Origin of the sequence: Mycobacterium sp. 360MFTsu5.1, assembly GCF_000383495.1 — a bacterium.
In the GTDB taxonomy this organism is placed as follows: Bacteria; Actinomycetota; Actinomycetes; order Mycobacteriales; family Mycobacteriaceae; genus Mycobacterium; species Mycobacterium mucogenicum_B.
In genome coordinates, this window is the sequence record NZ_KB911467.1 from 338,608 (window position 1) to 395,982 (window position 57,375).

General features: G+C 68.3%; 55 protein-coding genes (2 of these 55 cut by a window edge). 11 read left to right on the plus strand and 44 right to left on the minus strand.

Annotation, left to right across the window (positions count from 1 at the left end):
* The 9 genes from H289_RS0116595 to pptH all read right to left on the minus strand — a co-directional run.
* Positions 1–1,181, minus strand: the 5' portion of a protein-coding gene (locus H289_RS0116595) for an acyl-CoA dehydrogenase family protein (RefSeq protein ID WP_020101932.1). 88 nt of this gene lie to the left of the window's left edge; the window shows 1,181 of its 1,269 coding nt (coding positions 1–1,181); it begins with the start codon at positions 1,179–1,181; the stop codon falls past the left edge of the window.
* Positions 1,178–2,044 (minus strand): SDR family oxidoreductase, encoded by an 867-nt coding sequence (locus H289_RS0116600; RefSeq protein WP_020101933.1) that lies wholly within the window; start codon positions 2,042–2,044, stop codon positions 1,178–1,180. Before H289_RS0116600 ends, H289_RS0116595 begins: the two co-directional genes overlap by 4 nt.
* A gap of 23 nt (positions 2,045–2,067) precedes the next feature.
* A complete protein-coding gene (locus tag H289_RS0116605; protein ID WP_020101934.1) occupies positions 2,068–2,943 on the minus strand; it encodes a MaoC/PaaZ C-terminal domain-containing protein in 876 nt (291 codons plus the stop codon).
* A gap of 1 nt (position 2,944) precedes the next feature.
* Entirely contained in the window at positions 2,945–3,385 is a 441-nt protein-coding gene (locus tag H289_RS0116610; protein WP_020101935.1) for a type II toxin-antitoxin system Rv0910 family toxin, read from the minus strand.
* 53 nt (positions 3,386–3,438) lie between these two features.
* Positions 3,439–4,644 (minus strand): lipid-transfer protein, encoded by a 1,206-nt coding sequence (locus H289_RS0116615; protein ID WP_020101936.1) that lies wholly within the window; start codon positions 4,642–4,644, stop codon positions 3,439–3,441.
* Positions 4,645–4,768: 124 nt separating this feature from the next.
* Positions 4,769–5,428: a TetR/AcrR family transcriptional regulator gene (locus H289_RS0116620; protein WP_502685706.1), complete on the minus strand. Its 660-nt coding sequence runs from the start codon at positions 5,426–5,428 to the stop codon at positions 4,769–4,771.
* Positions 5,429–5,508: 80 nt separating this feature from the next.
* Positions 5,509–6,411 (minus strand): tRNA pseudouridine(55) synthase TruB, encoded by a 903-nt coding sequence (gene truB, locus H289_RS0116625; RefSeq protein WP_029105339.1) that lies wholly within the window; start codon positions 6,409–6,411, stop codon positions 5,509–5,511.
* Complete coding sequence (gene pptT / locus H289_RS0116630) at positions 6,408–7,067, minus strand: 4'-phosphopantetheinyl transferase PptT (RefSeq protein WP_020101939.1); 660 nt, start codon at positions 7,065–7,067, stop codon at positions 6,408–6,410. The genes truB and pptT overlap by 4 nt, the downstream gene beginning before the upstream one ends.
* On the minus strand, positions 7,064–8,005 hold the full coding sequence (pptH, locus tag H289_RS0116635) for an ACP phosphodiesterase PptH (protein ID WP_020101940.1): 942 nt from the start codon (positions 8,003–8,005) through the stop codon (positions 7,064–7,066). The genes pptT and pptH overlap by 4 nt, the downstream gene beginning before the upstream one ends.
* A 162-nt stretch (positions 8,006–8,167) precedes the next feature.
* On the opposite strand from pptH, the gene H289_RS0116640 reads away from it, so the two are divergent.
* On the plus strand, positions 8,168–8,743 hold the full coding sequence (locus H289_RS0116640) for a DUF3558 domain-containing protein (RefSeq protein ID WP_029105340.1): 576 nt from the start codon (positions 8,168–8,170) through the stop codon (positions 8,741–8,743).
* Positions 8,744–8,774: 31 nt separating this feature from the next.
* On the opposite strand, the gene H289_RS0116645 is transcribed toward H289_RS0116640, so the two are convergent.
* Genes H289_RS0116645 through H289_RS33695 form a run of 3 tightly spaced genes read right to left on the minus strand, consistent with a single transcriptional unit; the run spans position 8,775 to position 10,370 of the window.
* Positions 8,775–9,176 carry a type II toxin-antitoxin system VapC family toxin gene (locus tag H289_RS0116645; RefSeq protein WP_020101942.1) on the minus strand — a complete coding sequence of 134 codons (402 nt, stop codon included), beginning with the start codon at positions 9,174–9,176 and terminating at the stop codon, positions 8,775–8,777.
* Positions 9,173–9,415 (minus strand): type II toxin-antitoxin system VapB family antitoxin, encoded by a 243-nt coding sequence (locus H289_RS0116650; RefSeq protein WP_020101943.1) that lies wholly within the window; start codon positions 9,413–9,415, stop codon positions 9,173–9,175. The genes H289_RS0116645 and H289_RS0116650 overlap by 4 nt, the downstream gene beginning before the upstream one ends.
* A gap of 49 nt (positions 9,416–9,464) precedes the next feature.
* On the minus strand, positions 9,465–10,370 hold the full coding sequence (locus H289_RS33695) for a hypothetical protein (RefSeq protein WP_081633437.1): 906 nt from the start codon (positions 10,368–10,370) through the stop codon (positions 9,465–9,467).
* A 29-nt stretch (positions 10,371–10,399) separates the two neighbouring features.
* On the opposite strand from H289_RS33695, the gene H289_RS0116660 reads away from it, so the two are divergent.
* The gene (locus tag H289_RS0116660; protein ID WP_020101945.1) at positions 10,400–12,160 is read left to right on the plus strand and encodes a CocE/NonD family hydrolase; all 1,761 of its coding nucleotides are present in this window, start codon (positions 10,400–10,402) and stop codon (positions 12,158–12,160) included.
* On the opposite strand, the gene H289_RS0116665 is transcribed toward H289_RS0116660, so the two are convergent.
* Both H289_RS0116665 and H289_RS0116670 read right to left on the minus strand, forming a co-directional pair.
* Positions 12,149–12,697, minus strand: a complete 549-nt coding sequence (locus H289_RS0116665; RefSeq protein WP_020101946.1) for a DUF1802 family protein — start codon at positions 12,695–12,697, stop codon at positions 12,149–12,151. The two genes, H289_RS0116660 and H289_RS0116665, sit on opposite strands and share 12 nt — an antisense overlap.
* Complete coding sequence (locus H289_RS0116670) at positions 12,694–12,960, minus strand: DUF2277 domain-containing protein (protein ID WP_029105342.1); 267 nt, start codon at positions 12,958–12,960, stop codon at positions 12,694–12,696. Before H289_RS0116670 ends, H289_RS0116665 begins: the two co-directional genes overlap by 4 nt.
* A 71-nt stretch (positions 12,961–13,031) precedes the next feature.
* On the opposite strand from H289_RS0116670, the gene H289_RS0116675 reads away from it, so the two are divergent.
* Entirely contained in the window at positions 13,032–13,781 is a 750-nt protein-coding gene (locus H289_RS0116675) for an enoyl-CoA hydratase (protein WP_020101948.1), read from the plus strand.
* A gap of 55 nt (positions 13,782–13,836) precedes the next feature.
* Here H289_RS0116675 and H289_RS0116680 read toward each other — a convergent pair whose 3' ends face one another.
* The 7 genes from H289_RS0116680 to rimP form a co-directional block, all read right to left on the minus strand.
* A complete protein-coding gene (locus H289_RS0116680) occupies positions 13,837–15,135 on the minus strand; it encodes an MATE family efflux transporter (RefSeq protein ID WP_029105343.1) in 1,299 nt (432 codons plus the stop codon).
* Between the two features lie 111 nt (positions 15,136–15,246).
* Positions 15,247–16,254 (minus strand): DHH family phosphoesterase, encoded by a 1,008-nt coding sequence (locus tag H289_RS0116685; protein WP_020101950.1) that lies wholly within the window; start codon positions 16,252–16,254, stop codon positions 15,247–15,249.
* Entirely contained in the window at positions 16,223–16,699 is a 477-nt protein-coding gene (rbfA, locus tag H289_RS0116690) for a 30S ribosome-binding factor RbfA (RefSeq protein WP_020101951.1), read from the minus strand. Before rbfA ends, H289_RS0116685 begins: the two co-directional genes overlap by 32 nt.
* Complete coding sequence (gene infB, locus H289_RS32480) at positions 16,700–19,561, minus strand: translation initiation factor IF-2 (protein ID WP_081633438.1); 2,862 nt, start codon at positions 19,559–19,561, stop codon at positions 16,700–16,702. It lies immediately after the preceding gene.
* 133 nt (positions 19,562–19,694) lie between these two features.
* The gene (locus tag H289_RS32485) at positions 19,695–20,090 is read right to left on the minus strand and encodes a YlxR family protein (protein ID WP_081633451.1); all 396 of its coding nucleotides are present in this window, start codon (positions 20,088–20,090) and stop codon (positions 19,695–19,697) included.
* Positions 20,068–21,111 carry a transcription termination factor NusA gene (gene nusA, locus H289_RS0116700; protein WP_020101953.1) on the minus strand — a complete coding sequence of 348 codons (1,044 nt, stop codon included), beginning with the start codon at positions 21,109–21,111 and terminating at the stop codon, positions 20,068–20,070. The genes H289_RS32485 and nusA overlap by 23 nt, the downstream gene beginning before the upstream one ends.
* On the minus strand, positions 21,108–21,662 hold the full coding sequence (gene rimP, locus H289_RS0116705; RefSeq protein WP_051128509.1) for a ribosome maturation factor RimP: 555 nt from the start codon (positions 21,660–21,662) through the stop codon (positions 21,108–21,110). The genes nusA and rimP overlap by 4 nt, the downstream gene beginning before the upstream one ends.
* A 168-nt stretch (positions 21,663–21,830) precedes the next feature.
* On the opposite strand from rimP, the gene H289_RS0116710 reads away from it, so the two are divergent.
* Entirely contained in the window at positions 21,831–22,361 is a 531-nt protein-coding gene (locus tag H289_RS0116710; RefSeq protein ID WP_020101955.1) for a hypothetical protein, read from the plus strand.
* Positions 22,358–22,831, plus strand: a complete 474-nt coding sequence (locus tag H289_RS0116715) for a ferritin-like domain-containing protein (RefSeq protein WP_020101956.1) — start codon at positions 22,358–22,360, stop codon at positions 22,829–22,831. Before H289_RS0116710 ends, H289_RS0116715 begins: the two co-directional genes overlap by 4 nt.
* Before the next feature lie 57 nt (positions 22,832–22,888).
* On the opposite strand, the gene H289_RS0116720 is transcribed toward H289_RS0116715, so the two are convergent.
* The 11 genes from H289_RS0116720 to mqo all read right to left on the minus strand — a co-directional run bounded on the left by H289_RS0116720 (position 22,889) and on the right by mqo (position 36,084).
* Positions 22,889–24,634 (minus strand): proline--tRNA ligase, encoded by a 1,746-nt coding sequence (locus tag H289_RS0116720; protein WP_020101957.1) that lies wholly within the window; start codon positions 24,632–24,634, stop codon positions 22,889–22,891.
* Positions 24,635–24,645: 11 nt separating this feature from the next.
* Complete coding sequence (locus tag H289_RS0116725) at positions 24,646–25,305, minus strand: 4a-hydroxytetrahydrobiopterin dehydratase family protein (protein WP_020101958.1); 660 nt, start codon at positions 25,303–25,305, stop codon at positions 24,646–24,648.
* Positions 25,306–25,381: 76 nt separating this feature from the next.
* Positions 25,382–25,768 carry a hypothetical protein gene (locus H289_RS31900; RefSeq protein ID WP_155944154.1) on the minus strand — a complete coding sequence of 129 codons (387 nt, stop codon included), beginning with the start codon at positions 25,766–25,768 and terminating at the stop codon, positions 25,382–25,384.
* Between the two features lie 91 nt (positions 25,769–25,859).
* Positions 25,860–27,284, minus strand: a complete 1,425-nt coding sequence (locus H289_RS0116735; protein WP_020101960.1) for an alpha/beta hydrolase — start codon at positions 27,282–27,284, stop codon at positions 25,860–25,862.
* A gap of 33 nt (positions 27,285–27,317) precedes the next feature.
* The gene (locus tag H289_RS0116740) at positions 27,318–28,853 is read right to left on the minus strand and encodes an MFS transporter (protein ID WP_051128518.1); all 1,536 of its coding nucleotides are present in this window, start codon (positions 28,851–28,853) and stop codon (positions 27,318–27,320) included.
* Between the two features lie 55 nt (positions 28,854–28,908).
* The gene (gene cobA / locus H289_RS0116745) at positions 28,909–30,138 is read right to left on the minus strand and encodes a uroporphyrinogen-III C-methyltransferase (protein ID WP_020101962.1); all 1,230 of its coding nucleotides are present in this window, start codon (positions 30,136–30,138) and stop codon (positions 28,909–28,911) included.
* A 22-nt stretch (positions 30,139–30,160) separates the two neighbouring features.
* Entirely contained in the window at positions 30,161–31,543 is a 1,383-nt protein-coding gene (locus H289_RS0116750) for a cobyrinic acid a,c-diamide synthase CobB (protein WP_020101963.1), read from the minus strand.
* Positions 31,544–31,622: 79 nt separating this feature from the next.
* Positions 31,623–32,237, minus strand: a complete 615-nt coding sequence (gene cobO, locus H289_RS0116755; protein WP_020101964.1) for a cob(I)yrinic acid a,c-diamide adenosyltransferase — start codon at positions 32,235–32,237, stop codon at positions 31,623–31,625.
* A 21-nt stretch (positions 32,238–32,258) separates the two neighbouring features.
* The gene (locus H289_RS0116760) at positions 32,259–34,106 is read right to left on the minus strand and encodes a magnesium chelatase subunit D family protein (RefSeq protein ID WP_020101965.1); all 1,848 of its coding nucleotides are present in this window, start codon (positions 34,104–34,106) and stop codon (positions 32,259–32,261) included.
* On the minus strand, positions 34,106–34,573 hold the full coding sequence (locus H289_RS0116765; protein WP_020101966.1) for a GNAT family N-acetyltransferase: 468 nt from the start codon (positions 34,571–34,573) through the stop codon (positions 34,106–34,108). Before H289_RS0116765 ends, H289_RS0116760 begins: the two co-directional genes overlap by 1 nt.
* Before the next feature lie 14 nt (positions 34,574–34,587).
* Positions 34,588–36,084, minus strand: coding sequence for a malate dehydrogenase (quinone) (gene mqo, locus H289_RS0116770; protein WP_029105347.1), 1,497 nt, complete (start codon positions 36,082–36,084; stop codon positions 34,588–34,590).
* A 114-nt stretch (positions 36,085–36,198) separates the two neighbouring features.
* Between mqo and H289_RS0116775 the strand changes: the two genes are divergently transcribed.
* Together H289_RS0116775 and mtr are read left to right on the plus strand one after the other, a co-directional pair.
* The gene (locus H289_RS0116775; protein WP_051128519.1) at positions 36,199–37,260 is read left to right on the plus strand and encodes an alpha/beta hydrolase; all 1,062 of its coding nucleotides are present in this window, start codon (positions 36,199–36,201) and stop codon (positions 37,258–37,260) included.
* A 4-nt stretch (positions 37,261–37,264) separates the two neighbouring features.
* A complete protein-coding gene (mtr, locus tag H289_RS0116780; RefSeq protein WP_020101969.1) occupies positions 37,265–38,641 on the plus strand; it encodes a mycothione reductase in 1,377 nt (458 codons plus the stop codon).
* Here the strand turns inward: mtr and nicT are convergent.
* The 5 genes from nicT to H289_RS0116800 form a co-directional block, all read right to left on the minus strand.
* Complete coding sequence (nicT, locus tag H289_RS33055) at positions 38,638–39,738, minus strand: Nickel transporter NicT (protein ID WP_051128510.1); 1,101 nt, start codon at positions 39,736–39,738, stop codon at positions 38,638–38,640. The two genes, mtr and nicT, sit on opposite strands and share 4 nt — an antisense overlap.
* Positions 39,739–39,753: 15 nt before the next feature.
* Positions 39,754–42,990 carry a DEAD/DEAH box helicase gene (locus tag H289_RS0116790; RefSeq protein WP_020101971.1) on the minus strand — a complete coding sequence of 1,079 codons (3,237 nt, stop codon included), beginning with the start codon at positions 42,988–42,990 and terminating at the stop codon, positions 39,754–39,756.
* A 96-nt stretch (positions 42,991–43,086) separates the two neighbouring features.
* Positions 43,087–43,623 carry an alpha/beta hydrolase gene (locus tag H289_RS0116795; RefSeq protein WP_029105349.1) on the minus strand — a complete coding sequence of 179 codons (537 nt, stop codon included), beginning with the start codon at positions 43,621–43,623 and terminating at the stop codon, positions 43,087–43,089.
* 43 nt (positions 43,624–43,666) lie between these two features.
* Positions 43,667–44,014 (minus strand): hypothetical protein, encoded by a 348-nt coding sequence (locus H289_RS32490; RefSeq protein ID WP_138158366.1) that lies wholly within the window; start codon positions 44,012–44,014, stop codon positions 43,667–43,669.
* Positions 44,015–44,037: 23 nt separating this feature from the next.
* On the minus strand, positions 44,038–44,382 hold the full coding sequence (locus H289_RS0116800) for a hypothetical protein (protein WP_138158365.1): 345 nt from the start codon (positions 44,380–44,382) through the stop codon (positions 44,038–44,040).
* 60 nt (positions 44,383–44,442) lie between these two features.
* Here H289_RS0116800 and H289_RS0116805 point away from each other — a divergent pair, with 60 nt between their 5' ends.
* From H289_RS0116805 to H289_RS0116820, 4 genes are all read left to right on the plus strand, one after another.
* Positions 44,443–45,102, plus strand: a complete 660-nt coding sequence (locus tag H289_RS0116805; protein ID WP_020101974.1) for a response regulator transcription factor — start codon at positions 44,443–44,445, stop codon at positions 45,100–45,102.
* Between the two features lies 1 nt (position 45,103).
* Positions 45,104–46,477 (plus strand): sensor histidine kinase, encoded by a 1,374-nt coding sequence (locus H289_RS0116810; RefSeq protein ID WP_020101975.1) that lies wholly within the window; start codon positions 45,104–45,106, stop codon positions 46,475–46,477.
* Positions 46,474–47,403: a TAXI family TRAP transporter solute-binding subunit gene (locus H289_RS0116815; protein WP_020101976.1), complete on the plus strand. Its 930-nt coding sequence runs from the start codon at positions 46,474–46,476 to the stop codon at positions 47,401–47,403. The genes H289_RS0116810 and H289_RS0116815 overlap by 4 nt, the downstream gene beginning before the upstream one ends.
* 102 nt (positions 47,404–47,505) lie before the next feature.
* On the plus strand, positions 47,506–49,095 hold the full coding sequence (locus H289_RS0116820) for an amino acid permease (RefSeq protein WP_020101977.1): 1,590 nt from the start codon (positions 47,506–47,508) through the stop codon (positions 49,093–49,095).
* Here H289_RS0116820 and H289_RS0116825 read toward each other — a convergent pair whose 3' ends face one another.
* The 7 genes from H289_RS0116825 to H289_RS0116855 all read right to left on the minus strand — a co-directional run.
* A complete protein-coding gene (locus tag H289_RS0116825; RefSeq protein ID WP_020101978.1) occupies positions 49,096–50,583 on the minus strand; it encodes a cobyric acid synthase in 1,488 nt (495 codons plus the stop codon). It lies immediately after the preceding gene.
* A 1-nt stretch (position 50,584) separates the two neighbouring features.
* Entirely contained in the window at positions 50,585–51,442 is an 858-nt protein-coding gene (gene map / locus H289_RS0116830) for a type I methionyl aminopeptidase (RefSeq protein WP_029105350.1), read from the minus strand.
* 25 nt (positions 51,443–51,467) lie between these two features.
* A complete protein-coding gene (locus H289_RS0116835; protein WP_020101980.1) occupies positions 51,468–52,049 on the minus strand; it encodes a DUF1707 SHOCT-like domain-containing protein in 582 nt (193 codons plus the stop codon).
* Positions 52,050–52,080: 31 nt separating this feature from the next.
* A complete protein-coding gene (locus H289_RS0116840; protein ID WP_029105351.1) occupies positions 52,081–53,895 on the minus strand; it encodes a penicillin-binding transpeptidase domain-containing protein in 1,815 nt (604 codons plus the stop codon).
* Positions 53,896–54,081: 186 nt separating this feature from the next.
* A complete protein-coding gene (locus H289_RS0116845) occupies positions 54,082–54,936 on the minus strand; it encodes a GNAT family N-acetyltransferase (protein WP_029105352.1) in 855 nt (284 codons plus the stop codon).
* Between the two features lie 70 nt (positions 54,937–55,006).
* Positions 55,007–56,173 carry a flavodoxin-dependent (E)-4-hydroxy-3-methylbut-2-enyl-diphosphate synthase gene (gene ispG / locus H289_RS0116850; RefSeq protein ID WP_020101983.1) on the minus strand — a complete coding sequence of 389 codons (1,167 nt, stop codon included), beginning with the start codon at positions 56,171–56,173 and terminating at the stop codon, positions 55,007–55,009.
* Positions 56,174–56,182: 9 nt separating this feature from the next.
* On the minus strand, positions 56,183–57,375 hold the 3' portion of the coding sequence (locus H289_RS0116855) for a M50 family metallopeptidase (protein ID WP_020101984.1). It continues 43 nt past the right edge of the window; the window shows 1,193 of its 1,236 coding nt (coding positions 44–1,236); its start codon lies beyond the right edge, outside the window — the gene reads right to left on this strand; it ends in the stop codon at positions 56,183–56,185.

A 57,375-nucleotide genomic window follows, 5' to 3' on the forward strand; every position in this document is an offset into this window, starting at 1 on the left:
AGCTGTTCCACCCGGTACTCGGCCATGTAGCCGTTGCCGCCGAACAACTGCACCGCATCCATGGCCACATCGGTGGCCGCCTCCGAGGAGTACAGCTTCACCGCGGACGCTTCGGACAGCGACGGAATCTTTCCGGCCTGCACCTTCTCCAGCGTCTGGAACACCATGTTCTGCACGTTGATTCGCGCAATCTCCATCTTGGCCAGCTTGAGCTGGATCAGCTGGAACTGGCCGATGTTCTGGCCCCACAGCGTGCGGGTCTTGGCGTAGTCGAGGCAACGCCGATGACATTCGTTGATGATGCCCAGCGCCATCAACGCCACGCCGAGCCGCTCGGCGGCGAAATTGGCTCGGGCACTTTCCCGCCCGTCTCCGCCACCGTGGTCCTCGGTCTCGCCGAGCAACCGGTCCGGCGTGATGCGCACGTTGTCGAAGAACAACTCGCCGGTCGGCGAGGACATCATGCCCATCTTCTTGAAGGCCTTGCCCTGCGTCAGGCCCGGCATGCCCGAGTCCAGGACGAAGGTGAGGACCTTGCGGTTGCGGCGGTCGGCATCGGGATCGCCTTCATCCAACTTGGCGTAGACGATCAGCACGTCGGCATCAGGACCGTTGGTGATGAACGTCTTCTGGCCGTTGAGGATGTAGTCGGCCCCGTCGCGCTTGACGTAGGTCTTCATGCCGCCGAACGCATCTGAGCCGGCGTCCGGCTCGGTGATCGCCCAGCACGCGATCTTCTCCAGTGTCACCAACTCGGGCAGCCAGCGCTCCTTCTGCGCCAGCGTGCCGCGGCTGGCGATGGTGGCCGCGCCGAGACCGAGACTGACGCCGAGGGTGCTCAGCAGTCCGATGCTGACACCGGCCAGTTCGGACACCAGCACGGCCGCCATCGAAATCTGGCCACCCAGATCGCCCAGGCCGCCCGACGACCGGTCGCTCTTCTCGGGCTTGGGCTCTCCCGCGGCGATCGCCGCGGCTTTGGCCCGTTCCTTCTCCAGCATGGTCTTGATGGCTTCGGCAGCCACCGCGTCAAGACCGAACTCGCTGAACAGTTTTCGCGCGATCGGATACGGCGACACCTCACCGCGCTCCAGGCCGTCGCGGTGCGGCTCGATCTGCTTGTCGATGAACTCGCGGACGCTGTCGCGAATGAGCTCATCGGATTCGGACCACTCGATCATGACAGCCGCCCCGCGATGTCGTCGATCTCCCACAGACCGTCGGTCTCGATGGTGGTCAGGTCGTGCCAGCCACCGAGCTCAGAGATCGCACCGCCCTGCACCGCGAAGACCTTGCCGGTCAGCGGGCACTTCTCGGTCGCCAGGTACGCCACCAACGGCGAGATGTTCGCCGGGCTGAACAGGTCGACCTCGCCGTCGTCGGGCTCGGCCATCAGGGCACCCATGCCCGGCGTGGCCAGCGTCAGCCGGGTCCGCGCGATCGGGGCAATCGCATTGGCCCGCACGCCATAACGTTCCAGCTCTTCGGCCGCGACCAAGGTCATCGCGGCGATGCCGGCTTTGGCCGCACCGTAATTCACCTGCCCGGCGTTCGGGACGGTGAGACCCGATCCCGATGCCGTGTTGATCACCGCGGCATTCGGCTGGTTGCCGGCCTTGCTCTGCGCCTTCCAGTACGCGGCGGCATGCCGGAGCACCGAGAAGTGACCTTTGAGATGCACCGTCACCACGGCGTCCCATTGGGATTCCTCCATGGTCGGGATGAAGCCGTCGCGCAGGATCCCGGCGTTGTTCACCACGACGTCCAGGCCGCCGAACTCGCTGACCGCCTGGTCGATCAGGCCGGCCGCGCCATCCCACGTGGCGATGTTGTCGGTGTTGGTGACGGCCTTACCGCCAGCGGCGCGGATCTCGTCGACAACCTCTTGCGCCGGGCCGGTGTCGGCACCCTCGCCGGTATTGCTGCCGCCGAGGTCGTTGACGACGACGCTGGCACCCTCCCGGGCGAACAGCAGCGCGTGCTCGCGGCCGATGCCGCGCCCTGCGCCGGTGATGACGGCGATCCGTCCTTCCAGAGCTCCCATGTTGTGCAGTCCTTTCAAGTCGATTAGTCGGCGAAGACGGCGAGGCCGTCGGTGATGGCGAATTCCTCGCCGGCGGTTCCGTTTCGTACCGTCTCGAACGCGTACCTGGTGGTGCGGTTGCCGCGGCCCGACTGCCAGATTCGGGTCTCCAGATCGTCACCTGGGAAGACCATCTTGGAGAATCGGACGGCAAATCTCTTGAGCCGGTTGACATCTTCCCCACCGACCTCGGTCAGCAAGGCCCACGAGGTGAATGCCATGGTGCACAGGCCATGGGCGATGATGCCCGGCAGTCCCGCGTCCTTGGCCACCTCTTCGTCGAGGTGGATCGGCATCGGATCGCCCGATGCCGGTGAGTAGCGGAACGTCTGGTCCGCATCGACATGCTGAACGACTTTCGCCAGTGGGGGCTGGTCGCGCAGCGCGGCGTCGAACTTGTGATTCGGGCCCAATTCACCAATCTTCTTGCCGGCGTTGAACCCGCGGAAGAAGCACGTCACGTACTGTTCGTTGACGAGATCGCCGTCATCGGTCCGACATTCGAGGTAAACCGATGCTCGCGTGCCGTTCTCGAGCCCTTCGTAGCCGAGCAGCATGCCGCGTGACACCAGTTTGTCGCCCGGATAGATCGGCCGATGGAAGTGAAAGTCCTGTTCCCCGTGAACCACCCGAGGAATCAACTCCACGGGTGCCACATCGACGGTGGGCGTCAATAGGGATTCGAACACCGGCACGATCGCGAAGATCGGCGGCGCGACATCACCCGCAAGATGCGCGGATATCGGGTCGTTGGTGGCCTTGGCGTAGTCGATGAGATGTTCCCGGGCGACCTCGAAGTGGTCGTCGTCTGTCCATTTGTTCAACCCGGAGTCATCGAAAACCAGTTCCTCGTCGGCCATTTCAGACCGCCGCCGACGCAAGTGCGTCGAGCTGCTCGAGTGTCTTGTCGAGCTGCTTGGCGCCGTCCTTCTCGACCGCCTTGGCCAGCGCACCCTTGACCAGCGCGCCCTCGAAGTCGCCGGCCACCTTGAACTCCGAGCCGCTGCCCGACGGGGTCACGGTGAACTCGAAGAGCGCCTTGACGCCGGCCATACCAGTGCCGGACAGCACGAACGTGGTCGGCGCCTCCATCTTCTGGATCGTCCATTCGATCTTGTTGGCCATGCCGAGCATGACGATCTTCGCGGTCAGCGTGGTGCCCGGTGTGACCGTTGCCGGCACGTCACACAGCCACTTCTCGTGGACGGTGAACCACTTGTCCCAGTTGGGCAGATCGGAAACAATCGCCCACAACGCCTCCGGCGAGGCGGACAGCTGCTTGGTTGCTTCGATGTGTCCCATGGTCTTGCTCCTTGTTGTTGATCGGTTAGGTTTGTGTTCGTTGACGTTTCGGATCAGCGCTCGGCGCGCTGGTAGGCGGTGACGACGGCCGCCCCGCCCAGGCCGATGTTGTGCTGCAGGGCGGCCGTGACGTTCTCGACCTGCCGCTTGTCCGCGGTACCGCGCAGCTGCCAGGTGAGTTCGGCACATTGCGCCAGGCCGGTGGCACCCAGCGGATGCCCCTTGGAGATGAGCCCGCCCGACGGGTTGACCACCCACCTCCCGCCGTAGGTGGTGTCGCCGTTGTCGATGAGCTTGGCCGCTTCACCTTCGCCGCACAGGCCCAGGGCTTCGTAGAGCAGCAGTTCGTTGGCGCTGAAGCAGTCGTGCAGCTCGATGACCTGGAAGTCCTCGGCACCCAGGCCGGCCTGCTCGTAAACCTGCTGGGCCGCAGCAACATTCATGTGGTAGCCGATCAATGCCTTACAGGTGCCGTCGAAGCTGTTCTCGAAGTCGGTGGTCATCGCCTGTCCGACGATCTCCACCGCACGGTCGGCCAGCCCGTGCTTGTCGACGAATGCCTCACTGGCGAGAATCGCCGCACCCGATCCGTCCGACGTCGGCGAGCACTGCAGCTTGGTCAGCGGGTCATAAATCATCCGCGCGGCCAGGATGTCCTCAAGGCTGTATTCGTCCTGGAACTGCGCGTACGGGTTGTTGACCGAGTGCTTGTGGTTCTTGTAGCCGATCTTGGCGAAATGCTCTGCGGTCGAGCCGAATTGCTTCATGTGCTCACGGCCGGCGGCACCAAACATCCACGGCGCCGGCGGGAACAGCACCTCCGAGATTTCCGCCATCGCCATGATGTGCTTGGCCATGGGCTGTTCGCGGTCGTCGTAGGTGGAACCGAGCGAGCCGGGCTGCATCTTCTCGAAACCGAGCGCCAGCGTGCAGTCGGCGAGGCCGCTGCGCACCGCTCGTGCGGCGAGGTACAGCGCGGTGGATCCGGTCGAACAGTTGTTGTTGACGTTCACCACCGGGATGCCCGTCATCCCCAGCTCGTAGACCGCGCGCTGCCCCGAGGTCGACTCGCCGTAGACGTAGCCGACATAGGCCTCCTGAACTTCGCGATAGTCAATCCCTGCGTCCGCCAACGCTTTTGACCCGGACTCGCGGGCCATATCCGGGTAGTCCCACGCCGACCCGTCCGGATTGAGCCGAGAACCGGGCTTCTCGAACTTCGTCATCCCGACGCCGATCACATACACCTTGTTGGGCATGAAACCCTCTCTTTCTGTGCGGTGTCGAAAACATACCAACCTGTTTGTATCTTTACAAGAGGGTAGCCGGCGGCACCGCTGAATCTTTGGTCATCGATAGCCAGAGAGTCCCGAAAGGGACTGGTCAGGAGGTGATTTCGCCGCTCAACGATTCGGCGACGAGAGCGTCGTCAAGCAGTCCGCGCAGCTGCGCACAGACGCGGTCCCAGCGCTTCTTGGCCCGCTTCATATCGCGATCGACAAAGCTCGAGAGCAGAATCCCCCGCAGCGCATCCATGGCAGTGAAAGAGAGGTCGCGCAGTTCCTTCTGCGCGGCCCGGTCCGGAACCAATTGAGCCAGTGCACCGATCAGCGCCCCGATGACGATGGGCTCGACGCGCTCGATGTGTTCGGCGAGCACACGGTCCGTGCGTGCCGCCACCCAAAGTTCAAGCGTGGCGACAAAAATGGGTCCTTGATGCGATTCCCACAGGTAGTCCAACATCATCGACACCGCATCGGGAGTGTTCGCCACCCGCCCGAGATCGCGGATCGCAGCCTGCACCCGCTGTTCAGCCAGGTGCTCGACCGCCGCCGCAACCAGGTCTTCCTTGGCGCGAAAATGGTGGACCTGGGCACCGCGGGTCACGCCGGCGATTTCCGCGACCTTTTGCGTCGTAGTGCCGGCGTAACCATAAGTGACCAGGCATTCCACCGTGGCATCGAGCAGGCGGGTACGCATGGCGGCACTGCGCTCGGCCTGGGTACGGCGCTTGGCCTGCCCCTCCACACCTGCGGTCACGATTGCATCGTACGTGGCCAAAAGGTGAATTCCGGGCAGAAACCATTCCAATTGGTACGTAAATGCGCCATCTGTGGCCGCCGCTACAGCGTGGCCGGGCGCAGCACCACGACGCTGCTGGTGCGTTTGGGCCCGTCCTCCAACAGGGCGATCACGCGCCCATCGGCAGCGGTCGCGGCGTAGGTGCCCTCGATGCCGGCCGGCTTCAGGGCCCGGCCATGGCGCGTGTCCTCGGTCTCGGCGTCGGTCAGGTCCCTGCGCGGGAACCCCAGCAGACAAGCCGCATCCAGCGAGTAGCTCAATTCGGCGGCGTCGGTCAGCTGCTCCAACGTCCGCGCCTCGTCCAAGCCGTAGCGACCAACCTTGGTTCGCCGCAATGCCGTCAGGTGCCCGCCGACACCGAGCGTCGCGCCGACATCACGGGCCAGCGCCCGAATGTAGGTGCCCGACGAGCAGTCCACGGTCACGTCGACGTCGACGAATTCCTCGACGCGCCGCACCGCGTCAACAGTGAACCGAGAGATCCGCACCCGGCGCGCCGCCAGTTCCGGCGCCTTGCCTTCGCGGACCAGCTTGTACGCGCGCTCGCCGTCGACCTTGATGGCACTCACGGCCGATGGCACCTGGTCGATCTCGCCCCGCAATGCCGCGACCGCCGACTCGATCTTGTCGTCGGTCACGTGCGCGGCCGAAACCGTCTCCAGCACTTCGCCTTCGGCGTCTTCGGTCGACGTGGTCTGGCCGAGCCGGATGGTCGCGATGTACTGCTTGTCGGTGGCGGTCAGCAGACCGAGGATCTTGGTGGCCCGTTCGATGCCGACCACCAGCACGCCGGTGGCCATCGGGTCCAAAGTGCCGGCATGCCCCACTTTGCGGGTGCCGAACAGTCGCCGGCACCGGCCGACGACGTCATGGCTCGTCATCCCGGCGGGTTTGTCGACGATCACCAGGCCGGGTGGCGGGGCCGGCTTCGATGCAGCCTTCACAGTGAGATCGCCGTCAGGACAAGGCCGTTGGACACCGTGAAACGTCCCGGCAGTTCGGTCAACGGCGGCCCCGACTCAGCGGCCGGGTCGATGAGGATGCGCGACAGAAACGTGCCCGAAGTCCCCGACGAATCCAGCTCGAAGGTGATGTGCGCGTCCTCGAAACCCAGCCAACGGTGGGTCAACGGGAACCAGGCCTTGTACGTCGCCTCCTTGGCGCAGAACAGGATCCGGTCCCAGTGCAGGTCACCCTCCAGCGTCGTCACGGCGTCCTGCTCGGCAGGCAACGCGACGGCGCCAAGCACGCCCTTGGGCAGCACGCCGTGCGGTTCGGCGTCGATACCGACAGACCGCACCTCGGTGGCGCGGGCCACGACGGCGCCACGGAAGCCCTCGCAGTGCGTCAGGCTGCCGACGATCCCGTCGGGCCAGCACGGTTCACCCTTGTCCCCCTTGAGGATCGGGACCGGGCCGACGTCGAGCTTGCCCAATGCCTCACGGGCGCAGTGCCGCACGGTGATGAACTCGTTGCGCCGTTTGGCCACCGAGCGCGCGATCAGCGGTTCTTCCTCCGGCAGTGGAACCAGATCGGCCGGGTCGGAATAGGTCTCGGCGGTGGCTACCACGTCGGGCAGCACCTGGGTCAGCAAGGTCACAGTCGCCTCGAATTGATTCGGTCCTGCATCTTCTGCGCGTGCTCCCGCATTTCCTGGGTGATCTCGAAGTGACCACCGAAGTCGTTGAGGTAGCCGGGTGGGTACTGGGGGTCCGGCAGGATTTGGCGCATCCACCGATAAGGCTTGCGGCGCCGCCACTCTCGCGGATAGCCGACCGAGACCTCCTCGAACCGCACCCCGTCGTAGTAGGTGGTGCGCGGGATGTGCAGGTGGCCGTACACCGAGCAGATGGCGTTGTAGCGGGTGTGCCAGTCCTTGGTCGCCGTGGTGCCGCACCACAGCGAGAACTCCGGATAGAACATGGCGTCGCAGGGTTCGCGCACCAGGGGGAAGTGGTTGACCAGGACCGTGGACTCCATCCAGTCCAGGTCGTCGAGCTTCTTACGGGTGATGTTCACCCGGTCCCGGCACCACGCGTCCCGGGTGGCGTACGGCTCGCTCGACAGCAGGAACTCGTCGGTGCCGACGACGTTGCGCTCCTTGGCCACCGCGAGCCCCTCGGCCTTCGTGGCGGTGCCCGCGGGCAGGAAGCTGTAGTCGTACAGCAGGAACATCGGCACGATCGTCGCCGCGCCGCCGGGGCCGGTCCAGACCGGGAACGGATGCTCGGGGGTCACGATGCCCATCTGGTCGCACATGTCGACCAGGTAGTCGTAGCGGGCCTTCCCGAAGATCTGCATCGGGTCCTTGTTGGTGGTCCACAGTTCGTGGTTGCCCGGCACCCAGATGACCTTGGCGAAACGCTTGCGCAGCAGGTCCAGGGACCACCGGATGTCGTCGGTGCGCTCGGCGACGTCACCGGCGACGATCAGCCAGTCGTCCGGCGAGGCCGGGTGCAGCGACTCGGTGACCGGCTTGTTTCCGGTATGCCCGATGTGCAGGTCACTGATTGCCCAAAGGGTCGGCTGGGTCGACACAAAAATCCAGCCTACTTGGGCGACAGCAACGCCCGCTGAAGTGCCAACCGTCCCGCGCAGCGGGAGAAACTAGAACAGGTTCTCCCATCCTGTCCGGTGTGACGCAGGCGACTTGTAGACTCCCCGCAGTATTGCTCGGATTTAAGGGGTGTCATGGCAACGATGGCCGGGAAACTGCGGCTGGTGTCGGCGCTGTGTGCGCTCGTGACGGCAGGCGTGGTGGTCACACAGACCAACCCGGTGTCACCGACCGGCGGCGACAACGTGGAGCTACGCTCCACCTCCGCTCCACTCAGCAGCACCATCAAGTCGCCGATCATCTCCACGACGAACCCGAGCCCATTCGACCCGTGCGATCAGATTCCGCTCGACGCCATCAACGCCATGGGCCTGGGGTTCACCCCGCCCGACCATGAAGACGGCCTGCGCTGCCACTACGACGCCGGTAACTACCAGGTGGCCGTCGAGCCGATCGTCTGGCGCACCTACGAGCAGACGCTGCCGGCCGACGCCGTCGAGCTGAACATCGCCGGACACCGCGCCGCGCAGTACTGGATCATGAAGCCGACCGACTGGAATGACCGGTGGTGGGTGACCTGCATGATCACCTTCAAGACCAGCTACGGCCTGATCAACCAGTCGCTGTTCTACTCGCCGATCGAGTCGCCGGACCGCCCGGACTGCCTGCAGACAAACCTGCAGCGCGCCAACCAGCTGGTGCCGTTCTACAAGTTCTGATCGCGCGGCGACGGGCCCTGTGTCGCCACGTCTAGTTGGACTCGAGCGCTGACCGGACACCCGTGTGTCCGAAGTCATCGCCCTTCCACAGCAATGGCTCGCGGCAGTCGATCGCCAGTGCATATGCGAAGCAGTCACCGAAGTTCAGGCCCGCTGGGTGGCCACTGCCTTTCCCGAAGTCACGATAGGCCTGGCGGGCCAGCCGGGCCTGACGCTCGGTCACCGGTTCGATGACGAATCCGGCGCTATCCACCAGGTCATCGAACCGCGTACTGATGACTGGATCACGGCGTGCATCCAGGACAATTCCGCATTCGAGATAGCTTGCCGCCGACAACCGCGGCACCACTGCGGCGGCGATCGCCCGAGCATAGACTCCCACATCGTCCTCGTCAGCAATCAGCGCGACGATGGCCGATGTGTCCACGATCATTTGGGCAGTCCGTATTCGTCGTAAAGCAGCTCGCCATGGTCGGGAAGTCCCTCGGGGCCCAGCCGGCTCCTGATACTGCGGGCAATATCCAGCAAGCGCTCTGCCAGATCATCGGCCTGCAATCGTCGCAGCCGATCGTTCACCGCGGTCGCGACGGCCTGCGCCTGCGACTCGCCGGTGATCCTTGCGATCTCTTTCACGGCGTCATGGACGGCCGGGTCTTTGATATTCAGCGCCATGATTGGTACCTTTCTACCCCTTTGATGGTACCAATATCCCTCCGGGCGGTCATGCCGAATTCACCTGGCGTGGCCGCGCACGCTCATAGGCCGCCGCGAACCGGGCCCATTGGTCTGCACTCGGAGGGACAGCAGCGTAGCTGCGGTCCATACCGCATGCTCTCTCGCGCAACCAATTCAGAACTTCGTCGAAATCTGCCTCCTCCACCGCGGGCAGTCGCAGCGCACCCCCGCAGGCGGCGAGTTGCTCTTCGTAGCGATCCTCCCAGCATTCGGTCCGCCAGCCGCTCCACAACTCAGGCAGCGCCCGGAACACACCCAAGACGTCGGCGGTGTTCCACACCCCGACCGCATTTCGGGGCACATCGATATGCACCCCGCCTTCGGGGATCTTGCCCAGCTTCAGTCGCTGGACGCCTTTACCCGGCAGCTTCTCGAGCAGAGCCGGCCCGTGCCATGCCTTGCTGTCGCCCCACCACAACGGCCACATCCGCAGCTCCCCCGACGCGTCGATCACGGAAACCAAGTGGCACAAAGCATTTCGCGAACTTGCCAGCTTCGGTATGGAGAGGACGTCCAGTGGCGGTAGGTCAAACCGCTTCCCGACGTATCCGCCAATTTCGGCGGTGCCGTCGTAGGCGTAGCAGATCTCATAGCCCGGCCACACCTCGGTGAGCGCCGCCAGGATGGTACGCCGGAACGGCATGTCCACCATGAGGCTGTCGCCGAAGAACACGACCCGCCGCCGGTCGAAATCGAAGACCGCACCACCGTCGCACCACAGCGGATCGGTCCACCAGTCATGGGAATTCTGCCGCCGCAGCGATTCCAGGAATTCCAGCGCCAGGTCCGGTCCGCCGATCAATAGGTCCACCATGCGGCAGCCCTCGCAGTGTGAGTAAACGTACTGCCACTCTTGGTCTTTCACGACAACAATGTTCGCTCGATTACCCATCGGATCCCCCCGCCTCGTGGGGTGCAGACATGTGCCGCACCGGCCTGAGTCCGGTCTACTCCGGGGGTCCGACAGATTGCGGTCCACAAGCGTCGGAGGCGCTCACGGCCGTCACGGTCCCCAGCAAGTGGGTACCCTTCGAAAACGTGAGCTCACGAACCACCCGCTTCGCTTCCCGACTACTGAGCCGCATCCTCGGCGTCCCGCCCCCGACGACGGACTACACCGTCAGCCGCGTCACCACCCCGATGCGCGACGGCGTCGAACTCGTCGGTAGCCACTACGCGCCCACCGGCACTGCGAAGGGCACCCTGCTGGTGCGGTGCCCCTACGGCCGTGGGTTCCCCTTCGGCCCGGTGTTCGGCGCTGCATACGCCCGCCGCGGCTACCACGTGCTGCTGCAGAGTGTGCGCGGCACGTTCGGCTCCGGTGGCGACTTCGAACCGATGGTCAACGAGATCGCCGACGCCGTGGACACCGCGGCCTGGTTGCGCGATCAGCCGTGGTTCACCGGGTCGTTCGCGACAATCGGGTTGTCGTACCTGGGCTTCACCCAGTGGGCGCTGCTCACCGATCCCCCGCCCGAGCTCAAGGCCGCAATCATCATGGTCGGCCCGCACGACTTCGCCGAATCAACCTGGGGCACCGGCGCTTTCACGCTCGACAACTTCCTGGGCTGGAGCGACATGATGGCGCACCAGGAAGATCCACCTCTGGCCGTGCTGACCCGGCGCTTTCGGGCACCGCGCCTGGTCGCCCGCACGCACGACCAGGTGCCGGCCGGAGCCGCCGGACGCCGGCTACTGGGTTCCGGAGCGACCTGGTACGAATCCTGGCTGAGCCACCCCGACGGCGCCGACCCGTTCTGGGAGAACATGGCCCTCGCCGACACGCTCGACAAGGTCGACGTGCCGGTGCTGCTCATCGGCGGCTGGCAAGACCTGTTCCTGGAGCAGACCCTGACGCAGTTCCAGCGCCTGAAATCGCGTGGTGTGCCGACCGCCGTCACCATCGGATCGTGGACCCACACCCAGGTGATGACCCGCGGCGGCGCCATGGTGCTGCGGGAATCGCTGGCCTGGCTCGACACCCACCTGGCCGAGCGCACCCCGGAGTCCGAACGGGCGGCCGTCCGGGTCGAGGTCAACGGGCAGGGCTGGCTGACCATGCCGGACTGGCCACCGGCCGCCACCGAACTCGAGCTCTACCTGCAGCCGGCGCACCGGCTCAGCGCGACCGCGCCCGCCGACACCGTGCCACCGTCGCGATTCACCTTCGATCCCGCGGCACCGACGCCCACGCTGGGCGGCCGGTTGCTGTCGTCGGCGGCGGGTTACCAGGAGGACTCCGCCCTCAGCCGACGGCCCGACGTCGTCGACTTCACCGGTGAGCCGCTCGCCGAAGACCTGTACCTGGTCGGAAACCCGGTGATCGAGCTGACCCAGTCGTGCGACAACCCCAACCGGGACGTCTTCGTCCGGCTCAGCGCGGTCGACGCAAAGGGCAAGTCCCGCAACGTCAGCGATGGATTCCGCAGGCTGACAACACCTTCCGACGAGCCCGAGACCCTCCGACTCGAACTCGACGCAGTCGCGCACCGGATCCCCGCCGGCTCCAGGCTGCGGGTGATCGTCGCGGGCGGTTGCCACCCGCGGTACGACCGCAACCTCGGCACCGGCGAGCCCGTCGTCACGGGCGAGCGGATGGTGCCGGCCACCCACGCGGTGCACCACGGCTCCGGTGGGGTGTCCCGGCTGCTGCTGCCGGTGGTCGCGCTGTCAGCCGACTGAGTCGCGCACCCGCTCGGTGATGGCGGCCAGCGCCGCGTCGTCGTACACCGGCGGTCCCCACTCGGGCGTCACCGGCAGGTCCACCCAGCTGCGGCAGCCTGCGTAGTCGGGGGTACGCGGCAGCCGCACCGGTGCCACGAGTGGTTTGGCCTGCACCACCAGGACCGTCAGCCGGTGCCGGGGCCGGAAATCCAGCCGGTCGTTCTGCACGGATTCAGCGGTCCAAATATGCAGATCGGCGATGGCATCCAGCTGCTCCGGACGCTCAACTGGCACGGCCGTAACGACTTTCGCGCCGCCGCGCAGTACCACCTCGGTTTCGGTGCTGTCCCCCGCAGACTGCTCGAGAAGATCGGTGAACTCAGGACGGACCCGCGCCGCGTGGCTGTGCTCGACCGTCGGGAAGAACACGAACTCCGGCGCCGATACCTCGAAACGCTTCTCGCCGATACCGCCCTTGCGCAACAGCACCGTCTGGCGTCCGTCGAGCAGCGCCTGTACCGCCGCGCCCCACTCCTTGAGCGCGGGCGAATTCACTTGGCGGCCAACCTCGCCTGCACCTCGGGCCGCCGCAGCGGCGGCACCGTCTTGGGCGGCTGCCGACGGGCCGGCAGTTGGTTCAACAGTCTCTCGGTGACAGCCGTGACCTCCGCGACCGCGGCTTCGAAGGCGTCGACGTTTGCGGCGGTGGGACGGGTGATCCCGCTGACCTTGCGGATGTATTGACGCGCGGCGGCCTCGATCTCCTCGGCCGTGGCGGCCGGCTCCAGGCCACGCAGTTCGGTGATGTTGCGGCACATGGCCTCCACGATAGGCGCGTTCAGGCCGCAAGTTACGGTGTCGGTGGGTGACCGCAACGCAAGGAGCCAACGTGACCGACGTCCTACTGATCGACACCACCGACCGGGTTCGCACCCTGACGCTGAACCGGCCGAAGTCCCGGAACGCGCTGTCCTACGAGCTGCGCGATGCCTTCTACGGCGCGCTGCGCCAGGCCGAGGCCGACCCGGACGTCGACGTGGTGATCCTGACGGGCGCCGACCCTGTGTTCTGCGCCGGTCTGGACCTCAAGGAACTCGGCGAGGGCGCGGACCTGCCGGACATCTCGCCGAAGTGGCCCAACATGACCAAGCCCGTCATCGGCGCCATCAACGGCGCGGCCGTCACCGGCGGCCTGGAGCTGGCGCTGTACTGCGACATCCTGATCGCCTCGGAGAACGCCAAGTTCGCCGACACCCACGCCCGCGTCGGACTGCTGCCGACCTGGGGTCTGAGCGTGCGGCTGCCGCAGAAGGCCGGCGTCGGCCTGGCCCGCCGGATGAGCCTGACCGGCGACTACCTGTCGGCGGCCGAGGCGCTGCGCGCCGGGCTGGTCACCGAGGTGGTGCCGCACGACGAGCTGCTCCCGACCGCGCGCCGCGTCGCCGCCTCGATCGTCGGCAACAATCAGAACGCCGTGCGCGCGCTGCTGGACTCGTACCACAAGATCGACGGCTCGCAGACCGATGCCGGGCTGTGGATCGAAGCCGCGTCGGCCCGCAAGTGGATGGACGCCTCTAGCGGCAACGACATCGCCGCCAACCGCGACGCCGTCATGCAGCGCGGCCGCACCCAGGTCTAGTAGCTGTTCCCTCTCCCCGCGAGAGGTGGGTGACGACGCCTTTCGGGCGCCCTGCTCACGCCCAGCGGCCGGACAGCGCGCGCCAGCCGACGAAGACGAGCCGCAGCACCAGGAACGTGGTCAGCCCGGACCAGATGCCGGCGAGGCCCCACCCGAAGGCGAGCGACAACCAGATCAGCGGCAGGAAGCCGACGAGCCCGCTGATCAGGGTGGCGTTGCGCATGAACTTCGCGTCACCGGCGCCGAGCAGCACCCCGTCGAGCGCGAAAACGATTCCCGCGATGGGCAATTGGGCCACCATGAACCACCACGGGATACCGATCTGGTCCCGCACCGCATGGTCCGCGGTGAACACTGCCGGCAGCACGCCTGAGCCCACTGCGAAAACCGCCGCCAGCACCGTCGCCGCGGCCGCCGAATAGACCGTCACGCGCCGCGCCACCGCCTTGGCATGCGCCGACTCCCCCGCGCCGAGGGCCGCGCCGACGAGTGACTGCGCCGCGATGGCCAGCGAATCCAGCACGAGCGCAAGGAAATTCCACAGCTGCAGCACCACCTGGTGGGCGGCGACGGCGGCCGCACCGAACCGGGCCGCGACCGCGCCGGCAGACAGGAAGCACACTTGGAACGCCAGGGACCGCAGCACCAGGTCGCGGCCCATGGTCAGCTGCGCGCGCAGCACGTCGGGCCGCAGTCGCAGCGAAACCCGTTCGGACAGCAGCGCATACCCGAACAGCGCCGCGGCGATCCACTGCCCCACCAGATTGGCTACCGCCGATCCGGTCAGGCCGAGCCGCGGCAGCCCGAGCCACCCGAAGACCAGCAGCGGACACAGCACCGCTGAAATACCCACGCCGACAAGCACATACCGCAGCGGCCGGACGGTGTCCTGCACACCGCGCAGCCAGCCGTTGCCGGCCATGGAGATCAGGATCGCGGGTACGGCCAAGATCGCGACACGCAGCCACGGCAGTGCGGTCTCGGCGATGCCGCCCCGTGACCCGGCGATGGCCGTGAGCAGAAAGGGCGCCAACGCCTGCACCACCACCACGATGAGCACGCCGACAGCCAGCGCCAGCCAGGTGGCCTGCACGCCCTCCCCGACCGCACCGGCCCGGTCACCGGCGCCGAAGCTCCGGGCCGACCGCGACGTCGTGCCGTACGACAGGAACGTCAGCTGCGAGCCGACAAGGCTGAGGATCAGGCCGCCGACCGCCAGGCCCGCCAACGGCAGCGCGCCGAGTCGGCCGACGACCGCAGTGTCGAGCAGGAGGTAGATGGGCTCGGCGGCCAGCACCCCTAGGGCAGGGAAGGCGAGGCCTGCGATGCGCCGGCCGGTGACCTCGGTGGTCATGACGCGCACGCTCGCCGGCCGCGAGCGGCACGAAGGTGCACGCCGAAGACGGCGTGTCGGCGTACAAACACGGCCGCTCGCGGGAAGAGGGCTGGCACGGGCAAGGGCCGGCTAGGAGAGCGCGGTGACGAGGGCCGCGACGACGTCGTCGGCGGTTCCGGTCGGTGAGTAGCCGGCCGCGAACCGGTGGCCGCCGCCGCCGAACGAACTCGCCAGCACCGATACGTCGACCTCGGTCTTGGCCCGCAGGGACACCGACCACTGCCCCGGTTCGATCTCTTTGAGCACCGCGGCGACCTCGGCCTCGGACGTGGTCCGCACGATGTCCACGATGCTCTCGACCTCTTCCGAGCGCGCCGCCGCGTATTCCCGATGCGACACAACGGCATACACCAAGCCTTTACCGCCGGCGGCGTCGGGCACCAGGCACGCCGTCGACAACACGCGGGACAGCATGGGCAGCCACGAGTACGGGTGCGTGTCGAGCAGCGCGCGGCTGACGGCGGCGTTGTCGACGCCGATGTCGAGCAGCCGCGCCGCGAGCCGATAGGCCCGGGCGCTGGCCCACCGGAACGAGCCCGTGTCGGTGGTCAGGCCGGCGTACAGGCAATGCGCCACCGGCAGCTCGATCGGCTTGTCCCAGGCGTCCAGCAGCTCGGCCACCAGCATGGTGGTCGAATCTGCCGACGGGTCAACGTAATTCGCGGTACCGAACAACCGGTTCGAGGCGTGGTGATCGATCACCAGCACCTGCCGTCCGGGATCGGCCAGCTTCGCCAGCGACCCGAGACGGTTCACGCTCGGGATGTCGACGGTCACCACCAGGTCGGCGTCCGGACGCATCTGGTCCGGCGGCACCAGCAGGTGCCCGCCGGGCAGCGTCTGCAGCGATTCCGGCACGGTTGCAGGGGCGGCAAAACCGACCTGCACGTCCTTACCGGCCTCGCTGAGCACCAATGCGAGCGCGAGGCCCGCTCCGATGGTGTCGGCGTCGGGGTAGACGTGGGCAACCACGCTCACGCTCTCGACCGCACCGAGCAGATCAGCCGCACCGCGCGCGTCAACCCGCGCGCCCTGCGGCCGAATCTCAGTCGTCGGTTCGATCGCCGTCACCTGCATCCTCGGAATCGCTGTCCCCCACCACACGGTACGGATCGGCGTCACCGGCGTGCTTGGCACCTTCGCGGATGCGAGCCACGTCCTCGTCGGCGGCACGGGCCCGGGCCAGCAGCTCCTCCATCTTCAGAGCCGCATCCGGCACGGTGTCGCGCTCGAAAGTCAGTGTGGGCGTGAACCGAACCCCGGTTCCCGCACCGACTCTCGTGCGCAACGCGCCCTTGGCCTTCTCCAGGGCAGCCGCGACGCCGGCGTAGTCCGGCTCCTCGTCGAGGCTGGTCCCGATCACCGTGTAGTACAGCGTGGCGTCGTGCAGATCACCGGTCATCTTGGCATCGGTGATCGTCACGCCGTCGAGCCGTGGATCCTTGATCTCGTACTCGATCGCCGAAGCGACGATCGTCGAAATACGCTTGGCCAATCGCTTGGCGCGTGCTGGATCGGCCACCTAGGTACGAGCCTTCTCGACGAGTTCGTACGTCTCGATGACGTCGCCTTCCTTGATGTCGTTGTAGGTCAGCGTCAGACCGCATTCGTAACCTTCGCGCACCTCGGTGGCGTCGTCCTTCTCGCGCTTGAGCGAAGACACCGTGAGGTTCTCGGCGATGACGATGTTGTCACGCAACAGGCGGGCCTTGGCGTTACGCCGCATGATGCCCGACTGCACGAGGCAACCAGCGATGTTGCCGACCTTCGACGACCGGAAGATGGCGCGGATCTCGGCGCGGCCGAGCTCCTTCTCCTCGTAGACCGGCTTGAGCATGCCCTTGAGCGCGCTCTCGATCTCGTCGATGGCCTGGTAGATCACCGAGTAGTACCGGATCTCCACGCCCTCGCGGTTCGCCAGCTCCGTCGCCTTGCCCTCGGCACGGACGTTGAAGCCGATGATGATCGCATCCGAAGCCGACGCCAGGTTGACGTTGGTCTCGGTGACGCCACCGACACCGCGGTCGATGACGCGCAGTTCCACCTCGTCGTCGATCTGGATGCCCATCAAGGCCTCCTCGAGCGCCTCGACGGTGCCCGAGTTGTCGCCCTTCAGGATCAGGTTCAGCTGGCTGGTTTCCTTCAGCGCCGAATCCAGGTCTTCCAGGCTGATGCGCTTGCGCGAACGGGCGGCCAGCGCATTGCGCTTGCGCGCGCTGCGCCGGTCGGCGATCTGCCGGGCGATGCGGTCCTCGTCGACGACCAGGAAGTTGTCGCCGGCGCCGGGCACCGAGGTGAAACCGATGACCTGGACCGGACGCGACGGGAACGCCTCTTCGACGTCCTCGCCGTGCTCGTCGACCATGCGGCGGACGCGGCCGTAGGCGTCGCCGGCGACCACCGAGTCACCGACGCGCAGCGTGCCGCGCTGCACCAGCACCGTGGCGACCGGGCCGCGACCGCGGTCCAGGTGCGCCTCGATGGCCACACCCTGGGCCTCCATGTCGGGGTTGGCCCGCAGGTCCAGCGAGGCATCCGCGGTCAGCAGCACTGCTTCGAGCAGGCCGTCGATGTTGGTGCCCTGCTTGGCCGAGATGTCCACGAACATGGTGTCGCCGCCGTAATCCTCGGCCACCAGGTTGTACTCGGTCAGCTGCGCCCGGATCTTCTGCGGATCCGCGCCTTCCTTGTCGATCTTGTTGACCGCCACCACGATCGGCACATCAGCGGCCTGAGCGTGGTTGATGGCCTCCACCGTCTGCGGCATGACGCCGTCGTCGGCCGCGACCACCAGGATCGCGATGTCGGTGGCCTTGGCACCACGGGCACGCATGGCGGTGAACGCCTCGTGACCCGGGGTGTCGATGAACGTCACCAGACGCTCGTTGCCGTCCAGCTCGGTCAGCACCTGGTAGGCGCCGATGTGCTGGGTGATGCCACCGGCCTCGCCCTCGCGGACGTTCGCCTTACGGATCGTGTCGAGCAGTCGCGTCTTACCGTGGTCGACGTGGCCCATGACGGTGACCACCGGCGGCCGGCTGGCCAGGTCGTCCTCGTCGCCGGCGTCCTCGCCGTAGGTGAGGTCGAACGACTCGAGCAGCTCGCGGTCCTCATCCTCCGGGGACACGACCTGCACGACGTAGTTCATCTCGCTGCCCAGCAGCTCGAGGGTGTCGTCGCCCACCGACTGGGTGGCGGTCACCATCTCGCCCAGGTTGAACAGCGCCTGCACCAGCGAAGCCGGGTTGGCGTTGATCTTCTCGGCGAAGTCGCTCAGCGACGCGCCGCGAGCGAGGCGGATGACCTCGCCGTTGCCGTGCGGCAACCGCACGCCACCGACGATCGGGGCCTGCATGTTCTCGTATTCGGCGCGTTTTGCGCGCTTCGACTTACGGCCACGACGGGGTGCGCCACCGGGACGCCCGAAGGCACCCGCGGCACCGCCGCGCTGACCGGGACGACCGCCGCCGCCACCGGGACCACCGCCACCGGGAGCACCGCCGCCACCGGGGCGACCGCGGAAGCCACCACCGGCACCGGCACCTGCACCACCGCCGGCGCCACCGCCGCGGTAGTTACCGCCGCCACCGGCACCGCCGGGACGAGGGCCACCACCGGGACGCGGACCGCCACCGGGGCCGGGACGCGGACCACCCGGACGACCGACGGCACCCGGACGGGCACCCGGCGGACGCGGGGGCATGTTGCCAGGCGTGACACCCGGACGCGGGCCACCGCCCGGACGGGGTCCACCGGCGCCGGGACCCGGACGCGGGCCACCGGGACCGGGAGCCGGACGCGGGGCCGGGCGCTCGACCGGCTGCTGGGAAGAGAACGGGTTGTTGCCGACGCGCGGAGCTCGCGGGGCCGGCTTGGGTGCGCCAGGTCGCGGACCCGGGGTCGCGCCCGGGGTCGCGCCCGGGGTGGCCGGACGCGGCTGAGCCGGAGCGGCCGGGGCGGCCGACGCTGCCGGAGCGGCGGGCTCTGCGGGAGCCGGGGCCTGGGGCTGCGGAGCCGCGGGCCGGGGTGCGCCCGGCTTGGGTCCACCGGGAGCGGGAGCCGCCGGTGCGGGTGCTGCTGGTGCCGGAGCAGCCGCGGCCGGGGCCGCGGGCGCAGGCGCGGCAGGTGCCGCGACGGCAGCCGGCTTGGGTGCGCCGGGCTTCGGGGCACCCGACGGCTTGGCGGCCGCGGGGGCCGGTGCGTCGGACTTGGCGGGCTTGCCGCCGCCGAACGCCTCACGCAACCGGCGTGCGACGGGCGCCTCCACAGTGGAGGACGCAGATTTCACGAATTCGCCCTGTTCGCTCAGTCGGGCGAGCACTTCCTTGCTGGTGACACCGAGTTCTTTTGCCAACTCGTGTACGCGTGCCTTACCTGCTGCCACTTCTCTCCTCGTCGTGAGGCGTCAGCGGTGGGTAGGCCGCGCCTCGGTTTAGCTATGACGCATGGTCATCGGGACTTCACGGTGTGCTCATGTTCTTCGCTACCTGTTCTCTTGCTGTGGCGTTCCGGGTTCGTCAGGCGGGTAAGGCACTGAAGAACTCTTCGACCGCAGAGGTGTCCGGCGAACCGGTGATGCGCAACGCTCGGGCGAATGCTCGCCGCCGAACTGCCGCGTTGAGGCACTGCTGAACCGGGTGCAACCACGCACCCCGACCCGGCAGGCTACCCGCTGAATCGACCGAGACGGCGCATTTACCGTCCCCGTCGCGTACAGCTGCCACTCGAAGCAAGTCGACGGCCAGCTCTCGTTTCCGGCAGCCGATGCAGGTACGCACCGGAGCTGTCGGAGTCTCGCGCTGGATCACAGTGCAGTCTACCGTCTCGGGGCCCGTGAACTTCAATCGCGGTCTCGGCCCCGACACGCCGCCGGTAACTGCGGGTTTTTGCTCAGCGGTCGCGGCCGCCGCCATGGCCTGCCGACCGGCCACCGGCGTCCGCACCCTGACCGTCGGCGTCGCTGCGGATGTCGATGCGCCAACCGGTGAGACGCGCCGCCAGGCGGGCGTTCTGGCCCTCCTTGCCGATCGCCAGCGACAGCTGGAAATCGGGCACCACGACGCGTGCCGCGCGCTGTGCCTCGTCGATCACCGTCACCGATACGACCTTGGCCGGCGACAGGGCGTTGGCGACGAACTTCGCCGGGTCCTCGTCGTAGTCGATGATGTCGATCTTCTCGCCCGAGAGCTCGCTCATCACGTTGCGCACGCGCTGACCCATCGGGCCGATGCAGGCGCCCTTGGCGTTCAGCCCCGGCACCCGCGACGCGACGGCGATCTTGGATCGGTGCCCGGCCTCACGCGCAACCGCGACGATCTCGACCGACTCGTCGGCGATCTCGGGGACCTCCAGCGAGAAGAGCTTGCGCACCAGGTTCGGGTGGGTCCGCGACAGCGTGATGACGGGTTCGCGGGCGCCGCGGGTGACCCCGACGACGTAGCAGCGCACGCGGTCGCCGTGCACGTAGCTCTCCCCCGGCACCTGCTCGGCGGCCGGGATCACGCCCTCGGAGCCCTTGGCCTCCGTGCCGACCCGCACCACCACGAGACCGCGGGCGTTGGCCCGGGCGTCGCGCTGGATGACGCCGGCGACGATGTCGCCCTCACGCGCCGAGAACTCGCCGTAGTTCTTCTCGTTCTCCGCGTCGCGCAATCGCTGCAGGATCACCTGACGCGCGGTGGTCGCCGCGATCCGGCCGAATCCCTCGGGGGTGTCGTCCCACTCGTGGATGACGGTCCCGTCGGTGTCGGTCTGGCGGGCGATCACCCGCACGATGCCCGACTTGCGGTCGATGTCGATGTACGCGTCGGGCTCGTGCCCTTCGGTGTGGCGGTACGCGGTCAGCAGCGCCGTCTTGATCGTGTCGACGACGACGTCGACGCTGATTCCCTTGTCCGCTTCGATGGCATGTAGTGCCGCCATGTCGATGTTCATCCGTCGGCCCCCTCTCCGGTCATACCCGCCAGCTCCAGTTCCCGGCGATTGGGTGGTGAAAATTCAACCTGTACAACAGCTTTCGTAATGTCCGCGAGCGCGACGGTCTGCACCGACAGCACTCCGCGGTTGGCGACGACCAGTTGGATCGTGCTGCCGTCGTGCTCGCCCAGCCGGCCCGTCAACGACGTGCCGTCGGCCAGGGTCAGCGCGACCTTGCGACCACGGGCGCGACGGTAGTGCCGCTCCGCGGTCAGCGGACGCTCCACGCCGGGCGAGGTGACCTCCAGCACATACGGCTCGGAATCGGCGGCCACCTGGTCCAGCAGCTCGGATGCGAGGCGGGAAAGGTCGGCGACGGCATCGAGGTCAAGACCCGAGTCGCCGTCGGCCACCACGACGATGCGCGGAGGTCGCTTGGCAGCGTCGACCCGCACATCTTCGATGTCGTATCCGGCGTCCGCAAAAGCACTGCTGAGCAGCTCAAGCACTTGGCCTGTGGTCGGTAACCGACTGGGTGGCAGCGGTCGTTCCGGCGTGTCCCGGGCCACGGCGAGCTCCTCATCTTGAGTTGTGCGGACAGGGCCCCCAGAAGGGTGAACCCGGTACCAACGATACGCCAGCAGCGCATGGCCGAATGGCAATCGCGATCGCGGCACCGGAGAACATCCGGCGCCGCGGTGCCCGATGGCCGCTGTCCGCAATGGCAGGATGTGCCTGTGCCGCACACCGAAACCACCGTCAGCCGACGGCGTGTCCTGTTGGGCACGGCAGCTCTGGCGCTGCTCGGCGGCGCGGCGTCGGCCTGCGGGTCGGCACCGCAGCGCGATCCTGCCCTGGACATCCTGACCGCTGAACTCGACCGGGCCCGCCGCGACAGTCAGCTGGCCACGTCCGCCGCCACCGGCGTACCGCCGCAGCTGGCGCCGGCACTGACGGCCGTCGCGGCACTCCGGGACGCGCATGCCCGCGCGCTGTCCGACGAACTGACCCGGATGGGCAACCCGCCGTCTGCCACGCCGTCGTCGACCACCGAGACCTCAGCCACCACCTCGCCGACCCCCGGCGCCACCCCCGCGCCCGCGCCCCCGACACCTCAGGAAGTCGTCGCGGCGCTGGAACAGGCCGCCGACAGTGCGGGCCGCGCCGCGGCCGGCCAATCGGGTTACCGGGCCGGGCTGCTCGCCTCGATCGCCGCCGCGTGTACCGCGGCGCACACCGTCACCCTCGCCGGACAGGCCGCGCCATGACCAGCCCGCAACCGACCCCGACCCGCCCGGGCAGCGCCGCCGACGCCGCGCTGTACGACGCGATCGCCACCGAACACGGCACCATCTACGGCTACGGCCTGGTGTCGGCGCACACCACGCCGGACGTCAACGATCTGGTGGCCGAGGCCATGGCCAAGCACCGCGCGAACCGCGAAGCCGGCATCACCGCGCTGGCCGGACGATCGGTGCCGGCTCCGCTGCCGGCCGCGGGCTATCAGCTCCCCATCGACGCGAACAACCCGGCGGACGCGAGCAAGTTGGCGCTGCAGATGGAAGAGGAAACCGCCGTCGCGTGGCGCGCCGTGGCCGAGCAGGCCACCACCACCGAGGACCGGACCCTGGCCGTCAAGGCCCTCACCGATTGCGCGGTGCTGGCCGCCCGGTGGCGCGCGGCCCTCGGCGTGACGCCGGCCGTCGTGGCGTTCCCCGGCGGCGCCGAGCAGTCCTAGACGTCAACGCCGCGGATCGCAGTCACCTGGTGACCGCAATCCGCGGCACAACAAGGCCTACCCCGCCAGCGCGGCCGTGATCGCCGCCGCGGCGCCGTCGACCGGCACTTCGGTCTTCTCGCCAGTGAAGCGGTTGCGCAGCTCGACGGTGCCGTCGGCCCAGCCGCGGCCGACCACGACGATCCACGGCACACCCAGCAGCTCGGCGTCCTTGAACTTCACGCCCGGCGACGACGTGCGGTCGTCCAGCAGCACGTCGAGGCCGAGGCGGTCGAGTTCGCCCGCCAGCTCGGTCGCGCCGGTGCGGGCCTCGGCGTCCTTGTTGGCGATGACCAAGTGCAGGTCGAACGGCGACACCGACGACGGCCAGCGCAGGCCGAGCTCGTCGTGGTGCTGCTCGGCGATCACCGCGACCATGCGCGACACCCCGATGCCGTAGGAGCCCATGGTCAGCCGCACCGGCTTGCCGTTCTCACCGAGGACGTCGGCACTGAAGGCGTCGGTGTACTTGCGGCCCAGCTGGAAGACGTGCCCGATCTCGATGCCGCGCGCCGACACCAGCGGTCCGGCGCCGTCGGGCGAGGGGTCGCCGTCGCGGACGTCGGCGGCCTCGATGGTGCCGTCGGCCACGAAGTCACGGCCGGCCACCATGCCGACGATGTGCTTGTTGGGCTCGTCGGCGCCGGTGATCCACGACGAACCGTCGACGATGCGCGGGTCCACCAGGAATCGAATACCGTTCTCCAGCAACGCCTTCGGACCCACGTAACCCTTCACCAGGAACGGGTTGGCGGCAAAGTCGGCGTCGTCGAGCAGCGCGTACTCCGCCGGCTCGAGCGCCGCGCCCAGGCGCTTCTCATCGATCTCGCGGTCGCCGGGCACACCGATACCCAGCAGTTCCCACTCTCCGCCCGGCTGGCGCACCTTCAGCAGCACGTTCTTCAGCGTGTCCGCGGCGGTGATCTCGCGGCCGAGGTCAGCGGTGTTGGCCCACTCGACCAGGGTGGCGATGGTCGGGGCGTCAGGCGTGTCGTAGACGACGGCCTCGGGCTGGCCCTCGATCGGCAGCGACTCGGGAACCGCGGTGACGACGGCTTCGACGTTGGCCGCGTAGCCGGACTGCAGGCAGCGCACGAAGGTGTCCTCGCCGACCTCGCTCTCGGCCAGGAACTCCTCGGAGGCACTACCGCCCATGGCACCCGACACCGCGGACACGATGACGTACTTGACCGCCAGCCGGTCGAAGATGCGCTGGTAGGCCTCGCGATGGGCGTGGTAGGCGTCCTTGAGTCCGCTGTCGTCGATGTCGAACGAGTACGAGTCCTTCATGATGAACTCGCGGCCGCGCAGGATGCCGGCGCGCGGACGTGCCTCGTCGCGGTACTTGGTCTGGATTTGGTAGAGCCGCAGCGGGAAGTCCTTGTACGACGAGTACTCCCCCTTGACCGTCAGCGTGAACATCTCCTCGTGGGTGGGCCCCAGCAGGTAGTCGTTCTTGCGGCGGTCCTGCAGGCGGAACAGGTTGTCGCCGTACTCGGTCCAACGGTCGGTGGCCTCGTAGGGGGCCCGCGGCAGCAGCGCCGGGAACAGGATCTCCTGCGCGCCGATGGCGTTCATCTCACTGCGGACGACGTCCTCGATCTTGCGCAGCACCTTCAGGCCCAGCGGCAGCCAGCTGTACAGGCCGGGCGCGATCGGGCGGACGTAGCCGGCCCGGATCAGCAGCTTGTGGCTCGGCACTTCGGCGTCGGCGGGGTCGTCGCGCAGCGTGCGCAGGAACAGCTCGGACATGCGGGTGATCACGGGTGGCCAGCTTAATCGCGGCCCTGCCAGGTGCAGACACACACCTCGTTGCCTTCGGCGTCGGCGAGCACCCAGAACGCGGGCGCCTCCCGATCACTGAGCAGCACGCCGCCCGCCGCCAGTGCCGCCGCGATGCGCGCGGACGCCTGGTCGTGCGGGACGTCGACGTCGAGGTGGATGCGATTGCGTTGCGGCCGTGGCACATCCATCTGCTGGAACCACAGGGCCGGGCCGCGGCCGGCAGGATCGACGAGTCCCCCACTCAGATCCGACGGCCCCGCTTCGTCGACGTAGCCGGTGACGGCCTTCCAGAACGGGCGCACCGCGGGGATGTCGATGGCGTCGATCGCGACCTCGATCGCCTGGACGGAAACGCCGCCCGGCGTGGTCGCCGCGCCGCGCTCGGCGAGCGATTCAGAGATGCGGCGTGCCAACGCGATGTCGTGCGCGGTGACCCCGTCGGCCGAGCGCAAGCGCAACACCACACGGTCGGCCCGTACGTCGAGGGTCAAGTGTCCCTGCGCTTCTGGGCCGGTCCCCTCGACCACTGCGGCGGCCAGTGCCGCCGCAGTGCCCAAACCGGCCGTCGGCACTTCCGTGTAGACCGCGCCGAGCACCAGGCGCCACCCCAGCGGGGTCACCGCATCCGAAATGTCCTGCCGCTGCATCATGACTCGGCCCCCGCGACCATGTCATACCCCCTGGCGGTCATGCCTCATGCATAGCACTGCGGCGCGTGAGACGCCCTCAGAGCAGCGCTTTGTTCACCACCTGCTCGTACGCGGTCTTGTCTGTCGCGCTGACCGTCGGGCCGAACTTCAGGACGATGTTCATCGCCTGGAACGTGCCCGGCGTCGCCCCCGCGTACCCCTCGGCAGCGCCGGTCGTGGAGAACACCAGCACCGTGACGGTGTCGGTCTCGATGGCCTCGATGCACTTGATGTCGGGGCATTTCTGCGTGGCCACCTCCCGCGGGTTGGCCACCGGCAGGCCCGCGGCACCCATGTCCCGCACCACGGCCTGCGCGGTGACGGTGTTGAGGATCGGGGCGCCCGTCAGCGCGCCGGCCTGTGGCCCGGGAGCCGGCGGGCGCTGGCATCCGGTGATCACCGTCGCGGCGAGCACAGCCGCCACGATCACAGCTCGGGCTCGCATTGCATTCATGCACCATCAATAGCAGTGAAACCTGGAGCGCCGGCCACCGGGCGATGAAGCCGACGGCCAGCTACAGCGTCGGGACCGCGTGCGGGCCGGCTGCCCCACCGCCGGCGTTCGAGGTGGTGGCCGTCCCGGGGGCGCTCGGCCGGCCGGACGGTGCCGCGGCTCCCGGCGTGCGCAGCTTGCCTGCCACCCACGGCAGTGAATCCGCGAAGGCCTCGTTGGCGAAGCCCCAGTCGTGAAGGCCGAGCAGCGCCCGGATGTCGGCGTTGATGCCGTGCTGCTGGGCGATTTCGCACAAGGTGCCGGCCGCGATGTCCTGGCCCTCCGGGTTCGCGCGCGCATCGCGCGGCACACCGGGGCCGGGTGCGTGGCAGGCCGCGACGGTCCCGGGGATTTCGAACAGCCCGGAGATGCCGTGGTACCGGCCGTACTGCCGCATCACGGTGCTCGGATCGAACTCGGCCCATTTGGCCGCGTCACCCCCGTAGAGCTTGGCGATGGTCTGGTCCTTGCTGCCGATGTTCGGGCTCAGGTCCCCGGCGATGTCGACGAATGCGCTGAACAGGTTGGGATGGCGCGTCGTGAGCTGCACCGCGCAGGTGCCGCCCATGGACCAGCCGACGATGCCCCAATTCTCGGGCTTGGGACTGACGCCGAAGTTCGAGATCAGATACGGAACGACCTCTTTGGTCAGGTGGACCGACGAATTGCCGTGGCTGCCGTTGACGCATTCGGTGTCGTTGTTGAACGAGCCGGTGGCATCGGCGAAGACGAACACCGGCGCCTCACCGCCATGGGCGGCCGCGTAGTTGTCGATCGTGGCCTTGGCATTGCCGGCCCAGATCCAGTCCGCCGGGGTGTTGAGCTGCGAGCCGATCATCATGACCGTCGGCAGCTGCGGCGGCGGATTGCTCGCGAACCATGCCGGTGGCAGGTAGACGAGTTCGGCGCGGTGCGTGAAGTTCGATCCCTGCGAGCTGGTCGAGATGGGCACCACGACACCGCGCGGCGGCCGGATGCCTTTGAGCTGCATGGCCGTGACCGTCCATCGGTCCACCTCGTCGGGCACCTTGCCGACGGTGAACTTGTGCCACGCCACGTACGCCGTCGGGAAGTATCCGACCCAGACATTCATCATCAGCAGTGCGCAGAGTGCACACAGGGGCACCGCGAGCAGGGCCACCCCGCGGCGCCGCCAGGGCGATCCGCGCCAGCCGAGGATCAGGACCGTGGCGGCGAACCCGCCGAGCGCCGTCCAGATCCACAGCAGTACCGGGGCCGGGTCACCGGCGATACCGAGCGAGGTGATGTACCAGTACAAGCCGGCCGCGCACGCGACGCCGACGGCGAGCGCCCACGGCAGCCGGCTGATGCTCCACTGCCGCGACCGTCGCCCGACCGCACAGCACAGCACCGCGAAAGTCAGTAGCTGGATCAGAAACGGAAGCCACCCATGCGTCAGCGACGCATGGGTGACGAACGAAGGCACGCCGATCCTCCAGGAAGCTACGTCGAGATCGAGCTACAGCTCTCCGGCGTCCAGCGCTTCCTTGGTGTCCTGCGCCGCCGCAACCTCGTCGGCGGTGTAGGTGATGAACAGCGCCACCACACCGACGATCACCGCCACCGCAGCGACCCAGAGCAGGCCGTACGTGTAACCGTGGTCGAGCGCCGTGTGCTGCGCGGCATTCATCTTGGCGACCGGACCGGTGGTCCCGCCGAGGTACAGCGTGCGCGAGGTGATGACGGCCTGGATGACGGCCAGCACGACCGGCCCACCCAGGTTCTGCAGCATCAGCGCGATGGCCGACAGCGGGCCGATGTCGCTCAGCGCGACGCCGGCGATGGCCGAGACGGTCAGCGGCACCACGATCATGCCGATGCCGAAACCACCGACGGTGATCGGGATGACGAGGTTCGGGAAGTACGGGATACCGCCATTGAGGGTGGAGCCGTAGATCATCGCGGCGAGCACCAGGACACCGCCGGCGATCACCAGCACGCGCGGCGAGAACATCGCCACCAGCTGCGACGACAGGCCCAGACCGATGCCGAGCGCGATGACGAACGGGATGAAGCCGATGCCGGCCTTCAGCGCGCTGTAGCCCATGATGTCCTGCACGTACAGGCCGATCAGGACGGTCAGCGTGAACATCACGCCACCGGCCAGGAAGACCGCGGCGAAGGTGGCCACGCGGTTGCGGTCCCGGAACAGGCTGAACGGAACGACGGGGTGCTCAGCGCTGCGCTCGACGAACAGGAACGCCAGGAACAGCACGGCCGCCGCGGCGCCGGAGCCCAGCGTCAGCGGGGACATCCAGCCCTTCTCCGGGCCCATCGAGAAGCCGAACACCGCCGCGGTGCAGGCCAGGGTCGCCAGGATGGCGCCGGCCGCGTCGAGCTTCATGCGCTCGCGGGACGTCTCGGTCAGGGTGGTGCGGGCCAGGTAGATCATGACGAGGCCGATCGGCACGTTCACCAGGAACGCGTAGCGCCACGAGAACACCGTCAGCGCGCCGCCGACGACGAGGCCCATCACCGAGCCGACGCCGGTCATGGCCGCGAAGATCGCGGTCGCGGCGTTGCGGGCCGGGCCCTTCGGGAAGGTGGTGGCGACGAGCGCCAGGCCGGTCGGCGAGGCGATCGCCGAACCGACACCCTGCAGCAGCCGGGCGATGACCAGGGTCGTCTCGTCCCACGCGACACCGCACAGGATGGAAGCGATGGTGAAGAGCGCGACACCGACGATGAAGGTGCGCTTGCGGCCGATGGTGTCGCCGAGGCGGCCACCGAGCAGCATCAGACCACCGAAGGTCAGCACATAAGCAGTGATCACCCAGCTGCGGCCGGCATCGGAAAGGCCGAGCTCGTCCTGAATCTTAGGAAGGGCAACGATGGCGACGGTGCTGTCCATCGTGGCCAGCAGCTGCATGCCACCGATGGCGATGACCGCGGAAAGGAAGCGGGGGGACGGAAGCCAAGCTGGATACCAGCTCTTTCGTTCGTCCTCGGTTTGCCCCACGTGAATCGTGAGCGGTTCGCGGCGGCTGTGTGCCATGGCGGTGCGCTCAGCGTCGTTGAGAGCCGTCATGGAAAGCTACCTTACAGTAATCTTAAGATTTCTTTAACCCTGCGAAGGCCGCCACATCCCCGATCACGATGATCGCGGGGGGTCGGATGCCCTCCGAACGGATGTCCTCCGCCGCATCGGCAAGCGTGGTCTGCAGCGTCTGCTGCGCCGCCGTCGTCCCGTGCTGGACCACCAGCACCGGTGTTTCCGCAGGTCGGCCGCCTTGCAGCAGAACCTTGGCGAAAAGTTCGATGCGCTCGACGGCCATCAGCAACACGATCGTGCCGCGCATCGCGGCCAGTGCGTCCCAATTCACTAACGATTCCGGGTGTCCCGGCGCGACGTGCCCGCTGACCACCACGAACTCATGGGTCACGGCCCGGTGGGTGACGGGAACACCGGCGAGGGCCGGAACGGCTATGGCACTGGTCACACCAGGTACGACGGTGACCGGAATGCCCGCGTCGGCGCACGCCAGCACCTCTTCGTAACCGCGCGCGAAGACGAACGGGTCGCCGCCTTTGAGCCGGACCACGAACTTGCCGTCCTTGGCCCGGTCGATCAGGACGGCGTTGATCGCGTCCTGGGCCATCGCCCGGCCGTACGGAATCTTGGCGGCGTCGATCACCTCGACGTGCGGACCGAGTTCGGCGAGCAGTTCCTGCGGGGCCAGCCGGTCGGCGACCACCACGTCGGCATGGGCGAGCAGCCGGCGGCCGCGGACGGTGATCAGCTCGGGGTCCCCCGGGCCACCGCCGACGAGCGCCACACCGCTGTAGCTGTCGGGTTCGGAGGCGTCGCCGATGGCGCCGCGCTGCAGCGCCTCATGGATGGCGGTGCGCAGCGCCGCCGAGCGCCGGTGTTCGCCGCCGGCCACCACGCCGACCGTCAGGCCGTCGTATTCGAAGGACGCCGGGGTCACCGCCGACCCTTCCAGGCCCGCGTCGGCGCGGACGCAGAAGATACGGCGACGGTCTGCCTCCGCGACCACCGCGGCGTTGACGGCCTCGTCGTCGGTCGCGGCCAGCACGTACCAGGCGCCGTCCAGATCGTCGGTCTGGAATTCCCGCGAGGTGAGGGTGATGCCGGTGCCGTCGGGGTTGTCGACGAGTGCTTCGACCACCGGGGTGGCGGCGGGCGCGACGACGTGGACGTCGGCGCCACTGGCGATGAGCAGCGGCAAGCGGCGCTGGGCGACGCTGCCGGCACCCACGACCACGACCTTCTTGCCGGACAGATGCAGCCCCACGAGGTAGGCATGCTGGGACGTCATTTTGCTCCTCGCGTGCGCAGTATCACCCGGCGAGTTTAGTTGCCGCCGATACGAACCGACGCACCGAGTGCGGATGCGCAGCCGGATGGGTGTGCAGGTAGCCGGCGTGCACGCCGCCGCGGACGGCCCCGTCGTGCACGGTGGCCTGCCCGGCGCCCCGGAAAACCCACGCCGGCGGCTGCTGCTCGGTGAATTCGACTGTGGTGCGGTGAAATTCGTGACCGGTGGCGCGCTCCCCCGCGGCGTGCATGCTGGAGTCGACCATCGCCACGGCATCCCGGTACCCCAGGGTCAGCCGCTCGGTGAAGCGCGCCGAACCCGGCAGCACGCCGCACATCGGGTGCCCGTCGAGGTCGTCGACCAGGTAGGTGAGGCCGGCACACTCGGCATGCACCGGTGCGCCGGCGGCCGCCAGCGCGGCAATCTGTTCGCGGACAACGGCATTGGCCGACAGTTCCGCGGTGAACTGCTCGGGGAAACCGCCCGGTATGACGAGCGCCTGCGTGCCGTCCGGCAGCGGGTCGGTGAGCGGATCGAAGGCCACGACCCGGGCGCCCGCCATCTCGAGGAGTTCGGCGTGCTCGGCGTACCCGAAACTGAAGGCCTTGCCGGCGGCGAGCGCGACGGTCGCGGGCGGACCGGACTCCAGCTCGGGAGCCCACTGCGGTGCGAGTGCGCCGATCCCGGCACACCGGGCCACCGCTTCGATGTCGACGTGGCGGGCGACGAGCTCGGTCATGACGTCGACGGCCTCATGCGCCCGGCGGCCGTGCTCGACGGCGGTGACGAGGCCGAGGTGCCGCGACGGAATCTCCAGACCGCTGTTGCGCGGGATGGCACCGAACACCGGGATGCCCGCTTGCTCGCAGGCCTGCCGCAACACCTCTTCGTGCCGCGGTGAGCCCACCTTGTTGAGGATCACCCCGGCGATCCGCACAGCTCGGTCGAACGTCGAAAAGCCGTGCAGCAGAGCGGCAATGCTCTGGCTCTGCCCCCGGGCGTCGACGACCAGCACCACCGGTGCGCCGAGCAGCCCGGCGACGTGGGCGGTCGACCCGGGCGCCGGGGACATCGGCTGATCGGTGATCCGGCCGTCGAACAGGCCCATGACGCCCTCGATGACGGTGACGTCGGCACCCGCGCTGCCGTGCCGGTAAAGCGGACCGATCAGGTCGGCGCCGACGAGGACCGGGTCCAGGTTGCGGCCCGGCCGGCCGGTGGCCAGGGCGTGATAGCCCGGATCGATGAAGTCGGGGCCGACCTTCGCGGCGCTCACCGTGTAGCCGGCGCGGCGCAGGGCACCCATCAGCCCGGTGGCCACGGTGGTCTTGCCGCTGCCCGACGCAGGTGCCGCGATCACGACCGCCGGGACGGCAGCGCCGGCGGTGGCGGTACCGGTGGTCACTTTTCCCCCGCGAGCAGACACAAAACTGTCGTTTTCGTGCGGAAACTGACAGTTTTACGTCTGCTCGTCAGCGACACTTTCACCATTCGATGCCGCGCTGGCCCTTGCGGCCGGCGTCCATCGGGTGCTTGACCTTGGTCATCTCGGTCACCAAATCGGCGGCGTCGAGGAGCTGCGGCGGGGCGTCGCGGCCGGTGATGACGACGTGTTGGGTGCCGGGGCGCTCGGTCAGCGTCGTCACCACCTCGTCGATGTCCAGCCAGCCCCACTTGAGCGGATACGTGAACTCGTCGAGCACGTAGAAGTCGTGCTGCTCGGCGGCCAGCCGGCGCGAGATCTCGGCCCAGCCTTCGACGGCCGCGGCGGCGTGATCCTCGTCGGAGCCCTGCCTGCGGGTCCACGACCAGCCCGAGCCCATCTTGTGCCACTGCACCGGTCCCCCGACGCCCTGCTCGTCGTGCAGGCGGCCGAGCGTCTGGAACGCTGCTTCCTCCCCGACCTTCCACTTGGCGCTCTTCACGAACTGGAACACCGCGATGTCGAAGCCCTGATTCCAGGCGCGCAACGCCATCCCGAAGGCGGCAGTGGACTTTCCCTTGCCCGGGCCGGTGTGTACCGCCAGGATCGGCGCATTGCGGCGCGCCTTGGTGGTCAGTCCGTCGTTGGGGACGACGAGCGGTTGTCCTTGTGGCATGACGTTCTTCCTACTGTTCTCTTACGCCGCGGCTTGCCCGGCCCGGACGACACGGGCCAGGTTGTCGGCGCGCAGCTGCGCCAGTTGCACGGCGGGCGCACCGAGCTGGCCCGCGAGCTGCTGCGCCAATCCCAGTCGAATGTAAGAGGTTTCGCAATCGACGACGACGGCGGCCGCGCCCTCGGCGACGAGGAGTCCGGCGGCGGTCCGGGTCCGGCCCAGCGGATCGGGTCCACCCGTGGCGCGGCCGTCGGTCAGCACGACCACCAGCGGACGACGGGCCCGGTCCCGCGTCTTCTCGCGCAGCACCACGTCCCGCGCGGCCAGAAGCCCTTGCGCCAGTGGCGTTTTCCCACCGGTGTCGAAACGGGCCAGGCGCCGGCTCGCGATGTGCACCGACGACGTCGGCGGCAACAGCAGCGTGGCCTCGGCGCCACGGAAGGTGACGACGGCGACCTTGTCGCGGCGTTGGTAGGCATCCCGCAGCAATGACAGCGTCGCTCCGCTGACTGCGGACATGCGGTCCCGCGCAGCCATGGAGCCCGAGGCGTCGACCACGAAGATCACCAGATTGCCTTCGCGCCCTTCGCGAATCGCGTGACGCACGTCGGTGGGAGCCACGTGCAGGCGCCCGGCCTGTGGCCGGCGGTCGGCCGCGGCGAGCAGCGTGCCGAAGACATGCACGCCGTGCCCGGCCTGGGCGTCGTCGGTCGCCGAGATCGGGGTGCCGGTGCGGTTGCGCGCCCGCGACCGCCGGCCGGGGGCACCCTCCCCGACGCCGGGCACGACCAGCGCCCGGGTCCGGAACGTCGCCGACGGCGGCGCACTGGGCCGCGATGCGCTGCCGGGTCCGGCCGAGTTTCCTTGCGGCGCCGCCTCTTCCGAGCTGTCTGCGGAAATCCCGCCGCCCGGTGGGTCGGGATCGGGATCCGGCTCCGACTGGGACTGCGATTCGGCTTCGGCCTGCGCCATGGCATCGTCGAGCTGCTGCGGGTCCAGACCAGGATCGTCGAAGGGGTCCCGACGGCGCCGGTGCGGCAGCGCGAGTTCCGCGGCGACCCGGACGTCTTCCGCATCCACCGCCGACGCGCCGCGCCACGCCGCGTGGGCGACCGCCGTGCGGGCCACCACCAGATCGGCGCGCATGCCGTCGACGTCGAACGCCGCACACAGCGCTGCGATCCGGCGCAACTCGTTGTCCGGCAACGACACCGATGCCACCGCGGCGCGGGCCTTGGCGATCCGGCCGGCCAGCTCGGCATCGTCGACGGCGTACCGCTCGGCGAAACCGGCCGGGTCGGACTCGTACGACATGCGGCGCCGGATCACCTCGACCCGGACGTCGACGTCCCGGGAGGCGTAGACGTCGACGGTCAGTCCGAAGCGGTCGAGCAGCTGCGGACGCAGCTCGCCCTCCTCGGGATTCATGGTGCCCACCAACATGAATCGCGCCTCGTGCGAATGCGAGACACCATCACGTTCGATGTGCACCCGGCCCATCGCGGCGGCGTCCAGCAGCACGTCGACCAAATGGTCGTGCAGCAGGTTCACCTCGTCGACGTAGAGCACACCGCCGTGCGCGCGGGCCAGCAGACCGGGCGAGAAGGCATGTTCGCCGTCCCGCAACACCTTCTGCAGATCGATCGATCCGACCACGCGGTCCTCGGTGGCGCCGATGGGCAGCTCCACCAGGCGGGCTTCGGCGTCCACGGCGGCCAGCACTTCGGCCAGACCACGCACCGCGGTCGATTTCGCCGTGCCCTTCTCGCCGCGGATCAGCACGCCGCCGATATCGGGACGCACCGCGCACAGGATGAGCGCCAGCCGGAGCTGATCCTGGCCCACCAGCGCGCTGAACGGATAGGTCACTACTGCTGCCCCGCTCCCAGACCCGGTCTGATCATCGGCACATGCGGTATGCCGTCCTCCAGAAATTCCTCACCGTCGCGGACGAATCCGTGGCGGGCGTACATGTCCTCGAGATAGGTCTGGGCGTCGATCCGGCAGGGGTAGGTGCCCACCTCGGCCAGGGCCGCCTGCATCAACCGGAGGGTGTGGCCCTGCCCGCGGTCGCTACGTTTGGTGCACACCCGCCCGATGCGGAACACCTTCTCCCCGCCGGGATGTTCCTCCATCAGCCGCAGCGTCGAGATGACTTGTCCGTCAGGGCTTTCCAGCCAGAAGTGCCGGGTCTCCGCCAACAGGTCGCGACCGTCGAGTTCGGGGTACGGGCACGCCTGCTCGACCACGAAGACCTCGACCCGCAACTTGAGCAGCTCGTAAAGCGTTGCGGCATCGAGATCCTTGGCCCAGCTGCGCCTCGGCGCGACGCTCATCCGACCCCCCGGCTTCAGGCCGGCTGGTCGAGCTTGAGCACCTTGGTCCCCCAGTCCCACACCTCGCGGTACAGCTTGGGTTCGCCGGACAGGCTCACGCCCAGCGACGGCACCATCTCCTTGAGCTTGGGCAGCCAGGTCTGGTAGCGGTCGCCGAAGCAGCGCTCGAGCACCTCGATCATGGCCGGCACCGCGGTGGAGGCACCCGGCGACGCACCGAGCAGACCGGCGATCCGGCCGTCCTCGGCGGTCAGGACCGTGGTGCCGAACTCCAGCACGCCACCGATGCCCTTGCGGCGGATCACCTGCACGCGCTGTCCGGCGACATCCAGCTCCCAGTCGGAATCGACTGCGCTGGGGGCGAATTCGCGCAGCGAGTCGACGCGCTCACCCTCGCTGAGGGCCAGCTGCTCGAGCAGGTACTTCACCAGGCCCAGTTCGGTGACGCCGACGCCGAGCATCGACGCGAGGTTGTTGGGCTTGACCGACAACGGCAGGTCGGTGATCGAGCCCTGCTTGAGGAACTTCGGCGACCAGCCGGCGAACGGCCCGAACAGCAGCCAGGACTGGCCGTTGATGATGCGGGTGTCCAAGTGCGGCACCGACATCGGCGGGGCGCCGACCGATGCCTGGCCGTACACCTTGGCCTGGTGCTTGACCGTCAGGTCCTGGTTGTCGGTGCGCAGGAACGCGCCGCCGACCGGGAAGCCACCGAAGCCCTTGGCCTCCGGGATACCGGCCTTCTGCAGCAGGTGCAGCGCACCGCCACCGGCGCCGAGGAACACGAACTTGGCGTTGATCTTCTGCCGGTCGCCGGTGCGCCGGTTCACGACGTTCAGCTTCCAGCTGCCGTCGGACTGCTTGCTGAGGTTGGTCACCTCGTGCCCGAACAGCGTCTCCATGCCGCGCTGCGCGGCGAACCCGATGAGCTGCTTGGACAGCGAACCGAAGTCGACGTCGGTGCCGTCGGTGGTCCAGTTCAGTGCGACCGGGTCACTGAAGTCGCGCTGTTCGGCCATGAACGGCAGCCGGCGGGCGAACTCGTCCTTGTCGTCGATGTACTCCATGGTGGAGAACAGCGGGTTGGTCACCAGCGTCTCGCGCCGCTTGCGCAGGTAGTCGATGCTGTCGGCACCGTGCACGAAGCTGACGTGCGGGATGGGGTTCAGGAAGCTCTTGACGTCGGGCAGGACACCGTTCTCCACGGCGTACGCCCAGAACTGGCGCGTCACCTGGAACTGCTCGTTGACGTTGACGGCCTTCTTGATGTCGATGGTGCCGTCGGAGTTCTGCGGCGTGTAGTTCAGCTCGCACAGCGCCGAGTGGCCGGTGCCCGCGTTGTTCCACGGATCGCTGCTCTCGGCGGCGGCGCCGTCGAGGCGCTCGATCATGGTGATGGACCACTCCGGCTCGAGCAGCCGGATCAGTGCGCCGAGGGTCGCGCTCATGATCCCCGCGCCCACGAGGACGACGTCGGTCTGTGCGCTCCCAGCTACGTTTGCATTCGACACGTGATCGCTCGTCCTTCGTACTCGGGTTACCCGCCGGTATTGACGGTTGCTCGGTGCTCAAGGTTATCGCGACCGGTTTCGCCGCCGACGCGCTATCTCCTCCCATCGACCATGATGTTCGTCGCAGTTAGTGTTGAGCCCGTGACGCCGCAGGAGCCACAGGGACAACCCGAGTGGCAGCCGGACGTGCTGCCCGGGTACTGGCAGCAGACCATCGCACTGGGACCCGACCCCGACGGCGAAGGTGACCTGGTCGCCACCGTCGTGCGGCGGGGTCAGCCAGGCCGCGCCGAGCACGCCGTGCTGGTGGTCCACGGCTACACCGACTACTTCTTCCACACCGAGCTCGCCGATCACTTCGCCAGCCGCGGCATCGCGTTCTACGCCATCGACCTGCACAAATGCGGGCGCTCGCGGCGTTCCGGGCAGACCCCGCACTTCACCACCGATCTGGCGTCGTACTACGGCGAACTCCGTCGGGCGCTGCAGCTCATCGGCGCGGACACCGCCGGCGCGCGCGTGTGCCTGTACGGCCACTCCGCCGGCGGACTGATCGCGACGCTCTTCACCGACCGCCTGCGCCGCGACAGCGCGCTGGGGACGCACCGGGTGACGGGCCTGATCCTCAACAGCCCGTTCTTCGATCTGCACGGGCCGGCCGCGCTGCGTTCGGCGCCGGTGTCCGGCACGCTGCGGGCCCTGGCCCGCTTCCGCAAACTGGCGGTGATCCGCAAGCCCACCGAGGGCGGCTACGGCACAAGCCTGCACCGCGACCACGGCGGCGAGTTCGACTACAACCTCGACTGGAAACCGTTGGGCGGCTTCCCGGTCACCGTCGGCTGGATCAACGCCATCCGCCGGGGACAACTGCAGCTGCATCGCGGCCTCGACGTCGGAGTACCCAATCTGATCCTGCGGTCCGACCACACCGTCGCCGAGACCACCACGGCGGCCGGGATGGAGCGCGGCGACGCCGTGCTGGACGTCAGCCAGATCGCCCGATGGGCGGGCTGTGTCGGCAACCGCAGCACCGTCGTCCCGGTCACCGACGCCAAGCACGACGTGTTCCTGTCACTGCCGGCGCCACGTGCCGTCGCGTTCGACGAGCTGAACCACTGGCTGGATTGGTATCTCCCCCAAGCGGTCTCCCGCACCACCCAACACGAACAGGCCTGACGTCATGGAGCACTACGACCTGACCATCATCGGAACCGGCTCGGGCAACAGCGTGCTCGACGAGCGGTACGACGGCCTGAAGGTCGCCATCTGCGAGCAGGGCAAGTTCGGGGGCACCTGCCTGAACGTCGGCTGCATCCCCACCAAGATGTTCGTCTACGCCGCCGACGTGGCCCAGACCATCCGGCACAGCGCCACCTTCGGCGTCGACTCGCACATCGACGGGGTGCGCTGGCCGGACATCGTCGAGCGCGTCTTCGGCCGCATCGACCCGATCGCGGCCGGTGGCGAGGACTACCGCCGCAGCCTGCCGAACATCACGGTCTACGGCAGCCACACCCGCTTCGGGCCGACGCTGCCCGACGGCACCTACACATTGCGGACCGCCGACGGCGACGAATTCAGCTCCGACCGGGTGGTCATCGCCGCGGGCTCGCGCAGCTGGATTCCCCCGACCATCGCCGGCTCCGGCGTCCCCTACTTCACCAGCGACGACATCATGCGCATCCCGGCGCTGCCCGAGCATCTGGTGATCATCGGCGGCGGCTTCATCTCGGTGGAGTTCGCGCATGTGTTCTCGGCACTCGGATCGAAGGTGACGATCGTCCTGCGTGGCGATCGGCTGCTCCGGCGCTGCGACGAGGAGATCTGCCGGCGGTTCAGCGCGGTGGTCGGCAAGAAATGGGACCTGCGCACGCAGGAGAACGTCGTCAGCGCACAGCGCGACGGTGACGGCGTCGTGCTCGAGTTCGACGACGGCGAGACCCTGCGCGCCGACGCCCTGCTGGTCGCGACGGGCCGCGTGCCCAACGGCGACCTGCTCGATGTGCAGCTGGCCGGGGTGAGCCTCGACGACGACGGCTACGTCGTCGTCGACGAGTTCCAACGCACCACGGCGCGTGGGATTTTCGCGCTGGGTGACGTGTCGTCGCACCACCAGCTCAAGCACGTGGCCAATCACGAGGCGCGGACGGTGAAGGAGAACCTACTGCGCGACTGGGACGGCGAGCTGGTGGCCAGCGACCACCGGTTCGTGCCCGCCGCGGTGTTCACCGATCCGCAGGTCGCGATGGTCGGCATGAACGAAGCCGAGGCGCGGGCAGCCGGTTTCGACGTCGTGGTCAAGGTGCAGGACTACGGCGACACCGCGTACGGCTGGGCCATGGAGGACACGACGGGCATCGTCAAACTGATCGGCGAGCGCGGCACCGGCCGGATTCTGGGCGCGCACCTGATGGGTTATCAGGCGTCGTCACTGATTCAGCCGCTGATTCAGGCGATGTCATTCGGGCAGACGGCACAGGACGTCGCCCGCGGTCAGTACTGGATTCACCCGGCGCTTCCCGAGGTGATCGAAAACGCGCTGCTGGGCTTGATCTAGCCGTCGGCCGGGCTGAGCCGGGCCGTCCACTTCTCCTCGATCCGGCCCCACCGCCACACCAGCAGCGCCACCACCCAGGTGACGACGAACAGCCCGACGATGCCGAATCCGACGGTGTTCAGGTCGATTCCGCCGATCCAGGCCCAGACGCCACCGGACCAGCCCAGCTCCTCGGCCAGCAACCCGAGCAGCTCGATGGTGCCGATCACGAGTGCCACCATGACGGACAGTCCGGTGATGGTGAGGTTGTAGTAGACCTTGCGCACCGGCCGGGCCAGCGCCCAGCCGTACGCGACGTTCATGAACGCGCCGTCGATGGTATCCAGCAGGCTCATCCCGGCCGCGAAGAGCACCGGCAGACAAAGGATTGCGTACCACGGCAATCCGGCCGAGGCGCCGGTTCCGGCCAGCACCAGCAGCGCCACCTCGGTCGCGGTGTCGAAGCCGAGGCCGAACAGCGCGCCCAACGGGTACATCTGCCACGGCTTGCTGATGGCGCGGGTGAACCGGCGCAGGATGCGGTTCATGAACCCGCGATTGTTGAGTTGATGTTCGAGTGCGGCCTCGTCGTACTCACCGCGGCGCATCCGCATGAACACCTGCAGGATGCCGACCAGGACAACGACATTGATGGCGGCGATCAGGTACAGGAAGAAGCCCGAGACGCCGGCGCCGATGAGCCCGGTGTACCGGTGCAGCATCGACGAATCGTCCTGCAGCGGGCCGACGATCGACGTGATGCCCAGCGACAGCAGCAGCGCCAGAGCGAACACGATGGTCGAATGCCCAAGGGAGAAGAAGAATCCCACGCTGAGCGGCCGGCTGCCACGTGCGTGAGGAGCCACGGCGTTGTCGGCCATGAGCTTGCGGGTGGTGTTGTCGATCGCCGCGATGTGGTCGGCGTCGAACGCGTGCCGCAGGCCCAGGGTGTACGCCGTGAGGCCGATCCCGATGCCGAGCGCCGTCCCGCCGACGGTGTGATGTTCCGGCACGACGACGAGGATCAAGGTCCCCCAGCCGATGACGTGCAGTGCGGCGATGACGCCGAACATCGCCGCCAGCCGCCCCCAATCCTGACCCGACAACGTAAGCCGCATGCGGTCCAGTCTCCCTCAGCCGAGTAGTTCGCGAATGTCGGAGGCGGATATTGCAGTGCCGAACATGTCGCCGTCGTCGATGACCGCGGCGAACAGCGCGCGCTTGCGTTCCTGCAGAGCGATCACCTTCTCCTCGATGGTGTTCTCGGACACCAGCCGGTAGACGTTCACCGGGCGCTGCTGGCCGATGCGGTGTGCGCGGTCGACGGCCTGCGCCTCGGCAGCCGGGCTCCACCATGGGTCGCACAGGAAGCAGTAGTCGGCAGCGGTGAGGTTGAGTCCGAAACCGCCGGCTTTGAGACTGATCAGGAACACCTTGGTCCGGCCGGCGCTGAAGTCGTCGATGGCCTGCGCCCGGCTCCGCGCGTCCACCGACCCGTCCAGGTAGCTGTACTCGATCCCGGCGGCATCCAGGCGGCCGCGCAATATCGCCAGAAAGCCGGTGAACTGGCTGAACACCAGCGCGCTGTGGTCCTCGGCGACCAACTGGTCCAGTTGTTCGATCAGGAAATCGACCTTGGTGGAGCCGGCCTCCATGGTCTCGGCATCGACGAGCCCGGGATGCAGGCTGAGCTGCCGCAGCAGGGTGAGCGACCGGAAAATCTGGAAGCGGTTCTTCTCCCACTCCCCCAGCAGGCCGAGCACCTTCTGTCGCTCGCGCGCCAGCCGGGTGTCGTAGATCTTCCGGTGTTTGGCCGACAGTTCGATGGCCAGTACCTGCTCCTGCTTCGGCGGCAGCTCCTTGACGACCTGATCCTTGGTGCGGCGCAACAACACCGGCTTGATCCGCCGTCGCAACAGCGCCAGGCGCCCGGGTTCGCCGTCGGACTCGATGGGCCTGCGGAAGTAGCGTTCGAAAATCTTGGGGCTGGGAAACAGACCGGGCACCGTGATGGACAACAGCGACCACAGCTCCATCAGGTTGTTCTCCATCGGGGTGCCGGTGATGGCCAGTTTGAACGGCGCATCGAGGCGGCGCGCGCACTGGTGCGTCTTGCTGTGATGGTTCTTGACGAATTGCGCCTCGTCGAGAATCATTCCGGCCCAAGCGATTTCCCGATACTTGTCGTTGTCGATCCGCAGCAGCGTGTAGGTCGTGACGACGATGTCGGCCGCGGCGACCTGCTCGGCGATGGGCACCGCGCCGCGGGCTTCGGTACTCGATACGACGACGGTGGTGAGCCCCGGCGCGAACTTCGCGCACTCCGCGGCCCAGTTGGATGCCACGCTGGTCGGCGCGACGACCAGAAACTTCCCCGCGCCCTGCTCGACGGCGCGGCTGATCAGGGCCAGGGTCTGGACCGTCTTGCCCAGGCCCATGTCGTCGCCCAGCACACCGCCGAGTCCGTTGTCCCACAGGAACGCCAGCCAATTGAGCCCGTCACGCTGGTAGTCGCGCAGCTCGGCCTGCAGTCCGGCGGGCGGGGACACCGGAACGGGCGGCTGCGCCGCGGCCAGCCGCGCCATGTTGTCGCGCCACTGCGCCAGTTCCCGGTCGACGACGCCGAGGCCCAGCAGCTCGTCCCACAATGTCGCGTTCAGCGACGACGCGTTCACCCGGTCGCCGTCGAGCTCCCCCAGCGCCTGGGCTTCCTCGATCAGGGCCCGCAGCCGCAGCAGTTCCGGGGTGTCGAGCCGGAAGTAGACCCCGTTCGACAGCAGCATGTGGGTGGCGCCCGACGCCAATTCGGCGATGACGGACGACAGCGCCACGGGGTAGCCGTCGACATCGATGGTGATGTGCAGGTCGAACCAGTCCTGCGCCGGCGCCTCGTCGGAGGACGCGGTGCCGAACCCGAGTTGCGCGCCGGCGACCGAGCGCCGGAATGCCGCGGCCCGCTCGTCGATTTCGACGATCAGCTGTTCGTACCCGGCGAGCTGCGGCAGCACCTCATGGCACAGCACCGCGATCTGCGGCAGGGACAGCCGGCGCGACAGCAACAGCGAGGCCAGCGGGTCGTCCTGCGCCGACAGTCCCGAAATCAGTTCCAGCGCCGGTGCGATCGCCCGCCACATCGCATCCTCGGCAGCGTTGTCCCGGATACCGCTCGTGCGCGTGACGCCCGCCGCGTCGAACTCCTGACGGCGCCCGTTCACCTCGTAGCGGGTGCGCCACTTCACGCGGCCGTCAACCTCGTCGGCCGTGATGCTGAGTACGGGCCACGGCCCCGCGATGTCCGGTTCGGCGAACAGGCCCTCCGGCATGTCGACGGGCACCGTCCGGCGCAGCCGCGGCAGCACGTCCACCGCGAACTCCGACAGCGCCTCGGGCGGAATCTGTACCTTCTCGTCGTTCGCGATCAACTTGAGCAGCGTGGGCCCGGGCACCGGCGCGAAGGCTCCGAGATGCAGGATGCCGTCCACCAATTGATGGATGCCGTGTGGCGTGGGTGCGCCCACCAGCCCGACGCCTTCGGGCGCCCGTGGTTCGCCGTCGACCACGAGCACCGTCGACATCTGCGCACCGCCGGTGTCGGAGACGGTGAAGTCCAGCCGCAACTGGACGTCCTTGGCAAGCTCCACCGCCCGGATGCCCGCTCCGGGGACAAGCGTGACGCCGGCCTCGACCGCCAGGTCCAGATCGGTCCAAAAGCTCTGTCCCACAGCGGAAAGCACCAACTGGTCGCTGCTGTACGGGTAGTAACCGGGCACGGCGAGCACCAGCGCCCGCAGCGCGCTGTACTGGTCCCGGTCGAACTCACCCGGGTCGGCCGTGTCGAACAGGCGCCGCCAGCTGATGCCGCTCTTGATCCAGTTTCCGCGCTTGCCGACCGTCAAAGTCCGGAGCGTCGCGATGGGCGTCGTGTGGTACCGGCCCGCCGGCAGCATCCCGAACTCCAGGGCCAACGACTTACCGGCGGTGTCGGTATCGGCGTCGGTCATCTCGTCCAGCAGCGAACCCAGCACCACCTGCCAGCGTTTTGGGGCCGCCCGGTCAGGTGCGCTCGGGATCGCCGCCAACAGCAGCGCGACCGCATGCTTGCAGTAGCGCCCCACCGGGCAGGTGCAGACGGTGTACTCGATCTCGAGGCCGGTACGGGGACCCGACAACGCCACTTCGACGTCGTAGTACTCGGACTTCGAACCGAGGCACGAGCCGGTCAGCGTCCCGTCGACCGCGTCATACCTCGCGGCCACCACGCGTCCCTGGTTCGCGTAGGTTTCGCCGCGGGCCAGCGTCTGGGCGTTGAAGGCACGAAGCACCTCGTGGGGCGCGAGCGCTAGCCCGGCCGTCGAGTCCGTGCCTTCCATGTCGTCACGATAACGGCCGGGACCGACAGGGGCAGATCCCGTCGCTTCGCTCGCCCCAGCGGCAGATCCCGTCGCTTCGCTCGCCCCAGCAGCCGGTCACCAGGTACTGCTGCGCAGCACGATCTCGTTGGCCACCTGGGCGGTGAACTCCTCGGCACTGCGCCGGCCCATGAGCTCGGCCAAGCGGAACTCGCCGTAGATGAAGCGTTGTCCGGCCTGCGCCCGCGCACGGGCATCGGCGCTGGTTACGACGACGGTGGTGTTGATCTCCACCGGCGGGCACCCGTCGCCCGACTCCCCGTCGGCCCGCGGATGGCTGCCGTCGACGGCCACCAGGGCGGTGAACCGGTCCAGACGAGTGGCCGCCAGCCGCCAGGCCAGCTCGCCCGCGCTGCGGTCGGCGAACAACAGCGCCCACTTCACCCCGAGCGTATCCAGAATGCCGACAACCGAATTCACGGTCAGCCGGTCATCGGCCTCGATCACCACGGTGCGCAGCGAAGCGGTGTGGAGCAGCTCGCACAAGGCGCTCGTCGCCTGCTTGGTCGTGAGCATGACGACTGTCGTGGCGGCGTCGGGGCCAGACACGTCGACGGTGGCGCCGAAACCGTCGACGGTCGGGATGATTGGCATGACGCCACCGTAGCGAACGTAACCGGACCGCAGGTACCGATATTCAGCAGCCGCCACCACCGCCGCCCCCGCAACCACCGCCGCCCCCGCAACCTCCACCACCGCAACCACCGCCGCCCCCGCAACCGCAGCCGCTCGAGCCACCGCCGTCCAAGAATCCGGCGCCCCACCCGCCGTCGGAACCCGCGCCCACGCCATAGGCCGCGGCACCGCGTCCGCCCGCACGAAGGCGGCGCGCTGCCCGACGGCGGCGCGAGCGCCAGGCCGCGAAGATGTGCATTCCGAGGATCGACCCGACGACCAAGAGGGACACGAGCATCGGCACCCACGAGGAATCACTGTCGGCGGCGTCCGCCATTCCGATCTCGGCTACCACGCTGACAACGTTCATGGTTTTCTCCGTTCCGTCGTCGCTCAGGCCGTCGGCCGCGAGTTGAGGTCCCAGTAGGCCCGGCCGACCGTGGGCGACGTGCCGTGGCGGTGCTGCCCGCCCTGGCACAGCGTGTGCGCCACGACCACGACATCGCAGGAGTGGCCGGTCGCCACCGGGTCCGATGCCGGCGCGAATCCGGTTGGGCTCGAGGCAGACCCGAGGGTTCCGAGGGCGACCAATGCGCCGGCCACGACGGAGACCGTCGCCTTGGCGAAATGGGTGTTCTGGTACATCGTGACCTCCTCATGTCTGTTGATGAGCACATGGTTTCCGCGCACCGCGTCCACCGGAATACTCCACGGGCCGCGCCGGGCCTTTCCTTGCACGATCCTCAGATTCAGCGCGAAATCAGGGGGTTCACCGACCACGAGCCCTACCATCGGCCCATGCGCGTGCTGCTCGTCGAGGACGACCAGGGTGTCGCCGCTGCGCTCGTCGAGCTCCTCGAACAGACCGGGCTCACCGTCACCCACACCACGCGCGGCGACGACGCACTCAATCGCGTCAAGGGCTGCGACCTGGTGTTACTGGATTTGGGTCTGCCCGACATGGACGGGCTGGACGTGCTGCGGACGCTGCGCCGCGCGTCGACCGCGCCGGTCATCATCATGACGGCGCGCGACAGCGACGGCGCCGTGGTGCTGGGGCTGCGCGCCGGGGCCGACGACTACCTGGTCAAGCCCGTCCGAAAGGCGGTGCTGCTGGCCCGGATCGAGGCCGTCATGCGACGGGTGCAGCGCGGCACCGGCCCCGTCGCCCGCCCGCCGGTGGTGGCCGGGCCGGTGACCATCGATCGCGACCGGCACGAGGTCACCGTGGGCGGCCAGGCGCAGGCGCTGACCAAGACCGAGTACCAGATCCTGGCCACGCTGGCTGCCCGTCAGGGTGAGGCGGTCAGCCGTGAAGAGGTGATGCTCGAATGCTGGGGCACCGCCGTGGTGGGCCGCTCGCGATCCCTGGATTTCTTCGTGGGCCAGATTCGGTCCAAGCTGGCCGGAATACCGCTGCACACCGTGCGCGGCTTCGGTTACCGGTTGGACCACTGACGTGGGTCTGCGGGTTCGCGCGCTGCTGATGACGCTGCTGCTCATCGCGACGGCGGCGCTGGCGATCCCGCTGGCCCTGAGCCTGGCCGACCACCGCACCAACGTCCTGCACACCGAACGCGAGCGGCAACTGACGACGCTGGCCGACGTCGCCGCCAGCGCGGGCGCACTCGACACCGAACTGGTCGAGCGTTACCACCGGGTGTACGGCGAAGGCGTGTTGATCGTCGACGCGGACGGCCGGACGCTCGCCGCCGCCGGCTTGTCGGTCACCGATCCGGGGGTGACGACGGCCGCCGAGCGGGCGTCGTCCGACGCTCCCGCCGCACCGCGGACCCGGATCATGCCGTGGGACCGGCGACCGATGCTGCAGGCCAAGGGAATTCGGCGGAACGGCGAGCTGGTCGGCGCGGTGGTCCTGGGCGTCGACCCGGCCACCGCCGCACACGACATCACCGTGGACTGGTTGTGGATCGCGGCGGGCTGCATCGTCTTGCTCGGGGTTGCGGCCGTCACCGCGCAGAGCGTGACCCGGTGGGTGCTGCGGCCGCTGGTCGGGCTGGAGCGGGCCGTCGAGGACATGGCCGGCGGCATCGCCGGCCAGCCGGCTCACGTGTCGGGACCGCCCGAGCTGCGGCGCTTCACGTCGGCGTTCAACGCCATGGCGCAGGCGGTGCACGCCTCGCTCGATCATCAACGCCGGCTCATCGCCGACGCCTCCCACCAGTTGCGCAACCCACTGGCCGCCGTGCGGCTGCGTGCCGACACCCTCGAAGACCACGTCGCCGAATCGGGGCGCCCGACCTACGACTCGATGTCGGCGGAGCTGGACCGGTTGGAGAACCTGCTGGCCCAGTTGCTCCGCCTGGCGCGCGCCGAGGAGGCCAGCCACAGCCACCGTTCCGGTCTGGTTGCGGCAGTGCATGATTCGACAGATCTGGACAGCGTCGTCGAGCAGCGGCTGGACTTCTGGCAGACCACCGCAGACCCCAACGACCAGCGACTGCGTTTCGAGACCGCCCACCCCCACCTCGCCGTCCAGATGCCGCGCCACGATGTCGAGCAACTCTTGGACATCGCGCTGGACAACGCCTTGCGCTACTCCGGCACGGGCACCACCGTCACCGTGTCGACGGTGCCGACCGACACCGGCATCGATCTCACCGTCAGCGACAACGGCCCCGGCCTACCGGCCGACACCGTCTCGCAGGCGGCCACCCGGTTCTGGCGCGGGCACGACGACAGCCAGGGCACCGGCCTCGGCCTGGCCATCGCCACCGAAATCGCGGCCGCACACGGCGGATTGGCGTCGGTCGAGCGGTCCCCCGACGGTGGTCTCGCGGTCCGCTATCACCTGCCGGCGAGCACATCATGACCCTGACCCGGCGCGCTTTCCTCGCCTCCTCTGCCGCGGCGGTCGCCGCGGGATGCCTGCCGAACAACACCCAGGGCACAATCCGGCTGGCCGCCGGAGATCGCGGTGGTCTCTACCTGGCGGTGGGCGAGATCTTCGCCCAGCGCCTCCGGGTTCGGTATCCCGGCATCACGGTCACCGTGATGCCCACCGCGGGCAGCGTCGACAATCTCGAGCTACTGCGGTCGGGCCAGGCGGACATGGCACTCGCACAGGCCGACGTGGTCGAGCAGCAGTTGCGAACCCGGCCGCCCACCGACGTCCCGCCGGCGGTCGCGCGAGTCTACGAGAACTATCTGCAGTTGGTCGTCCCCGACCACTCCGCCATCCGGCAGGTGAATGACCTTGCCGGACTGACCGTTTCCACCGGACCGTCCGGTTCCGGCGTCGCGGCCATCACCACGGTGCTCTTTCGTGCGGCGAATCTGACCGATCGGGTCCGGCGGGCCGACCTGCGTCTGAACGAGGCGGTTGCCGCGCTGGGCAACCGCACCATCGACGCGCTGGTCTGGTCCGGCGGCATCCCGACGCCCGCCATCGCCGAGCTCGACAAGACGCTGCCCCTGCGCATTCTGGACCTGACGCCGTGGGTGGCACCGATGACAGAACTGGCGTCCTACCCCTATCTGCTCCTGCGCGCGCCGATCGGCGCCTACGTGCCGTCGAGCGTGTACACCATCGGCTCCCCCGACCTGCTGCTGTGCCGGCCCGGCCTGCCGAACGCACTCGCGGCGGCCGCGGTCGATGTATTGGCGAACGACGCAACGCAACTCATGCCGCCCGAAGTCCGCGGACTGCAGTACCTGCAGCCGCCGTCGATGATCCAGACCGGCCGAATCCCGTTGCACCCCGGCGCCATCGAGGAATACCGCATCCTGCACGGCTGAAACGGGCCGAAACATCCCCGAAACGGCGGCATCCGTTGGCCAGCGCGAAACCCTGACGCACCCTATTGTTCTTCAACATCCGGGGGTCCCAAGGAGGTCACAGTGCCAGAAGGACACGAAGCACTCACCGAAGACGAGCTGCTACTGGCCAAGCTCGGCTACAGCCAGGAACTGCAGCGCTCCTGGTCCGGCTTCAGCAACTTCGCCATCTCGTTCTCGATCATCTCCATCCTCTCGGGGTGCTTCACCTCGTTCGGGCTGGGCTGGAACAATGGCGGACCCGCGGCCATCGCTTGGGGCTGGCCGATCGTCGCGACGTTCATCCTCGTCATCGGCCTCTGTATGTCCGAACTGGTGTCGGCGTTCCCGACCTCCGGCGGAATCTATTGGTGGGCAGCAAAACTCGGCGGCGCGAAGGCCGGTTTCTATGCCGGCTGGCTCAACCTCATCGGCCTGGTGGCCATCCTCGCCTCGGTGGCCTACGGCTGTGCGACATTCATCGACCTCACCTTGGGCACCCTCAGCGCCGACTGGCTGGCGGGATACAGCCTCACCCGGACATTCGTCATCTTCGTCGCCATCCTGGGCATCTCGGCGCTGATCAACATCTTCTCCAGCCACCTGCTGGCGATCATCAACAACGTCTCGGTGTGGTGGCACGTCTTCGGCGCGGCGGCCGTCATCGGCATCCTGATCTTCGTGCCGAGCCACCACGCGAGTTTCTCGGACGTCTTCGCCAAGACGATCAACAACAGCGGCATGTTCGGCGGCGCGACCTCGGGCGCCGGCTGGCTGTTCGTGGTGCTGCCGATCTCGGTGATCCTCACGCAGTACACGATCACGGGGTACGACGCGTCGGCACACCTTTCGGAGGAGACCAAGAGCGCGGCAGGCGCGGCCGCAAAGGGCATCTGGCGGTCCATCTTCTACTCGGCCGTCGGCGGCTGGATTCTGTTGCTGGCCTTCCTGTTCGCGGTCCAGGATTCCGATGCGGTGTCCAAGGGCGGCGGCGCGGTGGCCGCCATCTTCAACCAGGCGATGAGCTCGAACTGGGCGACGGCGGTGCTGTTCATCTCGACGGCCGGCCAGTTCTTCTGCGCCGTCGCCTGCCAGACCAGCGCATCCCGCATGCTGTTCGCTTTCAGCCGGGACCGTGCCGTGCCCGGCCACCGGTGGTGGTCGGAGGTCAACAAGCATCGGGTGCCGACGCACAGCGTCACGATCACCGCGGTCGTGGCCGCCGCACTCACGCTGCCGGCCCTGGTCAAGGTCGACATCAACGGCACGCCCACGCCCGTGGCGTTCTATGCCGTCGTGTCCATCGGCGTCGTCGGGGTGTACCTGTGCTTCGCCGTCCCGATCTACTACCGCTGGCGGGCCGGTGATGAATTCACCACGGGCAGTTGGAATCTGCGCGGCCACCACAAGTGGATGGCACCGGTGGCGCTGGCCGAGATCACGATCACCTCGATCATCGCGATGTTCCCGACGTCCCTCGGCGGCGTGCCGTGGGACCCGAGTTTCGAGTGGAAGTTCGTGAACTACACGCCGCTGCTGGTCGGTGGCGTCCTGTTTCTGCTCTACATCTACTGGCACGTGTCGGTGAAGAACTGGTTCACCGGGCCTATCAAGCAGGTCGAGGAGCCCGTAGAACCGACAGCACCGGCAGAGCCGGTCGGCGAACCGGGCTGATCACCGGCACACGCTGCTGATCACCGGCCGGGCCGGCGCACCGGATTCGACGAGCTTCAGCACCGCGTCGATATCCACATGTGCGGCAAGCAGATCGGCCATCACGTCGAGTTGCACGTCGCGCAACGCGGCGACGTTCACGTCGTCGGCGACGACGAACCCGTCCTTGCCACAGCTCGTCGCGACCTCGGTGAGCCAGGTCCGCCGCACGGCGTCGTTGTCGAGCAGCCCGTGCCAGTGGGTGCCGTACACCTGGCCGCGCCGGATGCCGACCCCCAGCCAGTCCGGCTCCGCGCACCGTGCGACCCGGCCGTGGTGAATCTCGTAGCCGTACAACGGCGTATCCCAGTGTTTCAGGGTCTTGTCGGCGTCGAACTCGATGTCGGCATCCAGCAGACCCAGGCCGGGGACCCGGCCCGCGCCGGACTCGACGGTGTCGTGGATCGTCGTGCACAGCATCTGGAACCCGCCGCAGACGCCGAGCACCGCGCGACCGGACCGGGCATGCGCCGTGGCGGCTTCGGCGAGTCCACGCTCGCGCAGCCAGTTCAGGTCGGAAACGGTCGCCTTGCTGCCGGGCAGCACCACCACATCGGCGCCGGCCAACTCGGCGGCGGTGTCGACCCAGCGGACGTGCACCCCCGGCTCGCACGCGAGGGCCTCGACGTCGGTGGAGTTCGAGATGCGGGGCAGTCGCACGGCGGCCACCGTCAGGACATCCCGGCCGCGCGGCGCCGTCGGCCGGCCCAGCTGCCCACGTGGCGTGACCGACAGCGAGTCCTCGGCGTCGAGCCACAGGTCGTCGCAGTACGGGATCACGCCGTAGGTCGGGCGTCCGGTGAGCGATTCCAGTTGCCGCAGGCCGGGTTCCAGCAGCGCCGGGTCGCCCCGGAACTTGTTGACGAGGAACCCGGCGATCAGTTTCTGGTCCGCGGGTTCCAGTACCGCCACCGTGCCGTACAGGTGCGCCAGCAGCCCGCCGCGGTCGATGTCGCCGACGACGACCACCGGCAGGTTCGCGGCGCGGGCCAGGCCCATGTTGGCGACATCGGTGGCCCGCAGGTTGATCTCGGCGGGCGAGCCCGCACCTTCACAGATCACCACATCGAATTCGCTTCGCAGCGAGGCCAATTCGTCGGACACGACGGTGGCCAGCTGTGTCCGGCGGGTGAAGTAGTCCCCCGCCGCCACCGTACCGGCGACGACGCCGCGCACCACGAGCTGCGAGGTCCGGTCGCCGCCGGGCTTGAGCAGGACCGGGTTGAACCGCACGCTGGGCGCCAGCCCGGCCGCCCGGGCCTGCATCGCCTGGGCCCGCCCGATCTCGCCGCCTTCGACCGTGACGGCCGAATTGTTCGACATGTTCTGGGCCTTGAACGGCGCCACCCGCACACCCTTGCGGGCGAGCAGCCGGCACAGCCCGGCCACCACCATCGACTTACCGGCGTCCGACGTGGTGCCGGCGACCAGCAGAGCCCCTCCGGTCACATCACGGCAGGGTCAGGATTTCGGCGCCGTCTTCGGTCACCACGAGGGTGTGCTCGAACTGCGCCGTCCACTTCTTGTCCACGGTCGCGACGGTCCAGTCGTCGTCCCAGATCTCGTAGTCGAGCGAGCCGAGGTTGATCATCGGCTCGATGGTGAAGGTCATGCCCGGCTCCAGCACGGTGTCGACCTCGGGCTTGTCGTAGTGCAGCACGATCAGGCCGTTGTGGAACGTCTCACCGATGCCGTGTCCGGTGAAGTCGCGAACCACGTTGTAGCCGAACCGGTTTGCGTACGACTCGATGACCCGGCCGACCACCGACAGCTGCCGTCCCGGCTTGACCGCCTTGATGGCCCGCATCGTGGCTTCGTGGGTGCGCTCGACCAGCAGCCGGTGCTCCTCGGACACGTCGCCGGCCAGGAAGGTGGCGTTGGTGTCGCCGTGCACGCCGTCCTTGTAGGCGGTGACGTCGATGTTGACGATGTCACCGTCCTCGATCACCGTCGAATCGGGGATGCCGTGGCAGATGATCTCGTTCAGCGAGGTGCAGCAGGACTTGGGAAAACCCTTGTAGCCCAGCGTCGACGGGTAGGCGCCGTGGTCGAGCATGTACTCGTGCGCCACCCGGTCCAGGTGGTCGGTCGTGACGCCGGGGGCGACGGCCTTGCCGGCCTCGGCGAGCGCCTGGGCAGCGATGCGGCCGGCGACGCGCATCTTCTCGATCACCTCGGGAGTCTGCACCCAGGGCTCGCTGCCTTCGCGCACCGTCGGCTTCCACGCGTACTCGGGGCGCGGGATCGACTTGGGCACCGGCAGGGTGGCGGACACCTCGCCGGGGCGAAGCGCAGTACGAACAGACATCGTCCCAGCTTAGCGAGCGCCGGAGTTATCGGTCGCCGCGGCCGAACCACGTCCGGCGCGGCCCGCGGATATCGACCGACCCGAAGACCACCCGCCCGGTCAGGATGACGTGCGGGGTGCCGTCGGCGGGCGCGTCCTTGCGATGGTCGGTGGCACTGCCGACGGCCACCTCGACGTCGTCGATGGAGGCGCTGGCGCCGTCGGGCAACCGAAGATCCAGCGAGCTGAACTTGAGATCGAGTTCGATCACCACGATGGGCCCACCGAACCGGGCCCGCGTCAGGTCCAGGTCGATCGAGCCGACGCGCCGGACCAGCGCGAGCCGGGTCGGCACGACCCACTCACCCTGCCGCTTGAGCGACCCCATGACACCGCGCAGTTCGACGCGGTCGGCCGAGCCCGTGACGATCGCGTTGGGCGCGGGCAGGTCGCCGACCAGCACCGCCAGCTCAGCCTGCTGACGGGCGAGGGCGACCAACGCGGACCGCTCGGAGAACTCGTCCATGTCGATGAGCCCCAGAGCCACCGCGTTGTGCAGCCGCCGGAGCGTGCCGTTGCGGTCGGCGTCGGAGACGCGCAGGACCGCGATCTCGTCGCTGTTGGTCATCCAAACAGGCTACTCAGGCCGGGGCCTTCGGTCAGGCCAGGTAATCGGGCGGCAGGCCCTTGAACATGTCCCGGCACATGCGGACCGCGGTCTCCGACCCACCGCCGCCGACGATCAGGGCCGCGAAGGCCATGTCACCGCGGTAGCCGGCGAACCAGGCGTGCGAGCCGCCCTGGAACTCGGCTTCCCCGGTCTTCCCCCGTACGTCGCCGCTGCCGCGCAGATCCTTGGCTGTGCCGTTGGTCACCACCAGCTGCATCATGGGCCGCAGGCCGTCGATCATCTTCGTCGTGATCGGCGCCGTGTTGCCGGACACGGTCGTCGGGCGGCCCTCGATCAGCTGCGGGAGCGGGGTCTTTCCGGCCGCGACGGTCGCCGCTGCCAGTGCCATCCCGAAGGGGCTGACGACGACTTTGCCCTGGCCGAAGCCGTCCTCGGTGCGCTCGGCCAGGTTCACCGTGGGCGGCACCTTCCCGGTGACGGTGTCGATGCCGGCGACCTGGTAGTCGGCGCCGATGCCGTACTGGGCGGCGGCATTCGTCAGGGCGCGCGGCGGCATCCGGCTGGCCAGCTCGGCGAACGTCGTGTTGCACGAGTTCGCGAAGGCCCTGGACATCGGGACGACGCCGAGGTCGAACCGGTCGTAGTTCGGGATGGTGCGATGCCCGATGTCGATCGTGCCGGGGCAGCCGAGCAGCGTGTTGGGCCCGGCCATGTCGGTTTCGATCGCGGCGCCTGCGGTGATCATCTTGAACGTCGACCCGGGCGGGTACAGGCCCATGGTGGCGGTCGGGCCGTCGGCGTCGGCGGCCGCGTTCTGGGCCACGGCCAGGATTTCACCGGTCGACGGCTTGATCGCGACGATCATCGCCTTGCGGCCCACCATGTTCACGGCGTCCTGGGCGGCGTTCTGCACGTTGCGGTCCAGGCTGATGGTGATCGACGGCGCCGGCTTGCCCGGCACCTCGTTGAGGACGTCGATGTCGGCGCCGTTCTGGTTGACGCTGACGACGCGCCAGCCGGGCTGGCCGATCAGCTGATCGGCCACCTGCTTCTTGACCTCGGTGACGATCGCCGGCGCGAATCGGGGGTCGGTGGGCACCATCTCGGGCTGCGGCGTGATGACCACACCGGGCAGGTGCGCGAGCGCCCCGGACACCTTGTCGTTGTCCTCGCGGCGCAGGGTGATGAGGTTCAGCGGTCCGGTGGACGAGCTGGCCTGTTCGGCGAGCCGCTGGGCGTCCATGGTGTTGTCGAACTGTCGCAGGACGTCGGCGACCACGCGGGAGGTCCGCATCAGCTCGCCCGCCGCGGAACGGGCGTTCAGCGCGTAGTTGTAGTGGTACCCGGGTACCAGAACATTCGTGCCACCGAGTTCGTTGACCGAGGCGCGGACCGGTTGGTCGGCGCGCAGCTGGAAGCTCTGGTGCTCCCCCAGGTTGGGATGCAAATCCGTGCTGCCCCAACGGACTTGCCACCGGCCGTCCTGCCGGATCATGTTGAGCTGTCCGGTGTAGGCCCAGATGCGATCCTTGGGCAGGTGCCAGGTGTACCGGTAGGTGATCTTGCCGGTGTCCTGGGTGTACTTGGAGCCGAGCACCTGCGCGTCGAGCTTGGTCGCCTGCAGGCCCGACCAGGCCTGGTTGATCGCGGTTCGGGCGTCATTGGGCTTGTCGGACAGGTCGGCGGCGGCACCGGTGTCGCCGCGGCCGAGCGCGGCGAAGAACGCCTGCGCGGTGGGCTCGGGGCCGTTGGGCTTCGGGGTGCAGGCCGTCATCGCTCCTGCGACCGCCACCACCGACAACAACGCGGCCGAGCGTGAAACGGATGATGTGTGCGTTGCCATTGGGGCTGATGTTAGAAGTGTGACTAGCCCGCGACGTGGAGGCACACCGAGACGCAACCGTGACAGTTTTGTGAGCTACGCCGGATTGTGAGCTACGACGGGCCCCGGCGGCTACCTCGAGATCGACGTTCCATACCGCCCGCCCGGCGTGTCGCGTGCACAACGCGCATGTCGGGCGCGAAAACGTCAGTCCAGCAACACCGTGGCGTACGTGCCCAGCTGACTGAACCCGATGCGCCGGTAGATCGCCCGAGCCGGGGCGTTGAAATCGTTGACGTAGAGGCTGGGGGTCCGGCCGCTGCGCAGCACCGCCGACGCCAACGCCGCGGTACCCGCGGCGCCGAGGCCACGGCCACGCCAGTCGGGGTGCACCCACACACCCTGGATCTGACCGACTCGTGACGTCTGAGCGCCGATCTCGGCCTTGAACACGACCTGGCCATCCTCGAACCGCGCCCAGGCCCGGCCCGCCGCGATCAGCCCTGCCAGCCGGCGGCGGTAGCCGCGGCCGCCGTCGCCCATGCGTGGGTCGACCCCGACTTCGCCGATGAACATGTCCACTGCCGCAACGACATACGCGTCCAGCTCGTCCATCCGGACCGGACGCACCGCGGGGTCGACGGGGCATTGCGGAGCGTCGGACAGCGTCAGCAGCGGCTGGCAGTCCCGGACCTCGCGGGCCGGGCCCCACACCTGGGCCAGCTGCTGCCACATCGGCAGCACCAACTCGGCGCGACCCACCAGCGACGAACACCGCCGCGGCGCACTCATGACCTTGTCGGCGAACACCATCATGTCGGCCGCGGTGCCCCGCATCGGGATCAGGTTCACCCCGGCAAAGCACAGGGACTCCATGGGCTGGCTACGCGTCCACAGCTCGCCGCCGATGGCCACCGGATCGAGGCCGTGGTCACCGACCCGGGCGGCCACCATGCAGGTGCCGACCGGATCCTCGTCGAAGACCTGCTGCACCTGGGCAATTTCGCGCACCACTGATATCCGGCGCGCATCTGCGATCCGGAACAGAGGAGGTGCCGACATTCACCGACCTTTGTGAGTGTGACCTGGTTGCTATTCGGGGCCGTCCGTGACCGCAGTCACAGGACTGTGCTCAGCTTACGGTTACGACGGGCGAACCGCTCGCATCGGTTCCCGACTCGGCGGCGATTCGCATCGCCTCTTCGATCAGGGTCTCGACGATCTGCGACTCGGGCACGGTCTTGATCACCTCACCGCGCACGAAAATCTGGCCCTTGCCGTTGCCCGACGCCACGCCGAGGTCCGCCTCGCGGGCCTCACCCGGGCCGTTGACGACGCAGCCCATGACCGCGACGCGCAGCGGCACGTCCAGCCCGTCGAGGCCCGCCGACACCGCGTTCGCCAGCTTGTAGACGTCCACCTGGGCACGTCCACAGGACGGGCACGACACGATCTCCAGGCCGCGGGGCCGCAGGTTCAGCGACTCGAGAATCTGGTTGCCGACCTTGACTTCTTCCACCGGCGGCGCGGACAGCGAGACCCGGATGGTGTCGCCGATGCCCTCGCTCAGCAGCGCCCCGAACGCGACGGCGCTCTTGATGGTGCCCTGGAACGCCGGACCGGCCTCGGTCACGCCGAGGTGCAGCGGATAGTCGCACTTGGCGGCCAGCTGCCGGTAGGCCTCGACCATGATCACCGGGTCGTTGTGCTTGACGCTGATCTTGATATCGCCGAAGCCGTGCTCCTCGAACAGCGATGCCTCCCAGAGCGCCGACTCGACGAGCGCCTCCGGCGTGGCCTTGCCGTACTTCGCGAGCAACCGCGGGTCCAGCGAACCGGCGTTGACGCCGATGCGGATCGGGATGCCCGCGGCACCGGCGGCCTTGGCGACCTCCTTGACCCGGCCGTCGAACTCCTTGATGTTGCCCGGGTTCACGCGCACCGCGGCGCAGCCGGCGTCGATGGCCGCGAAGATGTACTTGGGCTGGAAGTGGATGTCGGCGATCACCGGGATCTGGCTGTGGCGGGCGATCTCGGCCAGCGCGTCGGCGTCCTCCTGCCGCGGACAGGCCACCCGGACGATGTCGCAGCCCGACGCCGTCAGCTCAGCGATCTGCTGCAGCGTGGAGTTCACGTCGTGGGTCTTCGTGGTGCACATCGACTGCACCGCGATCGGATAGTCGCTGCCGACGCCGACGTCGCGCACCATCAACTGACGCGTCTTACGACGCGGTGCGAGGGTCGGCGGTGCCGGGGGCTCGCTGCCGACGCCCGGCATACCCAAACCGATGGAGGTCATCACGGTCTCCTACTGGAAAAGTCGAATGGGGTTCACGAAGTCTGCCGTCACGGTCAGCAGCATGTAGCCGCCGACCACCACCAGCACCACATAGGTGGCCGGCATCAGCTTGAGGTAGTTCACCGGCGCCGCGGCGACTTTGCCGCGGGCCGCGCGAATCATGTTGCGGATCTTCTCGAAAGTCGCCACCGCGATGTGCCCACCGTCGAACGGCAGCAGCGGCAGCAGGTTGACCGCCGCGAGGACGAAGTTCAACTGCGCCAGGAAGAACCAGAACATCACCCAGATGCCGTGTTCGACGGTCTCCCCGCCGATCCGGCTGGCGCCGACGACGCTGATGGGAGTCTCCTTGTCCCGCTCGCCGCCGGCGATCGAATGGACGAGCGCGCCGATCTTGGTCGGAATCTTCGCCAGCGACTTACCCAGTTCGACGGACAGGTCACCGGTGAAGGTGAACGTCGCGGGTATCGCGGTCAGCACGTTGTACTGCGTCGGTCCGGGCTGCGGCGGCGCGGTCACGCCGATGGCGCCGACCGTCGCAGCGGTGTCGGAGTCCTTGTTCGTGAATCGCTGCGTCTGCTCGACGTTGACGGTGGTGGTGAACGTCCGTCCGCCGCGTTCGTACACGACGGGGACGGCGCCGCTGAGGCCGCGGATGGCCTTCGCCATCTCCTCGAACGTGCTGACCGGCTTGTCGCCGACCTTGACCACGACGTCCCCGGCTTTCAGGCCCGCCGCCGCAGCAGGTCCGGCGCCCGGGTGCGGGCACGGCCCGAACGGGTTGTCCCCCGTCTTGGCGACCTGCGGTGCGACACAAGCGGTCTCACCGATCACCGCGCTGGTCGGCGCGTGGAGGTCCGGCAGGCCCCACGACACCGCGATGCCGTAGATCAGCACCAGGCCGATGACGATGTTCATCGCGGGTCCGGCGAACAGCACCGCGACGCGCTTCCACACCTTCTGCTTGTACATCGCGTAGGGCTCGTCCTGCGGCGCGATCTCGTCGACCGACGTCATGCCCGCGATGTCGCAGAAGCCGCCCAGCGGGACGGCCTTGATGCCGTACTCGGTCGAGCCGAGCCGGTTCGGCCGGTGCGTGGACCACAGCGTCGGGCCGAAGCCGACGAAGTACCGCCGCACCTTCATCCCGGTGGCCCGCGCCACCCACATGTGGCCGCACTCGTGCAGGGCCACCGATACCA

What these genes read in the sequence shown, in the direction of transcription:
- cobA (WP_020101962.1), bottom strand. Translation starts at nt 30,138, where the DNA reads ATGACGTCCCAGCATGCCTACCTCGTGGGGCTGCATCTGTCCGGCAAG.
- H289_RS0116805 (WP_020101974.1), top strand. Translation starts at nt 44,443, where the DNA reads ATGCGCGTGCTGCTCGTCGAGGACGACCAGGGTGTCGCCGCTGCGCTC.
- H289_RS33695 (WP_081633437.1), bottom strand. Translation starts at nt 10,370, where the DNA reads ATGGGTAATCGAGCGAACATTGTTGTCGTGAAAGACCAAGAGTGGCAG.
- H289_RS0116645 (WP_020101942.1), bottom strand. Translation starts at nt 9,176, where the DNA reads ATGATCGTGGACACATCGGCCATCGTCGCGCTGATTGCTGACGAGGAC.
- H289_RS0116740 (WP_051128518.1), bottom strand. Translation starts at nt 28,853, where the DNA reads ATGGCACACAGCCGCCGCGAACCGCTCACGATTCACGTGGGGCAAACC.
- H289_RS0116680 (WP_029105343.1), bottom strand. Translation starts at nt 15,135, where the DNA reads ATGACCACCGAGGTCACCGGCCGGCGCATCGCAGGCCTCGCCTTCCCT.
- H289_RS0116670 (WP_029105342.1), bottom strand. Translation starts at nt 12,960, where the DNA reads ATGTGCCGCAACATCACCGAACTGCGTGGCCTGGAGCCGGCCGCCACG.
- H289_RS0116615 (WP_020101936.1), bottom strand. Translation starts at nt 4,644, where the DNA reads ATGCCCAACAAGGTGTATGTGATCGGCGTCGGGATGACGAAGTTCGAG.
- nusA (WP_020101953.1), bottom strand. Translation starts at nt 21,111, where the DNA reads ATGAACATCGACATGGCGGCACTACATGCCATCGAAGCGGACAAGGGA.
- ispG (WP_020101983.1), bottom strand. Translation starts at nt 56,173, where the DNA reads ATGACCTCCATCGGTTTGGGTATGCCGGGCGTCGGCAGCGAGCCCCCG.
- H289_RS0116640 (WP_029105340.1), top strand. Translation starts at nt 8,168, where the DNA reads ATGGCCGGGAAACTGCGGCTGGTGTCGGCGCTGTGTGCGCTCGTGACG.
- H289_RS0116685 (WP_020101950.1), bottom strand. Translation starts at nt 16,254, where the DNA reads ATGCAGGTGACGGCGATCGAACCGACGACTGAGATTCGGCCGCAGGGC.
- H289_RS0116775 (WP_051128519.1), top strand. Translation starts at nt 36,199, where the DNA reads ATGTTCGTCGCAGTTAGTGTTGAGCCCGTGACGCCGCAGGAGCCACAG.
- H289_RS0116715 (WP_020101956.1), top strand. Translation starts at nt 22,358, where the DNA reads ATGACCAGCCCGCAACCGACCCCGACCCGCCCGGGCAGCGCCGCCGAC.
- H289_RS0116840 (WP_029105351.1), bottom strand. Translation starts at nt 53,895, where the DNA reads ATGGCAACGCACACATCATCCGTTTCACGCTCGGCCGCGTTGTTGTCG.
- H289_RS0116600 (WP_020101933.1), bottom strand. Translation starts at nt 2,044, where the DNA reads ATGGGAGCTCTGGAAGGACGGATCGCCGTCATCACCGGCGCAGGGCGC.
- H289_RS0116795 (WP_029105349.1), bottom strand. Translation starts at nt 43,623, where the DNA reads ATGCCAATCATCCCGACCGTCGACGGTTTCGGCGCCACCGTCGACGTG.
- cobO (WP_020101964.1), bottom strand. Translation starts at nt 32,237, where the DNA reads ATGCCACAAGGACAACCGCTCGTCGTCCCCAACGACGGACTGACCACC.
- H289_RS0116660 (WP_020101945.1), top strand. Translation starts at nt 10,400, where the DNA reads ATGTGCCGCACCGGCCTGAGTCCGGTCTACTCCGGGGGTCCGACAGAT.
- H289_RS0116790 (WP_020101971.1), bottom strand. Translation starts at nt 42,990, where the DNA reads ATGGAAGGCACGGACTCGACGGCCGGGCTAGCGCTCGCGCCCCACGAG.
- H289_RS0116815 (WP_020101976.1), top strand. Translation starts at nt 46,474, where the DNA reads ATGACCCTGACCCGGCGCGCTTTCCTCGCCTCCTCTGCCGCGGCGGTC.
- nicT (WP_051128510.1), bottom strand. Translation starts at nt 39,738, where the DNA reads ATGCGGCTTACGTTGTCGGGTCAGGATTGGGGGCGGCTGGCGGCGATG.
- H289_RS0116725 (WP_020101958.1), bottom strand. Translation starts at nt 25,305, where the DNA reads ATGATGCAGCGGCAGGACATTTCGGATGCGGTGACCCCGCTGGGGTGG.
- H289_RS32485 (WP_081633451.1), bottom strand. Translation starts at nt 20,090, where the DNA reads ATGGCGGCGGCCGCGACCGCTGAGCAAAAACCCGCAGTTACCGGCGGC.
- H289_RS32490 (WP_138158366.1), bottom strand. Translation starts at nt 44,014, where the DNA reads ATGAACGTTGTCAGCGTGGTAGCCGAGATCGGAATGGCGGACGCCGCC.
- H289_RS0116610 (WP_020101935.1), bottom strand. Translation starts at nt 3,385, where the DNA reads ATGGGACACATCGAAGCAACCAAGCAGCTGTCCGCCTCGCCGGAGGCG.
- H289_RS0116765 (WP_020101966.1), bottom strand. Translation starts at nt 34,573, where the DNA reads ATGAGCGTCGCGCCGAGGCGCAGCTGGGCCAAGGATCTCGATGCCGCA.
- H289_RS0116605 (WP_020101934.1), bottom strand. Translation starts at nt 2,943, where the DNA reads ATGGCCGACGAGGAACTGGTTTTCGATGACTCCGGGTTGAACAAATGG.
- H289_RS0116835 (WP_020101980.1), bottom strand. Translation starts at nt 52,049, where the DNA reads ATGACCAACAGCGACGAGATCGCGGTCCTGCGCGTCTCCGACGCCGAC.
- map (WP_029105350.1), bottom strand. Translation starts at nt 51,442, where the DNA reads ATGTCTGTTCGTACTGCGCTTCGCCCCGGCGAGGTGTCCGCCACCCTG.
- H289_RS0116650 (WP_020101943.1), bottom strand. Translation starts at nt 9,415, where the DNA reads ATGGCGCTGAATATCAAAGACCCGGCCGTCCATGACGCCGTGAAAGAG.
- H289_RS0116845 (WP_029105352.1), bottom strand. Translation starts at nt 54,936, where the DNA reads ATGTCGGCACCTCCTCTGTTCCGGATCGCAGATGCGCGCCGGATATCA.
- mtr (WP_020101969.1), top strand. Translation starts at nt 37,265, where the DNA reads ATGGAGCACTACGACCTGACCATCATCGGAACCGGCTCGGGCAACAGC.